This window comes from Caproicibacter sp. (assembly GCF_046707225.1).
Classification (GTDB): Bacteria; Bacillota; Clostridia; order Oscillospirales; family Acutalibacteraceae; genus Caproicibacter.
Genome location: NZ_JBJKOP010000007.1, coordinates 1 through 52986, shown reverse-complemented (window position 1 = coordinate 52986; position 52986 = coordinate 1). Strand labels below are relative to the sequence as shown.

Here is a 52986-nt window from a genome sequence, read left to right as displayed (position 1 = left end):
CTGGTAAGGCCCCTTGAAGACTACAAGGTTGATAGGCTGCGTGTGTAAGCACGGTAACGTGTTCAGCTTGGCAGTACTAATAGGCCGAGGGCTTGACCATATTTTTGGTTCGCCCGTTCATTTCATTCCCTTTTTCTGCTTCAAGTTTTGTTCAGTTTTGAGGGTACGTTTTGTGCCCAGTGTCCGGAAATGGAAGACCTGCCGTTGTGGCAGGTCTTTTTCTTTGCCATATGAATGCGACCGGCAGAACCGGCAGTCCTGGTCATTGCGGTTAACTTCCGCATTGAGCTTGTACTCGGTTTGTAGGGACAAGGGGGCTTGCGTCAGATTCAAGGATTCCGGATACGGGAGGGATACGGCATGGAATTGCTTTACGGGACGGGAAATCAGGCCAAGCTTGCTCTCATGAGACGCGCGTTGGCCGATTTGGACCTGAAAATTGTCGGACTCAAAGAGCTCGGCGTATTGGTTCCGGAAATTGTAGAAACGGGTGACTCGCCGCTGGAAAATGCCCGCATAAAAGCGACGGCATATTATAAACTTTTTCACAGGCCGGTCTTTTCCTGTGACTCCGGGCTCTATTTTGAAGGCCTGCCCAGTGATCTGCAGCCGGGGGTTCATGTCAGAAGGGTGAACGGCATGCAGCTCGGCGACGATGAAATGATTGCATATTACAGTGGCTTGGCTCTTCGCTACGGCCGAATCAGAGCAACGTACCGGAACGCGATTTGCTTTGTATCCGATGAGTCGCATCTCTATGAAAGCATGGCGAAGCAGTTATCCGGAAAATCTTTTCTGCTGACCTCACGGCCGCATTCAAAGCGGGTTAAGGGATTTCCGCTCGACAGCCTATCGATCGACCCGAAGACCGGGAAGTATTTTTATGACCTGCCGATGGATCAGGCGGACGATCCTGTATGGCAGAGCGGGATCCATCAATTTTTTGAATCAATGGTACACCGCCTTACCGCCAGGGCAAACCAGCATCCGGATGGTAAGGGCACGAGCCGTTAATTCAAGCGGCCCAATCGAAAAGCTACAGATCAAAATAAATAACTATATGTAGAGTTTAAAACAATAATACAAAAAGGATAAATCCATGAAAAACGGCGTGGATATAAAACGGCGGAGTCAAAAGCCTAAATGAACACGGGCGGTGGACAAATGAAAACGGAAAAGCGGGGACAGCAGCGTCTCCGCTTTTTCGCTTTTGGTAACTTTATTCCCTCAGGCGAAACCGTGAAATATCCTCCCGCAAAATTGTTGCCTGACTGGAAAGCTCTTCGCTTGCCGCGGCACTTTCTTCGGCGGTTGCCGCGTTCGTCTGTACGACTTCCGACACCTGATGGATCCCAATGGTGATTTGGGAAACGGCGTTTGCCTGTTCCTGCGAATCATGGTTGATCCTGTTGATCGTGCTGCTGATTTGCCGCAGCTTTTCAAACGCAGAAGCAGAGCTTTGGCCGGTCTTTTCCGCCTGAACGGATCCTTCCTGAATCCGTTCAATCGAATTGTGAATCAGGCGGGCGGTATCCGAGGCGGCGTCCGCTGATTTTGCCGCGAGATTCCGAACCTCCTCTGCAACAACCGCGAACCCTTTCCCTTTTTCGCCGGCGCGGGCTGCCTCCACCGAAGCGTTCAGGGCCAGAATATTGGTTTGGAACGCGATATCGTCGATCGTCTTGATAATGTTTTTGATCTGTGAGGCGGCTTCACTTATTTCATGCATGGAAGCCAGCAGGCTGCGGATTTCGTTTTGAGAGGCTTCGATCTCATCTACGCTCCCATGAACATCCTGTGTGATGCTCTCAATGTTTTCCGTGCTGAGGCGGACTTTTTCGGAAATTTCGGAGATAGAGGCGGAAAGCTCCTCGATGGAGCTGGCCTGTTCGGTTGCCCCCTGCGCCAGAACCTGCGCGCCGGACGAGACCTGATCCGCGCCCGAATGAACCTGGTCCGCCGTTTCGCTGATGTGGAAGAGAAGCCGGTTCAGGCTGTCCGTAATCGAATTCAGCGATTCCCGAATCGGTAAGAAATCCCCGATATACTCCCGGTCGACTTGTACCGTCATATCGCCGTTCGCCATGCGGGTCAGATGCCCGGAAATATCGCCGATATAAAGGGAAAGCGTTTTCCGCACGGAGTTCAGCGATGCGCCCAGCTTTCCGATTTCATCGTCGGACTGAGCTCCCTCCAGTTCGACGTTCAGATTCCCGTTTGCCAGCTGTTCCGCAAATTTCAGCATCCTCAAAATCGGTTCGGTGATGCTTTTCTTGGAAAATAGAAAGAATCCTAATACGCTGAGCAATACGATGATCAAAGCCGCGAGGAAGGAAAAAAGAGTGACTTTGCTTTGAAAGCTTCGGACGGAGTTCAGCGGCACGCCGGCACAGAAAACCCCAATCGCCTTGCCGTCGCTGCTTAGAATCGGTTCGTACACCGTCTGATAAGGCATTCCGAGGACATCCGCCTCGTTTTGATAGGAAAGCCCTTGATTTAAAACGATGTCCGCGATGTGGCTGTCCAGTGTCGTGCCGATTTGCCGTGCGCCGTCTTTGATAATCGTCGTATTGATCCGCAAGTCATTTAAAAAAACCGTATAGTGGGAATTGGTGATCGCTTTAAGCTGGTCGACGAAATTCTGATTGTCCAGCTTATAACCCGTTGAAATCACGCCGATGATTTTTCCCGAGCCGTCTTTTACGGGAGCCGCGGAGCGGACGGAAAGCTTGACCTGCGTTCCGGGCTCGACAAACGAACCGCTTTTGCCGGTCAGAGCTTGACTGATATTCTGCTGATTGGCAACCTCGTCCCCTGCCTGGTCACTGTCGGAACGCGCAAGGACGGTGCCGCTGCCGTCGGTAACAGTCACAAATTCCGTGTCGGTGTTCAGGCCCTTTTCCGCATCGCTCAGGGCGTGGAGGATGCCGTCCGCCTTGCCGGACGCAATCGCGTCCTTCAGGCTTTGAACGCCGGCCAGGTCTTCCGCGGCTTGCAGCGAGCTGGTTTTCATCTCGCTGACCCGGTTGGTCAAAATGTTAATCGAGGCGCTGGTTTCTTCGTACAGAATCTGGGCAACAAGCATATTGTTCCCTATGTACATCACCGTGACAACAAGGGCTGCGGTGAGGAAGACACACAGAACCGACGACAGAATCAGCTTTGTGCCAACCTTCCTGATTTTCAGATTTCTTTTCATTGCTTTTCCCTCCAAAAGAATAATTCATGCGCAGTATAAAAGTTACTAATAACATTCGTTTTAGGCAGGGAAATTTTCGGGGCAGCAAAGAAAAAATGGAATAAAAAAAGTTAGAATCTGCATGTCTCATATTGGGTTTGAAAAAGATAAGAAAATACAGTATGATTAGGATAAGTAAACGGGGGGACATTCTTGACAGCAATCAAAAACTATTGTATTATTGTATTAATATAATATTAGGGAGGACTCTTTATGGTCGTTAGCTCCTCAATTAGTCTGATCGCAATGATAATGATGCTGTTTGTCAGTCTGCTCTTTGTGGCGGAGCGCGTTTTATTCGGCCTTGCCGCTTATCACGACGCACAGTCTCAGGGAAATCCGGACGCGGTGATCTGGGGCCTTGCCGTCGGATTCCTCGGCATCATTCCGGGGATTATCTATCTTTGCGTGCGCGGCTCAGGCCGCCGGCTGGTCCGATGCGCCAACTGCGGGTATCCGCACGACGCTACCGATTTCTGCTGCCCGAAATGCGGAGAAAAAAATCCCGCGGCGGCTGAGGCGAACCCGTACGCTCAGGTGCTTGCGTCCCGGGCCAGAAAGGAAATGATCGGCGGAATCGCGGTGATTGCCGCGGGAATCCTGCTGATGATTCTGGTGATGCTGTTCTTCGGCGTCTTTATGATGCGGTACCGCGCGTTTTTTTAAATAGAAGGAACATGGGAAAACAAAGGAAATACAGGAGAAGTTATGCTTGAAATACAACATCTTACAAAAAAATACCGGAAGCTGCTCGCGAACGACGACTTGAGCTTTCGCGTGCAGGACGGAGAGGTCGCGGTCCTTGCCGGGCCGAACGGGGCGGGCAAATCGACCGCGATCAAGTGTATTGCCGGACTGCTGCGGTTTCAGGGCAGCGTAACGGTCTGCGGGAATCCCAATAAAAGCGTGGAGGCGAAACGGCTTTTCGGCTATATCCCGGAAATCCCGGCGCCGATGGAATCCCTGACGGTGCGGGAGCATTTGGAGTTTATCGCGCGGGCCTACCGTGTGGAGGACTGGCAGAAAAAAGCCGACGTCCTTCTGGAACGGATGGAACTGGAGGACAAGCAGAAAAAGCTGGGCGGCGAGCTTTCGAAAGGGATGCAGCAAAAGCTGAGCATTTGCTGCGCGCTGCTGCCGGAGCCGAAAGCCGTCCTGCTGGACGAGCCGCTGGTCGGGCTTGACCCCCACGCCATTAAGGAACTGCGCGAAATTATGGAAGAGCTGCGCGCGCGCGGCTGCTCCGTGCTGGTCAGCACCCACATGCTCGATACCGTTCGGCAGGTCTGGGACCGGGCGCTGATTATGATGAACGGAAAAATCGCCGCGGAACGGACGCGGCGCGAAATGGAGACCGGCGGCGAAAGCCTGGAGCAGCTGTTCTTCTCGATTACGGAAGGGAAGGGGGAGAAACTTGGAAGCGATTCTGTACATAGCGCGTAAGCAGCTGAAAAATTCGGCTGTCAAGCTGGTGCGGCGGCCGGTGCGCCTGATCGCGGTTCTGGCCTCCGCGGCGCTGATTGTCTGGATGCTTCTGGACATGCCGTCGAAGTCGCAGGGGCGGCTAGACCCGGCAATTCTGCAAAGCGGCTTTCTGGTCTGGCTTCTCGTGCTGGGGACGATCACCGCGCTTGCTTCGCTGGAATCCGGCTCCTCGCTGTTCCGCCTGCCGGATGTGAACCTTCTTTTCGTGTCTCCGGTCTCGCCGAAAACGATTCTCGCTTACGGCCTTGTGCGGCAGACGGGCAAGACGTTCGCCGGCTTTGCTTTCCTGCTGTTTTACAGTGGGATGCTCATTGACAGCTTCGGGATCACCGCCGCGGACGTTGTCACGCTGATTCTGGGAACTGCGCTGTTCCTGGTCGTTGTGCAGGTGCTGGCGCTGCTGCTGTACTGCGTCGCGAACCGGGGGCCGTCCTACCGCGCGGCAATCAAGGCGGGGATACTGGCGGTTCCGCTTCTGGTGGCGATGTATGTTCTGTATCAGGCAAGGACGGGCCTGAGCCTGACGGCGGTTACCAAGGCGGCGGCGGCGCCGATTCTGGACAATTTCCCCGTTGTCGGCTGGGCGAGGGGCGCCGTGTTTGCCGTTATGGCCGGAAATTTGAGCGCTGCGGCGCTTTACGCCGCGCTGACCGTGATTTTCTTCGCGTTGGTGATTTTTTTTCTGTTGAAAATCGATGCGGATTATTACGAGGACGTTTTGAGCAACGCCGAAAAAACCTTTGAGCTGCGCCGCGCCGTGAAAGAAAAACGCGGAATCAACGTCAGCAAGGGCAAAAAGGTCGGAAGAACCGGAATCGGCAATGGCTGGGGCGCAAGCGCGTTTTTCTACAAGCATCTCTGCGAGGCAAGAAGAAGCAGCCGGTTTGCGCTGGTCGGAGGTTCCACTCTGACTCTTCTGCTCATCAATCTCGGGGTGGCGGGAGTCATGGCGTTAATCGGCAGCGGCAAGGCGGACCCCGCGACGGCGGACGCGATGCTGCTTTCCGGCTGCGGCCTGAGCGTTTATATCCTGTTTTTCCAGAACGTTTCGGGGGACTGGTCCCGCGAACTGGAAAAACCGTATCTGTATCTGGTGCCGGAAGACCCGTTCCGCAAGCTGTTCTGGGCCGGCCTTTCCACGGTGATGAAGCCCGCCGTGGACGGATTCATCGTCTTCGCGGTCCTCTGTGCCGTTCTCCGCGCGAATCCTTTCACGGCGCTGGCCTGTGCCCTGGCTTACGCGGCGTTCGGATTCCTGTTTACCGCGGGGGGCGTTTTAGGCAGGCGGGCCTTGGGCAGCGTGCCGAACCGCGGCGTCACCATGATGCTGTATATGATGCTTTTGCTTCTGGTCATGTCGCCCGGCATTGCGGGAACGCTGATTACGGTCTTTGCCCTGAATGCGGCCTCTTTCGCGGGCGCGGCGCCGCTTTTGGCGGCTCTGCCGCTCGTCGTATGGAATATCGCCGCGTCCCTTTGTATTTTTTACGGGTGCCGGAATCTTCTGTCATCCTGGGAAAATTGATTTTCCGCGAGTCAGAGCATTTGATCGGACCATTTGACCGGCAAATCCCTGTTTTCGTGCCGGCGACTTAAAAAAAACGGAGTAATCTTCAATTTATGCTTGCATTTTGTCGCAGACCGTGGTATTATATCTAAGTCGCCAAAACACGAAAACAAGTTGGTACCGATTGCGATGAGGGTACACCCGTTCCCATTCCGAACACGGAAGTTAAGCTCATCTGCGCCGAAGATACTTGGCTGGTAACGGCCCGGGACAATAGGTGGCGCCAACATAAGAAGCAGTCACCCAATAGGGTGGCTGTTTTTTTGGTATCAGTGACCTTGTCTGACAAAAGCAGGGAAAGACAGGAAAACGAGGCTCCGGCATGGTATGATAAAAACACGGACGGAGGAATCAGGATGGACTGGATTCAGGGAATGCGCGGCGCGATCGACTATATGGAAGAGCATCTGACAGAACCGGCGGACTTCACGCGAATCGCCCGGGAGGCGGGCTCCTCGCCCTTTCACTTCATGAGGATGTTCGAAATCCTGACCGGAATGACGGTGGGCGAATACCTGCGCCGGCGCAGGCTGACGCTTGCGGGTCAGGAATTGTCGATGTCCGGCGCAAAGGTGATTGATGTGGCCCTTCGATACGGCTACTCCACGCCGGAGGCGTTTACCCGGGCGTTCCGGCGCTTTCACGGCATCTCCCCCTCGGCGGCGCGCGCGCCGGGGGCAAATCTCAGGTCCATCGGGAAGCTTTCGATCCAGATTACCTTGAAAGGGGACTGTGTTTTGAATTATAAGCTGATTGAGAAAGAAGCGTTCACCGTTGTCGGAAAAAAATTGAGAGTGTCCTGCAAGGACGGCGAAAATTACCGGGTGATCCCGCAGTTCTGCGCCAAATGCTCTCAGGACGGCACGGATGCCTATCTGCAGCCTTTGGCGGACAAAAGCATCGGTGAGCTGGGCATCTGCGCAAATTTCAGCGAACAGACCGACGATTTCGACTATTACTGCGCCGCGGAGTACGACGGAAGCCAAATCCCCGCCGGAATGGAAACGCTTGCGATTCCGAAAGGGACGTGGGCGGTGTTCGAATCCGTCGGCCCGATGCCGGGCGCGATTCAGGATGTGTGGAAGCGCGTCTTTGCCGAATGGTTTCCCTCAAGCGGCTACGAGCACGCGGACGGGCCGGAGCTGGAGGTCTATGAAAAGGGCGATATGAATGCGCCGGATTATCACAGCGCGGTCTGGATTCCCGTTGTAAAAAAGGCATAGCTTTCATACGATAGTTACAGGATAGGGCGCCCGGGTTTTCCGGGCGCTTTTTTTGGGTCAGGAGTGTTTCAACGGGTAAAAATGCGCTGTCTATATATATAGTATAGAAAGCGCGCGTTTCCATGCGAAATAGAGGCTGTTTTGCCACTTGTATTTTGGCGCTTTAAAGTGTAAAATAGCATCAGAAGATACGGCAGGAAAGGGGAACCAGAATTGATTATCGTAATGAAAAAAAACTGCACGCGGGATCATGTGGAAAACATTATTCAGCTGCTGAAGGAATACGGGCTGGGCGCGAATCTTTCCACAGGCAGCCAGACGACCATTATCGGCGTGCTGGGTGACAAGACGAAGCTGAGCGACGCAAATCTGGAATTGATGGACGGGGTCGAAAAATGCGTCCCGATTATGCACTCTTATAAACTCGCCAGCCGGGACATGGTCCCGGAGGGAAGAACCGTGCGGGTCGGCAATGTGACCTTCGGCGCAAAGAAAGTGGTGATGATCGCGGGCCCCTGCGCGGTGGAAAACCAGGAACAGATTCTGAAAGCCGCCGAAGGCGTCAAGGCGGTTGGCGCCGCGCTCCTGCGCGGAGGCGCGTACAAGCCGAGAACATCCCCCTATTCGTTTCAGGGAACGGAGGAAGAGGGCCTGAAAATGCTTCGCCGCGCGGGGGATGAGACCGGCCTGCCGGTTGTCAGCGAAGTAACCGACCACGAGCAGCTGACTTTCGCGGAAAAATACTGCGACATGTTCCAGATCGGCGCGCGCAATATGCAGAATTTCCGGCTTCTGCGGGAGGTGGGGCGCACCGGCGTCCCGGTGCTGCTCAAGCGCGGCATTGCCTCCACCATTGAGGAATGGCTGGACGCCGCCGAGTACATTATGAGCGAGGGCAACTGCGGCGTCGTTCTGTGCGAGCGCGGCATCCGCACGTTCGAAACGGCGACCCGCAACACGCTGGATGTTTCCGCCGTTCCGGTCGTCAGGGAGCGCAGCAGCCTTCCTATTATAGTAGACCCCTCCCACGCGGCGGGGAAAGCCGCTTATGTGGAGCCGCTCGCGCTGGCGGGAATCGCGGCGGGCGCCGACGGGTTAATTGTCGAGGTTCACCCGAACCCGAAGCAGGCGTTGAGCGACGCCGCCCAGCAGCTTACGGTGGACGCTTACGCGTCGCTGTTTCACAAAGCGGCGGAGGTGGCCCGCGCCGTGGGGCGCGAAATTTAATTGATTCGGGGATGCAGGATACCGCCGCGGAGATTTCCGCGGCGGATTTTTTATGGAAACCTCCCACGGCGGTGACGGGGAGGTTCCGGTAAAATACGCGGCAATACGTTGATTTTGTAAGATTGTTAACTAAAACAAACTTAATGGTTGACAATAAGGCCGGAAATCCTTATACTGTTAGAAAAGGAGAGATCGAAATGAAAAAGAAGACGACTTTCGAGCTGACTGCCTGCGCGATGTTCGCGGCGCTGACGGCCGTGCTCTCACAGTTTGCCGTGCCGGTCGGCCCCGTGCCGATCAATCTTGCGACTCTGTCCGTTTTTCTGGCGGGCGGCATCCTCGGCGCCGCCGGGGGGCTGGTCAGCCAGACGGTTTACATTCTTTTGGGGGCCGCCGGGCTGCCGGTCTTTGCCGAATTCAGCGGCGGAATCGGAGTGATCGCCGGACCGACGGGCGGCTATATCATCGGGTACGCAGCGGCCGCGTGGGTGGTCGGGATGATGGTGGGCAGGTTCGGGCGCGGGCCGGTTTCGCTCGCGGTTTCCATGGCGGCCGGGATTGCGGTCTGCTACTTTCTTGGCACCGCGTGGTTCATGATCGTGACAAAACGCGCTCTCTGGGAATCCCTGACGCTTTGCGTGTTTCCGTTTCTGATTGGCGACGCGCTGAAAATCGCGGTTGCAGCCGCGGCTTCGGCCCAGCTCGGCAGGGTGTACGACCGGCTGAACCGCAGCGCCGGCGCGGCATGAGCGAGCCGCTTCCCCTCAGGCCTCACCACGCGCTCTGCCTGAGGTTTTTTGTCGGCAAAGGGTACGGCGACGATTTTGTTTCCGGGATGGCCGCGGTACAAAACAGGCTGCGGGAACATCCGGGCGACAGGGTTGTGCTGACCGGAGGAGCGGACCGCGTCTGCGCCCGCTGCCCGAACAACGCGGGCGGCGTCTGCGAATCCGCCGAAAAATCCTCGCGGTACGATGAAAAATGCCTTTCAGCCTTTGGGTTGACGATTGGCCAGACTCTTACCTGGAGCGAGCTTGAGCAAATCGCGCTGCGCGTCGTCCTCTCCCCGGCGGCCCGCGCCGCAGTTTGCTCCGACTGCCGATGGGACTCCGTTTGCCGGGAACAACAGGAAAAAATCCGCGCTTCGCGCTGAGAAAAACAGCTTTGCAGACGCCGCCGGCACTTTCGGCGGCGTTTCTCTGTCCGGTTTGTCCGGAACGTCCCGAATTGTAAACTTGGCACAGTGAATTAGTTAACAATTGTATGCCGGCGGAAAACAGCGGACAGGAAGAACAATTTGAAATGAAACCTGAGAAAACGAAAGATTTGGGGCATTATAAAGAGATAGAAAGAGTTTGGGCTTCCTATATTAAAATTTTGGACTTTTTATCTTGACACGGAACCGGGCGTGTGGTAAGATCAATTATGCAAATTCCCGCGCGGATTCAGCGCGCGGTTTTGATTCCCGCAACAATCGGGAATAAGAGGATGCCGATCAAATTTCAGGAGGTAACAACCATGTCCACCTATATGCCGAAAGCCGGCAGTGTTGAGCACAAGTGGTATGTCATCGACGCCGCCGGAAAGCCGCTTGGGCGCGTTGCCGCGCAGGCTGCCGCTCTGCTTCGCGGCAAGCATAAGACAATTTTCGCACCGCATGTCGACTGCGGCGACCACGTCATCATCGTCAACTGCCGCGAGGCGGTTCTGACCGGCGGCAAGCTGCACAAGAAGATCTACTACCAGCCCACGCTGTATGTCGGCCACATGAAGAAGGTAAAAGCATCTACCCTGATGGAAGAGAAGCCCTGCAAGGCAATGGAACTTGCCGTCAAGGGTATGATCCCGGACAATGCACTTGGCCGCGCCGCAATGGCAAGGCTTCGCCTGTTTGAGGGCGACCAGCACAGCCACGCCGCCCAGAAGCCGCAGGCCTGGGAACTGTAAGGGGAGGATCAAACTATGTACGAAAAAGCACCTTATTTTTACGGAACCGGAAGAAGAAAAAGCAGTGTCGCGCGCGTCAGGGTTTACCAGGGCAGCGGTAAAATCACGATCAACGACCGTGATATTGACGAGTATTTCGGCCTGGAGACGCTCAAACTGATTGTTCGCCAGCCACTCGTTCTGACCAAGACCGACGAAAAGTTCGACGTTGTCTGCCGCGTTGCCGGCGGCGGCGTAACCGGCCAGGCCGGCGCAATCCGTCACGGCATTGCCAGAGCTTTGCTGCAGTATGACACCGAAAACCTGCGCTCCATTCTGAAAAAGGCCGGGTTCCTGACCCGCGACCCGAGAATGAAGGAACGTAAGAAGTACGGCCTGAAAGCAGCCCGCCGCGCACCCCAGTTCTCAAAGAGATAATTTGTATTTTCAGAAAAGCAGCAGGGCTCGGCGCGTCGGCGCCGGGCCCTGCTTTTTGCAAATGGCTGCTTTGTCTGTGTGCGCGGCTTTGGCGCGGGAGGTTTTGTGAGTTATTAGAGGAAGGAGACAAACGCGATGGAACTCTTGATTAGAACGGCGGAAAAAAGCGACTATGACGCGGTTCATGAGCTGCTTTGCAGCCTTCATCAGCTTCACGTGTCCGCTCGGCCGGATGTTTTCGCCGAGGCGGACCCGATGACGGAGGAAGAGTATGACTCCTTGCTGGGAAATGCGGGGAAATTCACCATCGTCGCGCAGGAAAAGGAAGGCGGGGTCGCAGGCTTCTGCTCCGTCACGCTGCGGAGACCGTCGGAAAGGCCGGAACTGAAAAAACGCACGGTGGCGTTTGTCAACGACCTGTGCGTCATGGAAAGGCTCAGGAACCGCGGAATCGGAAAGCGCCTGCTGGAAGAGGCAAAGAGAATCTCCCGGCAGAAAGGCGCGGGAAGCATGGAGCTGATGGTGTGGTCCTTTAACCGGACGGCGTATCGGCTTTATCGGGAAATGGGAATGTCTGAACGAAGCGTCATCCTGGAACAGCGGCTTTAAGCAGGCCGTGTTTTCAGAAGCGCGGCAGCCGGCTGAATCCCCTGCAAAAGAAATATTGCGGGGGATTTTTTTCTTTCAATAAAGAAGAAAGAAAAACAAACGCCTGACAAAAAGTTACAAAATTTAATAAGAATTCCAGCAAATCGAAAATCCAGCCGCCACGCGCCTTCCGGAGTTTTTGTGTACAAAGTATGAACGAGAAAAAGCAATTTTGGTGCCGATCCCGCATAAAAAACAGGGCTGTAACAGTTGTAACAGGTTTGTAACCGGTCATTTTCTTACATGTTGCACAGAAATCGAGGTCTCTTTCAACCATTCACCACCGGTAATAATGTCGTATTGCGAATTAAAAACGGAGAACGCCTGTGCAGGTTGCACAAATTAAAACGCCGTGATGATTTGACATATGGGCAATCGGTGAATATAATATCTCGCATCGATAGAAATCCTCAGCACTGACAGCCGGCAAGTGGGGAAACACACCTGAAAAACAATCGCCGACTGAAGGGAAAGGGTGAATGTATGCGTAAGAAACTCGAGCCTGTTTTCCGTTTTTTCCGAAGGCTTGCAAAGACGATGAAAAACGCCTGTCATTCCGGGCTGCTTTGGCGGGCCGGCGCTTCTGTGTCGGGAGCGAAGGCGCGGACCTGCCGCTTTTTTATGGGCCTGTGGAAAAATCTGAATTCGGCGCGGAGGGCCGGGCTGTTTCGTCAGCTGGCCGCGACAGTGCGCGGACGCAAAGAAGTCGCGCTTCTGTTCCTTCGCGAAAGGATTTTGGACAGGGACTCGGCACTGCGTTCCGCGCTGTTAAAACAGGGCGCGGCGCTTTTCCTGATGGTTCTTGTAACGGTCGGTTCGGTTGAAACGGTAATGGCTTCCACCCATCTTGCAACCGTCACATGCGACGGGGCTGCAAGCCGTGTGGAAATGACCTCCCCGGATACGGACCAGATTCTTCTGAAAGCAGGGGTTCAGACCGGCCCCGACGACCTGATTTCGCGCAGCGACGACCCGGATCATGCCGGCGACGTCCTCATTTCGGTGAAAACCGCGCGGAAAGTTAACGTTGAAGCGGATGGAGCGGACAAAGCGGTCACCGCGCATTACGGCGACACGGTGGGCGACGTGCTGAATCAGGCCGGCGTCAGCCTTGATTCCGACGACCTGGTGACTCCTGCCGAAAGCAAGCCGGTCGAAGACGGAACCAGCATTCAGGTGACGCGGATGGTGCGTGTTACGGTCGCTGTGGACGGCGCGAAGGTTTCCGCCACCGTCAAAGAGGGCAGCGTTTCCGACGCGGTCCGGCAGGCGGGCGTTCAGCTCGGTTCCGAAGACACGCTGAATGTTTCGCCGGACAAAACGGTTGACCAGGGAATGGAAATCGACGTTTCCCGTGTCACTTACAAAGAGGAGACCGAAACGCGTGAAGTTCCGTTCCAAAAGATCACGAAGAAGGATTCCTCTCTTGCCGCCGGAAAAACGAAGATTCAGACGGCGGGCAAAAACGGGAGCGAACAGGTGGTTCTGCGCCGGAAGCTGGTCGACGGAAAGGTCGCCGAGACGCAGACCGTGAGCACGTCCGTCGTGACAAAGCCGGTCGATCAGGTCACGCTGGTCGGCACAAAGAGGACCGCGGTGAGGGCGGTCGGGTCCAACGGGACTCTGACGGATGAAAACGGAAAAACGATAAAATATAAAAAAGTTCTGACCGGAAAATGCTCCTGCTACACCGGGGGCGGCTGGACCTCCACGGGAGCCAAGGCCGCGTTCGGGCGCGTGGCGGTCAATCCGAGCCTGATTCCCTACGGAACGAGGCTGTATATCGCCTCGCCGGACGGAAAGCTGGTTTACGGGTATGCCGTCGCCTCGGATACGGGCGGGGCCGCGATGCGCGGCATCATCATCGCCGATCTGTATTATGACAGCTACTCGCAGTGCATGAAGATCGGCACCAGAACCATGAATGTTTACGTCCTGTAAGCACGGGATGATGGAGCGGAGGCCGTTAAGGCCTCCGCTTTTTTGCGCCGCTGCGGGCCGGAATCCTGTTGACACCGGGGACGGGCCGGGTTATAGTGAAAGCGGAACAAAAATGAGGGAGGGGAGCTTTCCATGGTTTATTTTTACGCGGTGCTGTGGGTGCTGGTCGGTGTGATCCTGATTTTCCGCATGGGAGGGGAAAACCGTGTGTTCTACCCCATCGGCGGATTTTTTCTGATTCTCGGCGCGTGGTGGGCGGCGGGCGCCTACACCGGGCTGAATCTTTTTACCGGCGCGTGGGGCTGGGCGCTGCGGGCAATCACCGCGGCGGCGCTCTGCCTTGCCTGTGTGGAATTCGCGCGCGAAATGAAAAAGACCCGCGAAAAGAACAAAAGGGAATAGAACCGCAGATTCCCGGCTTTTTTACTGCCAAATTCACAACCGCAGCATACAATAGAGTGCGGGGCCAATATATTGAAACCGCTTTATCATAGATTGTCTGCCGGAGCCCGCTCCGGCAGACACCTGTGATAGCGTATCGGATTCAGTTGAAAAAAGCGGTGAAGTAAGGTACAATAGGAGCAAACAGGGGGCTGAGTTTATGCTGATTTCCTCTTCCATGCTGGCGTCGGACTTTTCAAAGCTGAGCGATGAAATCATCCGGATGGATATTTCCGGCGCCGATTGGATTCATCTTGACGTGATGGACGGACATTTTGTCCCGAACCTGACCTTCGGGCCGCCGGTCATTGCCGCGATGCGTCCGTTTACGGACAAGCTGTTCGACGTGCATTTGATGATCAATGAGCCGCTGCGCTACGCGCCTGAATTTTTAAAGGCGGGCGCCGATCTCATTACATTTCACGCGGAGTCGTCCTCCGACCCGGACAAAACGATTGAATTGATCCGTTCCGGCGGAGCCAAACCCGCGATGGCGGTCAAGCCGGGTACGCCCGCGCGCGCGGTTTTTCCGTACCTCGACCGGCTTTTCATGGTGCTTGTCATGACGGTGGAGCCGGGATTCGGCGGGCAGAAATTCATGCCTGACATGATGCGGAAAGTCAAGGAGCTGAAACAGGCGAAGCCGGACCTGCTGGTGCAGGTGGACGGCGGAATCAATTCGGAAACGGTGGCCGAGGCCGCGCGGGCGGGCGTTGACGTCTGCGTCGCGGGGACCGGCATTTTCAAAGCGCCGGACGCCGCGCAGGCGATCCGGGAACTCAAGGCGGCGGCCGGGGCGGGCCGGGAATAACGGAGGTACGGTGCGATGCCGTGCGGTGTAAAACTGGAGCTTGAAAAGGAACTCTCGCTGAAGAATCGGATTATTACCATACCGGCGCCGAAAAAGCTGTCGGCGCCGAAGATGTTCGCGCCTCTGCGCAAAAAGGCAGGACCCGCGAAGATTCTGGGCGCGGCGCGTATGGCGGGTATTGTGGACGAGCTGGACGGCGAGCCGCTCGCGGAGAAACTGGAGCGTTTTGCCGCGGCGCAGACGGCGGAGCTGATTGCCGTCTGTTTCGACGAGGACCCGAAGACTTCCGCCGACCAGGCGGTGCTGCGGGAAAATGCCGACCAGGTGCTGGCCGGGCTGGAGCTCGCGGCCCAGGCCTGCGGCGTCCGGAGTCGGAAAATCGCGGCCGCGTCCCGCGAAGAGGTGAACCGCGTCCGCAAAGACTGCCCCGGCACGGAGTTTCTGGTTGCGGGAATCCGCTACCCCGCGGTCGCGCTTCTGCGAAGAAAACTGGCCGATCAGGGCGGGAAGGCGGGGCTGATCGGCGCGCAGGCCTGCGCCGCCCTTGCGGCGGCGGCAGGCCGCGGCCTGGCTCAAAGTGAAACGGTCGTAACGGTGGCGGGCGACGGCGCGTCGAACTGGGTCAACTGCCGGGTTCGCATCGGCACGCCCCTGCGGGATGTGCTTGCGGCGGGGAAGCCGGTTCCCGGTACGGCGGCGGTCGCGGTGGGATCTTCAGTCAACGGCAGATGCGTCACCGACCTTACGGAGCCGGTGACGGCGGTCACCCGCTGCGTCATCGCGATGAAACGCCTTCCGCGGCGTCCCGCGCTGCCCTGCGTCGGATGCGGGCGGTGCGAGCGCGCCTGCCCGCGCGGCATTATCCCGTGGCTGATTCTGCAGCAGCTGGAGACCGGGTCGCCGAACCCGTTCCGGCTGTTTAACGTCGAGCGCTGCATCCGTTGTCAGGCCTGCAGCATTGTCTGCCCGTCGCAGATTCCCCTCGCGGCGGCAGTGGAACGCGCGGAAAAAATCAAGGAAGGCAGGAGTGATCCATGACCCTGACAAATGCCGCCTCCCCCTATGTGAAAAGCGAGTTTACCGTTTTTTCCATGATGAGCAGGATACTGCTGGCCTTACTGGCGCTGCTGATCATTCCCGTCGTCAATTACGGGCTTCGCCCGCTCGTCGTCGCCGGGGCGTCCGTGCTGACCGCGCTGATCTGCCGGATTCTGTTTTGCCTGCTTCGCAGAAAGAGCATCTCCATTTCCGAGATTTCGGTTTTGGTAACGGGCCTGATGATCCCGATGCTTCTGCCGCTGAACACGCCGCTCTGGCTGCCCTGCGCCGCCACCGCCTTCGCCGTTCTGGTGGTCCGGGAACCGTTCGGCGGGTTTGGGCGCAACCCGTTCAACCCCGCCGCCGCCGGCGTTGCGTTTGCCGCGCTTTGCTGGCCGAAGCAGGTGTTTTCTTACTTTGACCCCGCGGAACAGGCGGCCTTTCCGCTGTTCGGCGCAGGATCGTTCAGCACGGCGCAGTCCCCCGCGGCGGTGCTGAAGCAGGGCTTCAAACCGGACATCCTGCCGCTGAACATGCTGTGGGGCAATTTTCCCGGCCCGCTCGGTTCCACGGCGGTTCTGGTCATTGGGGCCTGCGGTGTTCTTCTGTTCCTGTCAAGGTCGGCAAAACCGGAAACAACCGTCTGCTTTCTCGGCACGGCGGCGCTGATCGCGGCGATGTTTCCGCGCATTCTGTGCAGTCCGCTGACCTCGGTAAAATATGAGCTTTTGTCGGGGTCGCTGTTTTTCGTTTCCGTGTTTATGGTGACCGACCCGGTCACCGCGCCGCGCACGTTTTCGGGGCGGTGCCTTTACGGGGCGTTTGCCGGCGCGACGGCAATGGCGTTTCGCTGGTTCGGCGCGTATGAACAGGGCGCCTGCTTCGCGCTGCTGATTGCGAACGCGGCCGCGCCGCTGATGGATTCCGCCGTGTTCTGGTTCCGCGGGTGGGAGGGAAAGCCGTCATGAAGAATAACAGGCTGGTTCTGCGCGGAGCGGGCTCGATTTTTCTAAACGGCCTGCTGTTCCGCAACCCCGTGCTGATCGGGGCGCTCGGCATGTACCCGGTCGCCGCCGCGGCGTGGAGCCTGAAAAACGCGGCGGCGCTTTCCGTTCTGTTTTTCGCGGTGTCGCTTCCAACTTCGCTGGTGCTCAGCGCGCTGGGCATGCTGGTTCCGCGCTGGTTCCGCCCCGGGCTGGTCCTTCTGGTTTCCGCGGGATTCTACATTCCGGCGGGGTACCTCGCCAATCTGCTGATACCCGGCTCCGTTACGAGTCTCGGCATGGCCGCGGGGCTGATGATCTGCAACTCGGTCGTTTATTCCCGCGCGGAGGAATACGCGCCGGAGCATGTGGCCGTGGCGGCCGCCGCCGATTCACTCGGCTGTTCCGCCGGGTTTTCCGCCGTCGCGTTTCTTGTTTCCATGCTGCGTTCGGCCCTGCTCGGCACGTTCCGTCTGCCGGCGGGAATCGGGTTTGTCATAGGCCGCGCGGCGGACCTTCCGTTCGCGGGCTTTCTGGCGGTCGGGTTTCTGGCGGCTTTGATCCAGTGGGTCAACCGGCTGAGGGCCGGCGGCGCTCAGCGAATCGGAAGGGGGAATCCGTGATGTTTTTCAGGCTAATGATGACCGCCCTTTTGGCGGTCGGCACGGAAAACCTCCTGTTTGCGGGCGGCAGCGGTTTCAGCCGCGCGCTGCGCTCTGCGCAAAGGCCGGATACCGTCGGGATTTACGCGCTGGCGGTTACCTGGTTTTCGCTTGCTTCCGTGTTTGCCGGAGTCTGGCTCGCCCCCTTTCTGCCGGCCGCTTACGGGACAAAGGCGCCTTTGCGCTCCGCCTGCCTTGCAGCGGCAGCGGCCGTCGCGTATCTTGTGACCTTTCTCCTGCTGCGCGCCCTGCTCCCGGCGCGGTTTCTGAGCAGGATCGCGCCGGTTCTCGCACCGGCGGCGGTTAACACGGTCGTCCTTGCCATGCCCTATGTGCAGTATCAGTTTGCGCTCGACCCGGCTCAGGCGGCGGGGTACGCGCTCGGGACCGGCGCGGCGTTTTATCTGGCCTCGGAGGTTTTGATGCACGCGGAGGCGAAATGCCGCAACCCGGATATTCCGGAGGCGTTCAGCGGCCTTCCCGCGTCGATTTTATTCGTCGGCATTCTGTCGATGGCGTTCGCCGGGTTTGCCGGGGGAAAGGTGTTTTGAAGATGAAAACCGATACAGTGGTACGGTTTTATGAAACCGTTGATCCGTCCCTGCTCAAATATGCCGTGATCGTTGCCCGCAGCGGCGGCAAATGGGTTTTGTGCCGCCACCGCGACCGGCATACCTGGGAAGCGCCCGGCGGTCACAGGGAGCCGGGGGAAGAAATTACGCAGGCCGCGCGCAGGGAGCTTTACGAGGAAACCGGCGCGGCCCGCTTTGCGCTTTCGCCGGTATGCGTGTACGGCGTTTCCGGCAGCATCAATCACGGAGCGGAAAATTTCGGAATGCTCTTCTTCGCGGAGATCGAGGAATTCGGCCCGCTGCCGCCGTTTGAAATTGAGGAAACCGACCTGCGGGACGAACTCCCCGCTCCGGACTGCCTGACCTACCCCGACATCCAGCCGGAGCTGTTCCGCCGCGTGCTGCGGCAGATCAAAGAAGATTAAAAAAGCACCCCGTTTTTTGATCAGGCGCGGCAAAACGTGCTATGATGGTAAAAAATGCGAATGGAGGCTTTTTTTACGAAAATCAGAGGTTTGCTTTTCACCGGTTTGATTCTTGGCGTTCTGGCGCTTGCGGGGTGCGCGCCGCAAACGGCGGCGGTCGGCGGCTCAGGTCCGGAAAGCTCAAGCCGGAGCGCCAGCCAAACGGCGGATTCCCGGAGCGATTCTTCGGACGCGCTTCCAAGCGCCGCGCCCGCTTCCTCGCAGAACGCGGCTTCGGTTGCCTCTTCGACGGCTCCGAGCGTGGAATCGAGGAATGACAAAGGGTATGAAATCAGCACGGACGGCGTCTGGGAGGCCTACGATAGCAACCGGGACGAGTATCGGCTCCATGTCCGGAAAAAGGACGGGTCCGGGGACAAAGTCATTGTCGACGATATCGTCCTGTGCCCGTGCATCGCGGGGAACTGGGTCTACTACTTCAATACGCTTGATGAGATCGACAGGATCCGGCTGGACGGAACCGGGAAAACAAAGGTCTGCGGCACGGAGAGCTTTGGGGATTTGTGCGGCAGCACGGCAATTACCGCGTCGTACAAGGACGGGGCCATCCTGTACCGGACACAGCAGATGCGAAGCGTGGGGGACAACAGCTCGTATCCGGCGTACACCTACAAACTGGATGTGGAAACCGGAACCGTAACCCAAGTCAAAAATTAAGACGGAACCATTCGCCGCTCCGGCGGCGAATGGTTCCGTCTTTCATTTTCAGGCAAATTTTGCCGGTTTGCCCTTGACTTCAAAGGCGAAAGTGGTATCATAATCCTGTAAGGCACAAAAAGTGCAATGCGGAGACAGGTGTTGGCGCACCGGCCTCCTGCATACGGAGAAACAGCCTCCATACACAACTGAATCATCAGCGCATTGCGGTTCCTATTATACCGCCTGTTCGTCCGTTTGTACAGGGGGTGTTTTCCGAATTCGCTTGTGTTTTTGTCAGCGTTGTATATGGATGAAAATCCGTGTACGGCGTTTTTTTGTGCCTTGCGGCAGACGGAACCCGGCGGGGCGGGAGCTCGGTTGCACCACCGTCCTCCATCCGCCCGCGGGCCCGGATGTTTTCGGTGTTTGTGAAAAGGAGACAGACAGCGCGCCGTTTTAGCGCGCTGTCTGTCTCCTTCAAGCCTTTAATATTTAACCGTTTTGACGAAGCTGTCGATTTCGTCTTTTTTTGCGATTGTGCCTTTGCAGTCGAGCAGGGTATTGTCCATGCGGATGATGGTATAATAAATTTCTCCGTTCTCCGCGGTGTATTTATTGTACGCGTCCGCGTCGACCGTGCTTTCCCCGCCGGTCACCGTCAGGCTTTTTTTCAGCGAAGCGTATTTCTGCTGCGCCGAGGTAGAATCCGTAAACACGGCAAACGTAATCTGCGTGTCGGAATCGCTTTTGGACGCGACCAGCGATTTTGCGTCGGAACCGTAGGAAGTGTCCTGCGTTACTTTGTAACCGGCGGCTTCGGCTTTCTTTTGAAAATCGTCGGCCGAAATCGGGGTGCGGGCGGAACAGGCCGAAAGAATCAGGGCGGCCGAAAGAATCACGGCGGCAAGAAGTCCGGCAGTTTTTTTCACGGTGATACCTCCATCAAAGCCGTTCAGGCTGATTTTTTTAAATCAAAAAGATAAAGTTATTATAGACCGGTTTTCGGCGGTTTACAAGTCTCATTTCCAAAACGGAGGCCCGACGTTTCCTGCTATCAATTTCCAGAAACAACCTTGTTAAATCCTGCATAGTCAGCTCTTTCCTGCGGATAATAGGGATGTAAATCACCGCATAGGAGGTAAATAAAATTTGAAAGCCACAGGAATAGTCAGGAGAATCGACGACTTGGGTCGCGTTGTGATACCGAAAGAGATCCGCAGGACGCTGCGCATCCGCGAGGGAGACGCCCTTGAGATTTATACGGATTCGCAGGGAGGAGTCATTTTTAAAAAATATTCGCCCGTCGGGGAGCTTTCCACGTTTGCCTTTCAGTATGCGGAAGTTCTGAACCGCACGGCGGGCCTGCCTATGTTGATTTGCGACCGGGACCATGTTGTGGCCGCCGCCGGGGTTTCCCGCAAGGAATACCTGGAGCGCAGGGTTACGCCGGAGTTGGAGGAGTGCATGCAGTCCCGCCGGACTTTCATTAACACCAGCGGCGAAAAGCTGCAGCCCATCGAGGGAATCGACCGCATGGCGAGCGTTGTCTGCCCGATCCTGGCTTCCAGCGACGTGACGGGCGCCGTGATTTTGCTGGAGGATGAAACCCAGGGCGCGCCGGATGAGACAAAGATGAAGCTGGTGCAGGTCGCGGCGGCTTTTCTCGGCAAGCAAATGGAGGAATAGCGCAATCATTTTCGGAATTCTCTTGCAATTTTTCTTTTTGTGTGTTAAAATATCCAAGGAATATGAAAGATGGGATGAAAGAGTGGGGCGACCCGCTCTTTTGTTTGTATAGCGGGGTGAAGCACGATGGCCGGAAAAGGGAAAGAGGGCGGAGTTTCCGCCGCGGTCCGAAAGCTGGCGCTGCCCTACGCGCAGCAGCTGGGGCTTTCGGTCTGGGATGTGCGGTATGAAAAGGAAGGCGGCGCCTGGTACCTGAGGATTTTCATCGACAAGCCGGGCGGAGTCGGCGTCGATGACTGCGAGGCAATGAGCCGCGCGGTGAACGGCCCTCTGGATGAACTGGACCCGATCCGGGAATCCTACTGCCTGGAGGTTTCGTCCCCCGGCATGAACCGGGAATTGCGGCGCGACGAGCATTTCGCGGCGTACCTCGGCTCCCGCGTGGCGGTCAGGCTGATCCGCCCCCTGCAGGACGGGACGAGGAATTTAACGGGGCTGCTTGCCGGTTATGAAGGCGGCGAGCTGAAAATAACGGCCGATTCCGGGGAAAAGGCCTGCCTGCCCCTTCGGGACGCCGCGTGGGTGCGGCTTCTGGAGGAGGACGAATTGGAGGAGTATGAGGAAACATGAACAGCGAAATTTTTGACGCCCTGGGCCTGCTGGAAAAAGAGCGCGGCATTTCGGTCGACTTTATGGTGGACCGCATCAAGAAGGCGATCGTCACCGCCTGCAAGAACAGCTACGGCAATGAGGACTGCGTGGTAAACGTCGACCAGGCCAAAGGCAATTTTGAGGTTTACCTGCGCAAGACCGTCGTTGAGGACATAACGGAAAAGGGAAAAGAAATTACGCTGGAAAAGGCACGGGAAATCGACCCGACGGCGGGGCTGGACGACAAGGTCGCCGTCCCGCTCGACACAAAGGATTTCGGGCGCATCGCCGCGCAGACGGCGCGGAATATCATCCGCCAGGGCATCCGCGACGGGGAACGCGACCGCATGTTCCAGGAGTTTGAAAGCAAGCACCAGGAGCTGGTCAGCGCCGTGGTGGAGCAGATCGACCCGCGCTCCGGCGCCGCCACCCTGACCATCGGCAAGGCGGAGGCCGTGCTGCCGAAGTCGGAGCAGGTCGCGGGCGAGGTTCTGCGGGAAGGCGACCGCATCAAGGTGTACGTTGCCGACGTTAAGGAAACCGAGAAGGGCCCGCGCGCGATGATCAGCCGGATTCACCCGGACCTTGTCAAACGCCTGTTTGAAGCGGAGGTACCGGAAATCTACGACGGCACGGTCGAGATCAAGGCCGTTTCCCGCGAGGCCGGGTCCCGCACGAAGATTGCCGTTTACAGCCATAACCCGGACGTCGACGCGGTCGGTTCCTGCATCGGTTCCAAGGGAATGCGCGTCAACCACATTGTGGCGGAGCTCGGCGGGGAAAAAATCGACATCGTCCAGTACAGCGACGACCCGAAGCAGTTCATCGCTTCCGCGCTGTCCCCGGCGAGCGTCGTAGACGTGGTTCCGGCGGCGGACGGTTCCCGCGCGTGCCGCGTCGCGGTTCCGGACGACCAGCTTTCGCTCGCCATTGGGAACAAGGGCCAGAACGCCCGCCTGGCGGCAAGGCTGACGGGTTGGAAAATCGACATTAAGCCGCAAAGCGGATTCTATGACGAACCGGCGGAAGAGCCCGCGGAAGAAGAACCCGAGGAAGAATAAAGAACAATGCCGAAGGGGCGGATGGCAATGCAGAAACGAAAAGTGCCGCTGCGCATGTGCGCGGGATGCGGGCAGATGAAACCGAAAAAGGAACTGGTCCGGGTGGTAAAATCCCCCGAGGGGGAGATTTCGATGGACCTGACCGGCCGCAAGCCCGGGCGCGGCGCCTATGTCTGCAAAAGCATTGACTGTCTGAAGGCGGCGCGAAAGGCGAGACGGCTGGAAAAAGCCTTTTCGTGCCGAATCCCCGATGAGGTTTATGACCGTCTGGAGGAGGAACTGAGAGGGGATGGGTAACAGGCTGCTTTCCCTGCTGGGAATTGCAAGACGGGCCGGGAAGCTCTGCCTGGGCAGCGACGCCGTACAGGAGACAGCGCTCAAGGGCGGATGCCCGCTGATTCTGTTTGCGTCGGATCTGTCCCCGCGCACGGCGCGAACGGTTTTAGCGGCCGCGGCAAAGGGAAATGTGGAAACGGCGACGCTGCGTGAGAACATGGATGAAATCGGCTGCGCCATTGGGAAACGAACGGGGGTCATCGCGGTAAATGATAAGGGATTTGCAAAAAAGCTGCTCGCGCTGAACGCGGAAGATTGAGGAGGAATTCATACTATGATGATTAAATACAGGGTACACGAGGTGGCAAAGGACCTGGACGTCCCGAATAAGGACGTGATAGACGCTTTGCAGGAATACACCGGTGAAACAAAAAAACATATGACGGCTTTGACTGAGGACGAACTGGATCTCGTGTTTGAGTCCTTTACCCAGAAAAACAACACGAAAAGCCTGGATTCCTATTTCGCGCAGGTCAGTCGCCGCGAGCCGGTTGTGGAACCGGAACGGCCCGATGTGGCGGTTCGCACGCAGCCGGCGCAGAGCGCGCCGAATCCGGCGTCCCCGTCGCCCGCGTCCGCGCCCCGTCCCGCCTCCTCCTCACCCGCTCCCCGGAGAAACGACGAAAAAAGGCCCGAAAACCGGGCGCCGTCTTCTGATCACCGCCAGGGGCAAAGGCCCGCGCAGCAGCAACAGCAGCGCCCCGGCCAACAGCAGCGCCCCGGCCAGCAGCGGAGCGCCGGGCAGCAGCAGCGCCCCGGCCAACAGCAGCGCCCCGGCCAGCAGCAGCGTTTCGGTCAACAGCAGCGCCCCGGTCAACAGCAGCGTCCCGGACAGAATCATGGCGCCGCGCATCCGCAGCAGGGCCAAAAACCGCAGCAGCAGCGCCGCCCCCAGCAAAACAGCATCCGGCTGGAAACCGGCGGAAATGCCATTCAACGCCCCACAGGGAGAATCGTGGATACGCATTCCACCCATGTGGAACTGGATAAATACAATGAAAAGTACGATCGGCTCGCTTCCGAAAAGGTGAAGCCGAACGACAACGTGGTGAAAAAGCAGAAGCTGACGCAGCGCAGCTCCCAGTACCGCGGCAGGCCCCGCAACGCCCGCAGGGAAACGGAATCCGAGCGTCTGCGCCGCATTGCGATGGAGCGCAAGGCAAAGCCAATCACCGTGCAGATTCCGGAGCAGATCACGGTCGGCGAGCTTGCCACCCGCCTGAAAGCGACGGCGGCGGAAGTCATCAAGAAGCTGATGGGTATGGGCGTGTTCGCGACGGTCAACGATGTGATCGACTTCGACACGGCGTCGCTTGTGGCGATCGAATTCCACGCCAAGGTGCAGAAGGAAGTCGTTGTTACCATTGAGGAGCGGATCATCGACGACAGCGAGGACAAAGACGACAATCTGGTGACGCGCGCCCCGGTGGTCGTGGTCATGGGCCACGTCGACCACGGCAAAACCTCCCTGCTCGACGCAATCCGTCACACCAGCGTGACGGAAACGGAGGCCGGCGGCATCACGCAGCACATCGGCGCCTATCAGGTAAAGGTCGGCGGGCGCGACGTCACGTTCCTCGACACCCCGGGCCATGAGGCGTTCACCACCATGCGCGCAAGGGGCGCCCAGGTGACGGACATCGCGGTTCTGGTTGTCGCGGCGGATGACGGCATCATGCCGCAGACGGTGGAGGCCATCAACCATGCGAAGGCCGCGAACGTTTCCATCATCGTCGCAATCAACAAAATGGATAAACCGGGCGCGAATCCTCAGGCGGTCATGGAAGGCCTGACGAAATACGAGCTGGTTCCGGAAGAATGGGGCGGCGATATTCCGTGCGTGCCGGTCTCCGCGGTGCAGAAAACCGGGATTAAAGAGCTTTTGGAAATGATCCTGCTGGTCGCGGACATGAAGGAACTGAAAGCCAACCCCGACCGCGCCGCAAAGGGAACCGTGGTCGAAGCCAGGCTCGACAAGGGCCGCGGCCCGGTGGCGACCATGCTGGTCCAGAACGGCACCCTGCGTCAGGGCGACATCCTTGTCGCAGGGACTACGGTGGGCCGCGTGCGCGCCATGACGGACGAAAACGGCCGGACGATCGAATCCGCCGGGCCAAGCGTCCCGGTGGAGATCACGGGCCTTGACGACGTGCCGACGGGCGGGGACATCTTCAACGCGGTTTCCGACGAACGGCTCGCAAGGGAGCTGGTCGAGCAGCGCCGCAGCGAACAGAAGGAAGAAAAATTCAACGCGCGCACCAAGGTGACGCTCGACAACCTGTTCGACCAGATGCAGCAGGGCGATATGAAGGAGCTTCATCTGATCGTCAAGGCGGACGTACAGGGCTCCGTCGAGGCGGTGTGCCAGTCTCTGGAAAAACTGACCAACGAGGAAGTCCGCGTCAATGTGATCCACAGCGGCGTCGGCGCCATCAACGAGTCGGACGTCATGCTGGCTTCGGCCTCCAACGCGATCATCGTGGGCTTCAACGTCCGCCCCGATTCGGTGGCGGAAGAAAACGCGAAGCGCGACGGCGTGGATTTGAGGCTCTACCGCATCATCTACGACTGCATCAACGAGATCGGCGACGCCATGAAGGGCATGCTCGCGCCGAAGTTCCGCGAGGCCGCGCTCGGCAAGGCGGAGGTCCGCCAGGTCTACCGCATCAGCAGCGTCGGCACCATCGCCGGCTGCCATGTCACGACCGGCAAGATCCTCCGTACCGCGCAGATCCGCGTGGTTCGCGACGGGATTGTCCTGACCGAAGACAAAATTGCTTCTCTCAAGCGCTTCAAGGATGACGTGAAGGAAGTCGCCGAGGGTTACGATTGCGGCATCGGGCTGGAAAAATACAACGATATCAAGGAAGGCGACATTCTGGAAGCCTTCCAGATGGAAGAATACAAAGAATAGGCGAAACAGAGTCCCGCCGTGCAAGCGGCGGGCTTTTTCACCAGGGAGGGACGTATTTATGGCCGGACACAAAATGGGACGTGTAACGGAGGATATCAAACGCGAGCTGACCGCGATTTTACGCGAGCTGAAGGATCCGCGGGTTCAGGGGCTGATCAGCATCGTCCGAGTCGATGTGACGAACGATCTGTCCTACTGCACGGTCTATATCAGCGCGATGGAGGGGATGGACCAGGCCAAAAAAGCGGTTGTGGGCCTGAAGTCCGCCGCCGGGTTTATCCGGCACGAGCTTGGCAGCCGCCTTTCCCTGCGCAAGATTCCGGAAATACTCTTTAAGCCCACGGATTCCATCGAGTACAGCGCGAATATCTCAAGGATCCTGAACGACCTGAAGGAGGACGAGCATGATCGGGGTTGAGGAAGCGGCCGCCCGCCTGCAAAAGGCGGAGCGGGTTCTGATTTTAAGCCATCAGTTTCCGGACGGCGACACCCTCGGCTGCGCCAGCGCCCTGTGCCGCGGGCTGCGGCGGATGGGCAAGCGCGCGGCGATTCGCTGCTCCGACGAAATCGGCCCGAAATACGAATTTTTGTTCCGGGGTTTGCCGGACGACGAGTTTGAGCCGGACCTTGTCGCGGCGGTGGATATTGCCGACGAAAAGCTGCTGGGCGAACCGCTCGAATCCGAATGGGGCGGAAAAATCGACCTGTGCGTCGACCATCACCCCTCCAATACGCTTTACGCCGCCGAAACCTGCCTGAATCCGAAGGCGGCGGCGACCTGCGAGATCATTTTCGACCTTCTCCGGGAGCTGAAGGTGGAGATTACCCCGGACATCGCCGCGCCGCTTTACACCGGCATCACGACGGACACCGGCTGTTTCAAATATATCAACGTGACGCCGCGCACCTACCGTATCGCCGCCGATTTGGTGGAAACGGGCATCGACGCGCCGACGATCAACCGCGAGATGTTCGACACCAAAAGCCGCGCAAGGCTCGACATGGAGCGCAGGGTACTCGATTCCATCGGGTACGACTGCGGCGGCAGGGTCGCGGTCATCGTCATTTCACGCCAGATGGTGCGCGAGTCCGGCGCGAGGGAGGACGACCTCGACGGCCTTGCGACCATCCCACGCGGAATTGAGGGCGTAATCGTCGGCGTCACCCTCCGCGAGAAAGAGGACGGAGCCTGGAAGGTCTCGCTGCGCGCGCACGACCCCGCCAACGCCTCTGAAATCTGTGAAAAGTTCGGCGGCGGCGGGCACAAGGGAGCCGCAGGCTGCACGCTGAATCTGCCGCTTGCAGAAGCGAAGGAACAGATGCTCCGCGCGGTGCGGGAGTATCTGAAACCGCGTTTATGAACGGAATCCTGATTCTGGACAAGCCCGCCGGCTTTACCTCTTTCGACGCGGTCGCGGTGATGCGCGGGCTGACGCATGAAAAAAAGATTGGGCACACGGGCACGCTGGACCCGATGGCGACCGGCGTGCTGCCCCTGCTGCTCGGCTGCGCGACGCGCGCGAACGCTTTGCTGCCCGACACCGACAAGGAGTACGAGGCGGGGTTCCGGCTGGGAATCGCGACGGATACGCAGGACACGACCGGAAAAACGACCGACGAAAGCGACCGGGGCGCGTCCCGCGAAGCGGTGGAGGCGGCGCTCGGGGCGTTCCGCGGCGAGATTTTGCAGGTGCCGCCGATGGTTTCGGCGATCAGCGTCGGCGGAAAACGCCTTTACGACCTTGCGAGGCAGGGAATTGAAGTGGAGCGTGAGCCGCGCCCGGTCACGATCCGCGAACTGGAGCTGCTGTCCTACGACGAGCCGTCGCGCAGCGGCGCGCTGCGAATCGCCTGTTCCAAGGGAACCTATATCCGCACGCTCTGCGCGGATCTTGGAGAAGCGCTGCATACATACGGCGTGATGTCATCCCTTCGGCGGACGCGCGCGTCCGGCTTTACGCTGGCGGACAGCGTCACGCTGGACCGGGCAAAGGAGCTGGCGGAGGAAGGACGGCTCGCGGAAAGGCTTTTGCCGGTGAAGTCGCTGTTTTCGGGGATGCCGGCGGTCGCCGTTTCTCCGGCGCAGGCGGCCCGCTTTCAAAACGGCGGGGCGCTGGATCTCGAAAGAACCGCGCTGCGGCGCGCCCTGCCGGCGGAAGACGCCGTTTTTCGCGTTCAGGGGCCGGACGGGGCTTTTCTCGGCCTGGGCCGGGCGTCGGCCGGCCAGCTGCGCGTGCTGCGCCTGTTTCGCGGCGCTGAATAAAGAGTTTCATTTTGGAGAAATATAAGCATGGATGTTTTTAGAACACTGACACACTCCGGGGGAGAAAGCGCCGTGGCGCTGGGAAATTTCGACGGGCTGCACATCGGGCACCGGAAGGTGGTTTCCCTGGCCTGCGGCGGCGCGGCGGAAGGACTGCTGCCGACCGTGCTCACCTTCGCGGAAAATCCGCGGATGAATTTGGGCGGCGGCGCCGGGGGCCGGCTGCTCTCGCAGGAGGATAAAATCGCCCTGCTGAAGGAAATGGGCGTAAAGCAGCTGTATATTCTGGAATTCCACACGGTCCGGGATCTGACGGCTCAGGAATTCGTGGAGCAGGTTCTGGTCGGCTGCCTGAAAGCGAAAAAAGCCTGCTGCGGGTTCAACTTTACGTTTGGGCGCGGCGGCAGGGCCGACAGCGCGGCGCTTTCCTCCCTGTGCGGGGAGCGCGGCGTCGGCGTATCGGTCGCGCAGGCCGTGCTGGTGGACGGAACGCCCGTCAGCTCCACACGGATCCGCGGGCTGATTGAAAGCGGGCGCGTCGACGACGCGGCCCGGCTGCTGGGCCGCCCGTTCGGCTACCGGATGCCCGTCCGGCACGGAAGAAGGCTGGGGCATTCGCTCGGAACCCCGACCTTGAATCAGGAGCTGCCGGAGGGGTTTGTGCGGCCGAAGTTCGGCGTTTACGCTTCGAGGGTCTCGGTCGGGGAGGAAAGCTATCTGGGCGTGACCAACGTGGGGGTCAGGCCGACGGTCGGCTCCGACCGCCCTCTTTCGGAAACCTGGATGCCGGAGTACCGGGGCGGCGAACTGTACGGAAGCTCCGTTCGCGTGGAGCTGCTCCGCTTTCTGCGCCCGGAACAGCGGTTTTCCACGCTGGAGGAGCTGCGGCGCGCCATCTTGCGCGACGGCGCCCGGGCGGGGGAGTATTACCGCAGACCGCTGCATACGGCGGAGTTATTTTTTGATTTACAAATAAGCGGCACTGTGTTATAATAAAAAACCATGGAACCCCTTTCCCGGATCAGGGGAAACGCCCCGTGTGCGGGGATTTCACCGGCCCTGTTCTGAGAATGTGGGAAATTTATAAAAAGGTGGAACAGGAAATGTTAAAAGAAGAAAAGACCGAAATTATCAAGCAGTACGCGCTGCATGAGGGAGACACCGGCTCGCCGGAGGTTCAGATTGCGATTCTCACCAACAGAATCAACGCGCTGACCGAACATTTGAAAGCCCACAAAAAGGATCACCATTCCCGCCGCGGCCTTTTGAAAATGGTCGGCCAGAGAAGAAATATGCTCAATTACTTGATGAAAAGCGATATTACCCGGTACCGTGTCATCATTGAAAAATTGGGAATCCGCAAATAATTTAAAATCTAGGGCAGGCGGTTCTTGTTACCGCCTGCCTTTAGGCTATTTATGAGATTTCTCCGGAAAGTGGGGAACACGGGAATTTAGCAGTGAAACGGACGCCCGGCGCGGTCGGCGGGGCGCCGGTTTTATTGCTAAATCAGCCGTACCCGCCCTCCGGAGCAGAAACGGAGGAGAATTGATTCATGTTTGAAAAATTCAAAGTGTACAAAACGGATTTTGCCGGCAGGCCGCTTGTGGTGGAAACCGGCAAGATGGCTCAGCTTGCGAACGGCGAGTGCCTGGTGCGCTACGGCGAAACGGTGGTTCATGTGGCGGCTACGGCTTCCGCAAAGCCCCGCGACGGCGTGGACTTTTTCCCGCTTTCCGTCGATTTTGAGGAAAAGCTCTATTCCGTCGGCAGAATTCCGGGCTCCTACATCAAGCGCGAAGGCCGCCCGACCGACAAGGCGATTCTGACTTCCCGCGTGATCGACCGCCCGATCCGCCCGCTGTTCCCGAAGGACATGCGCAACGACGTTTCGGTCGTCTGCACCGTGATGAGCGTCGACCATGACTGCCAGCCGGAAATCGCCGCGATGGTCGGCACGTCCATCGCCCTCAGCATTTCAGACATCCCGTGGAACGGCCCGATTTCCGGCGTTTCCGTCGGGTATGTGGACGGGGAGTTCGTCATCAACCCGAACAGCGAGCAGAGAAAGAGCTCCAAGATGGCCGTGACGGTCGTTTCGACCGCCGACCGCATTGCCATGATCGAAGCGGGCGCCGAGGAGATTCCGGACGACGTGATGTACAACGGCATCATGGCCGGCCACAAGGCGAACCAGGCGATCATCGAGTTTATCAATTCCATCAAGGCGGAAATCGGCAAGCCGAAATTTTCCTACCCCAGCAACGAACCGGACGAGGACATGCTCGAGGCAATCAAGGACTTCGCGATCGACGACGTCCGCGCCGCGCTGGACACCGACGACAAGAACGTCCGCGACCAGCGGCTGCAGCCGGTCTATGAAAAGGTTCATGAAAAATTCGACCCGATCTACCCCGACCAGCAGGCGAAGATCGACGAGTGCATGTATAAAACGCAGAAATATGTGGTGCGCCGCTGGCTTTTGGATGAGCAAAAGCGCGTCGACGGCCGCAAGATGGACGATATTCGCCCGCTTTCCGCGGAAGTCGGCCTTCTGCCCCGCGTTCACGGCTCCGGCATGTTTACCCGCGGCCAGACGCAGGTGCTCACCGTCGCGACGCTCGGACCCATGAGCGACGAGCAGACGTTCGACAGCATCGACGAGCAGGAAACGAAACGCTATATCCACCAGTATAACATGCCGTCCTATTCCGTCGGCGAAACCAGGCCCAGCCGCGGACCGGGCCGGCGCGAGATCGGTCACGGCGCTCTGGCGGAGCGCGCGCTGCTGCCGGTGATTCCGTCCGTCGACGAGTTCCCGTATACCATGCGCCTTGTTTCGGAGGTGCTCTCTTCCAACGGCTCCACCTCGCAGGCTTCCATCTGCGGCTCCACGCTGGCGCTGATGGACGCGGGCGTTCCGATCAAATCGCCGGTCGCCGGCATTTCCTGCGGCCTGATTACCGAGGGCGACCGCTGGATGACCATGGTGGACATTCAGGGGGTTGAGGATTTCTTCGGCGACATGGACTTCAAGGTAGCCGGAACCCACGCGGGCATCACGGCGATTCAGATGGACCTGAAAATCCACGGCCTGACGCCGGACATGGTGAGAGAAGCGCTGTATAAGACCCATAAAGCCAGGGATTATATCATCGACGACGTGATGCTCAAGGCGATTCCGGAATCCCGCAAAGAGCTTTCCAAATACGCGCCGAAGATGCTTTCCATTTCGATTCCGCTCGAAAAGATCCGCGAGGTCATCGGCTCCGGCGGAAAGGTGATCCAGAAGATCTGCGCGGAGTGCGACGTCAAGGTGGATGTGGAGGAGGACGGGCATGTGTATGTGTCCGGCATCGACCTCGACAACTGCAAGCGGGCAATCAGCATTATTGATACGATTGCGAACGACCCGGAGCCGGGCTCCATCTATAACGGCAAGGTAACCCGGCTGATGGATTTCGGCGCGTTTGTTGAAATCGCGCCCGGCAAGGAAGGCCTGGTGCATATCTCCCAGCTGGACGTCAAACGGGTTGAAAAGGTAACGGACGTCGTCAATATCGGCGACGCGGTTATGGTTAAGGTGCTGAATATCGATGAAAAGGGAAGGCTGAATCTTTCCCGGCGCGACGCTTTGATCGAGGTGGAGGGTCTGGTTCCCGAAAATGATCCGGAACCCCGCCCGTTCCGCAGGCCGGCCCCGCGGCGCGACGACCGCGGGCACTCCGGCTCGAAACCGAATTACGGAAAACCAAGGCAATAAAATTTAACGGATAAAAAGCGCAGTCAAAGGCTGCGCTTTTTATACTATTTCATGATAATCGTGCTTTTTTTATTCAGGCTTTTGAATTCCTTCAGCAGGACCTTGAGGATTTCCTCCTGGCTCATCGTCAGCCCGTCGATCTGGATCAGTTTTCGGTTTTCCAGCCCGAGAATGTAGTCGGCGGAAGCACCGTAAAGGATGGATAGCTTGACCAGAACTTCTAAGGATGGGGTTTTGATGTTATTTTCATAGCCACTGATCGTGGTTTTGGAAAGATTCAGGCGCTTTGCCACCTGTGTTTGCGTTAGATTTTTGCTTTCCCGCAGCTCGCGAAGACGATAGCCAAAATCAAAAATCATAATATCAGCTCCTTGACATGAGTTTACTCGATAATTGTACACTTTAAGAGAACAATTCAGTGTATCTATTAACCATAGAGTAAATTTTTGCTAAAATGTAATATATATTATTTTAGATTGATGACGGGTTTCATATGATGCAATACCATTTTTATAAAACCTGTTCAATCCAGTACAAAATTATGATATAATCGGAGCGAAAAGGAAGGGAGTGGAAAGCGGAGCTATGTCCTCTGTTACACAGGCAAAGCGGATCGTCGTTAAGGTTGGAACCTCCACGCTGACCTATGAGAACGGAAAGCTGAATCTGCGCAGGATTGAGCGCCTTTGCAAGGTTTTGAGCGACCTGCAGAACTCCGGAAGGGAAATGGTGCTGGTCACCAGCGGCGCGATCGGCGTCGGCGTCGGCAAACTCGGCCTGCGGGAACGCCCGCGGGAAACCGAAAAGCGGCAGGCGGTGGCGGCGGTCGGCCAGTGCGAGCTGATGTTCATCTATGATAAATTTTTCGGCGAGTACAACCGCACGGTCGCGCAGGTTCTTTTGACCGGCGACGTGGTTGCGAGCGAAAACACGCGGAAAAACACCCAAAATACATTTCAGGAACTGATCGGGATGGACATTATCCCGGTGGTCAATGAAAACGATACCGTGGTCGTGGATGAGCTGGTGGGGAACCAGATCGGCGACAACGACACGCTGTCGGCGATCGTGGCCCGGCTGATCGGAGCGGACCTTTTGATTCTTCTGACCGACATCGACGGGCTTTATGACGACAACCCGTCGGTAAATCCGAACGCAAGCCGCATTCCGGTTGTGCCGCAGGTGACGGACGAGATCCGTGCTTTGGCGGGCGGGGCGGGTTCCAGGCGCGGAACCGGCGGAATGCGCACCAAGGTGGACGCCGCCGATTTCGTCAATCAGGCGGGGATTCCCTGCTGCATTATGAGCGGCGCTTACCCCGAAAAGTTGTACGACCTGTTTGAGGGAGCGCAAATTGGGACAGTTTTCGGAAGAAAAAACGGTTAGAATAAAGGAAAGATCACAGAGCCGCCGTCAGGCGCGAAGGAGAAGACAATGACTGCTTTGCAGGAAATGGGAAGAAGGGCGAAAGCCGCCGCCCGCGAGCTTGCCGCCGCCGGGGAGCTCCGGGAAAAGGCGCTTTTCGCCATGGCCGGGGCTGTGGAGGATTCCGAGCAGGAGATCCTTTCCGCCAACCGTCTGGATCTTGAGCAGGCGGAGCGGGACGGGATGAGCGCGCCGCTGATGGACCGGCTGGCCCTGTCGCCGGACCGGGTCCGGGGCATGGCGGACGGCATTCGCTCGGTTGCGGCGCAGGCCGACCCGGTCGGGCAGGTGGTGTCGGGCTTTCTTCGCCCAAACGGGCTGAAAATCGAAAAGGTACGCGTCCCGATCGGCGTGATCGGCATGATTTACGAAGCCCGCCCGAATGTGACGGCGGACGCGGCGGCGCTTTGCCTGAAAGCCGGTAACGCGGTCATCCTCCGCGGCGGAAAAGAAGCCCTGCGCTCCAATCAGGCGCTCGCCGGCGCAATGCGCGGCGCGCTGGAAGCCTGCGGCCTGAATCCCGACTGTGTTCAGCTGGTGGGCGACACCTCCCGCGACTCTGCGGTGGAAATGATGCGGCTCACCGGGTATCTCGATGTTCTGATTCCGCGCGGCGGGCAGGGGCTGATCCGATCGGTCGTGGAAAATTCGCGCGTCCCCGTCATCCAGACGGGCGCCGGGAACTGCCATGTGTATGTGGATGATTCCGCGGACGTCGGCATGGCGGCGGAGATTATCTTCAACGCCAAGACCTCCCGGCCCTCCGTCTGCAACGCGATTGAAACCATTCTGGTTCACCGGGATATTGCACAGAGGGCGCTTCCGGCCATTCAAAAGAGGCTGGACGAAAAGCATGTGGAGCTGCGCGGGTGCGAACGAACCAGGGCGATTCTGGGGGACGGCATCGTTCCCGCGACGGAGGACGACTGGGCCGCCGAGTATCTGGACTACATCCTCGCTGTTCGGGTGGTCGACAGCATGGACGAGGCGATCCGCCATATCGCCCGCTATTCGACCGGGCACAGCGAGGTCATTGTGACCGACAGCTACGAAAACGCCAGACGGTTTACCGCAGCCGTGGATGCGGCCGCGGTTTACGTCAACGCTTCCACGCGGTTCACCGACGGGGGAGAGTTCGGGCTTGGAGCGGAGATCGGAATCTCCACCCAGAAGCTGCACGCCCGCGGCCCCATGGGTGCTTTTGAGCTGACTTCCTTTAAATTTATTGTAACCGGCAGCGGGCAGATTCGTTAGAAAGAGGGTGGAATCCCATGGAAAAAAACAAGAAAGAGCAAAGTCCGGAATCCTATTCTGCGGATTACCGCTCATCCTTTGCAAGTGAAGAAAAGAAGACTCCGCCGGCAAAGAAAAGACGCCAGCCTCCTTCCGTGCGCGCAACCGTGCCGGAACCTTCCGCCGCGCGGCGCGCCAGACTGGAAAACGATACGGAAATCGACGATTTTCTGCCGGAGAACGACACCATGGACGACGAGCGCCTGCTGACCAAATGGGACGACGGCATGGGTGCCGAGACACCGGAAAAACCGAGGCAGAAGCGGAGCGGCCGCAACCGTTACGGAATCTTTGTCGGTTCGCTGGTTCTGATTCTGGCGCTGGTCGGCGTCGGATTCCTTGCGACGACGATCGGAACCAAAATCCATTCCGCGTTGACGGACGACAGCAAGCTGCGCGCGTACGACCAGTTCCTGACGGTAGCCGTCGCGCAGGACCCGCAGCCGTTTTCCTCGCCGGAGAAGGCGGACCCGGATTTCGTGTTGAACGCTTCGCTGTGGCAGTGCATGACCAGCGACAGCGCGTCAAACTACACCGACTACGACGATGCGGGCAGAACGCTTGTCCCGCTCGGCGATGTGGCGGATGCCTGCCACCAGTTGTTCGGGCCAAACTGCCAGCTGCAGCCGAAGAATCCCACGGAAGAAACCTTCTATGAATATGATTCCCAGAACGCGCAGTTCCATGTGGCTCTGTATTCGCTTGACAGCACCTACACGCCCTATACCGAAGATGCGAAGAAGAAGGACGACATGGTGGTCCTTCGGGTCGGGTACGTCGCGCCCAGCGATGAAACACGGGCGCAGTCATCGGGCTCGGTCTCTTCCAATGTGACGCCGAAACCCGTAAAATACATGGAATACGACCTGAAGACGGACCCAACGACGCAGCAGCAGTATATTTACGCGGTTAAGGCGCTGCCGGAGACATGAAAAAACCGGGCGGGGCTCCCGGCTAGGCCCGCCGGCCCGGGAGCCCCGCCCGGGGAGTGACGCGCAGCGGTTATGTTGCGAGGTACATCAGAGCGAAAATCAATGCCGTATCCGCCTTTTCTTCCAGCAGAATCAGAAGAAGAACCCAGATCAGCGTGCGCTCGTTATCTTTCAGAAGCGAGTCCAGAAGGCCGGAGGCCAAGTTGTCCGCCGGTTCCTCGGGGCCGGGCGGCGGCTGGGAGGGCGGCGGAGCAGGACGGGCCTGTTCGCCCGCGGAAGGCCGTTCCTCATGAGGACGCGGCTGCGGCGGCTCGGAAGGGCGGTTCCCGGCCGGCCCGGGAGCCTCGAAGGGCGAAAAGTGCGCCCTTGCCTGCATTTCCCTTGCGCGGCGTACGGCATCCTCCTGAAGGCTCTGAAAGCTATATGAATTATCGTTATGGTTCCCTGGCATGGTTCACCTCATAAAAGCCCGCTGCCCCGGATGAGAGGAAGCATTCGGACAATCTGCATCAGCCGAATCGCCTCATCCAGTTTCTTTCTTTTATCCTCGTTTAAAAAGGGCCGCAGCGACCGCAATAGCCGCGTGCTGTCGTCTTCCTGCCGGAATTTGGAGACCATGGGCGCAAGCTTCATGATCATCCGCATGGAATCCTGGTCCAGACCGTCGGGCGTCCGGTTGTCCTGCACGGCGGGAAGCGGCGCCCCGCCCGACGGGGAAGAGGGCGGAGGCTCCGTCCCCCCGCCCAGCATGCCCGCCAGATTCTTGATTTTCTCCATGCTTTCCGGGTTCTTTAAAATGTCGTTCAGCATGGAGGAGAGGTCTTCCATTTATTTTCCTCCCTTGAATTGGCGGATCAGGTCCTGCGCCTCCTGGGAATTCAGAATTTTTTCACAGGCCTCTTTATCCGACAGAAGAGATTTTACCCGTTCCTGGTCCTGCTGACCCAGCTTGCTCATCAGGGTTTCCAGCAGCTGATTGTTGCCCGAATTGTTTTGCATAACATCACCCCGCAATATCTTTATGCGATGCCCGATTAATATATGCCCGTCCCGGCAGGGCGGTTCAGGAGGTCTTTTCATGCGAATTCTGGTTGTATCCGACACCCACAGGGACTCCTTTTCCCTTCGGGCGGCGATTCTGAAGCAGCCAAGGGCGGAGGTTGTCATTCACCTTGGGGACGGAGAGGAGGAGGCCGCCGACGCAAAGGACAGCTTTCGCGACAGGATGTTCCTGATGGTGCGCGGAAACTGCGACTGGGGCAGCACGCTGCCCGACGAAGGGTTCACCGCGCTGGGCGGGAAAAATATTTTCTATACCCATGGTTATACTTACAATGTGAAGTACGGCATTTACAATGTTGTTTCCGCGGCGCGCGGCCGAAAGGCGGATATTCTTCTGTTCGGCCATACGCACACGGCGCTGACCGAGTACCGGGACGGACTGTATATCATGAACCCGGGCTCTCTCTGCGGCAGCACGGGGACCTATGGAATTCTGGACATTACCCCCGCGGGGATCGTGACCAATATTCTAAAGGTCTGACGGCTGCTCTGTAACAGAATATGCCGAATCAGAACGGAAAGGAACAAGGATATGAGTGAATATGAAAGATGGCTGAAAAACGCGCTGGATGATCCGGACCTGACGGAGGAGCTGAAATCGATCCGTGACAAGCCGGAAGAAATTAACGACCGGTTTTACCGCGACCTGGAATTCGGCACAGGAGGTCTGCGCGGGGTGATCGGCGCGGGAACCAACCGGATGAACATCTATACGGTGCGCAAGGCGACGCAGGGGCTTGCGAATTACCTGAAAAAGCACTCTGAAAATCCCAGCGCGGCGATTGCCTACGACAGCAGGATCAAATCCGACCTGTTCGCGCGGGAAGCCGCGGCCGTGCTTGCCGCGAACGGCGTGACCGCGCATCTCTATCCGCAGCTTTCCCCGACCCCGACTCTTTCGTGGGCGGTTCGCACGCTTCACTGTGACGCGGGCATCTGCGTGACGGCGAGCCACAACCCCGCAAAATATAACGGATATAAGGTTTACGGCGACGACGGCTGCCAGATTACCCTGAAAATGGCGGATGACGTGCTTGCCGAAATCGAAAAGCTCGACGTGTTCGGCGACGTAAAGCGCATGGACTATGACAAGGCGCAGAGCGAGGGCATGATCCGCCCGATTCCGGACGAGGTGACCGACTGGTTCCTCGACGAAGTGATGAAGCAGCGCGTCTTTCAGGAGCCCTGCGGCAGCCTGAAGGTTGTCTACACGCCGCTTAACGGCACCGGGCGCGTCTGCGTCACGCGTATTTTGAAAATGATCGGCGTGGGAGAAGTGACGGTTGTTCCGGAGCAGGAGTTCCCCGACGGAAACTTCACCACCTGCCCGTTCCCGAATCCCGAAATCCGGGAGGCTCTGCAAAAGGGGCTGGAACTGAGCGAGAAAGTGCGGCCCGACCTGCTGCTGGCGACCGACCCGGACTGCGACCGGTGCGGAATCGCGGTGAACCAGAACGGAAAATTCGTCCTGATGTCCGGCAACGAGGTCGGCGTCCTTCTGCTGGACTTCATCGCGCGCAGCCGGAAGGATCAGGGGACGATGCCGAAGCGTCCCGTCGCGGTGACGACCATCGTCAGCACGGATATGGCGACGCCCGTTGCGGAAAAATACGGAATCGAGCTGCGGCGCGTTCTGACGGGCTTTAAGTACATCGGCGACCAGATTGCGCTTCTGGAACAGGACGGCGGCGCGGATCGCTACCTGTTCGGGTTTGAGGAAAGCTACGGTTACCTGTCCGGCGGCTATGTCCGCGACAAGGACGCGGTCGACGCGAGCATGCTGATCTGTCAGATGGCCCAGTATTACAAAAAGCAGGGCAAAACGCTGGTTGACGCGATGGAGGAGCTGTATCAAGCTTACGGCTACTTTGAAAACGCGCTGATGAATTTCGGCTTTGAGGGCGAGGACGGAATGATTCAAATGGGAAAGATCATGGATACCCTGCGAAAAAGCGCGCCCGCCGAAATTGCCGGCTGCAAAGTATCCGGTTGGAGCGATTACGAGGCATCCGTGACGAGCGGCGGCGGGAAAATCGATCTGCCGAAGTCCAATGTTCTGGAATACCGGCTGGAAAACGGGGGCAAGGTCATCATCCGGCCCAGCGGGACGGAGCCGAAAATCAAGGCTTACCTTTCCGCGCGGGGAAAAACGAAAGCGGAATCCCTTGCGTTGATTGAAAAATTGCGCGGCGCGGTCCCCGCCCTCATGAAATAAAAAATCAGTCAGGAAATAATTGACAGAAACGGATTTATAGGGTAAACTAAAATTGCATATACAGAGCCCTAAAATGTTCGAAAACGGCGCGGTGCATTTGCAGTTCTCCAATACGGCAGGTCTGTATATCCAAAAAGGCTGTTGCAAAATGATCATTTTGCACAGCCTCTTGTTTCGTCATCAGCCGTCCGTTTTTTGGCCTGACCGGAAAGGATTCCTCTGTCATGCAAAGACCGAAACTGAAATTGCGTTACAGCCTTTTGGACAAATTGCTACAGTTCTTCTCTTTTCTTGCCGTAATCGGGCTGATTGCCCTGACGGTTGCCGCGATGCCCGTTCTTCCCGCAACGATTCCGACCCATTTCGGCGCGAACGGAAATCCTGACGGCTGGGGCGGCAAGGGCTCGCTGCAGCTTTGGGGCGGGAGCGAATTTTTGACCGGTTGACAAACAGACGGAAAAAAGTGATAATAATAAGGACAGGCTTACCGGCGCTTTCGGCCCGGGCAGACCTTATTGTTATGAAAAGGCGGATTAAAACATGAAAAAAATATGGATTCTTGCGGCTGCGGCCGCTTTTATGATGACGGCGACGGCGTGCGGAGCCGGCGATGTGGGCGGAGCTTCCTCAGGAGCTTCGTCGTCCCAGGCGTCCTCCTCCAGCAGCGGGCCAACCGTCGCGCAGTCGAGCGTTGAGGACAGTTTGAAGGGACTCGAGAAATATCTGACCGGGAACGGGGTCCTTTCCGGCGACGCGGCTGAAATGCGATCGGACGTCATCGGGGCGAAAGCCGGGGGAAGATACCAGTTTTCCTATAACGGAAAAAATAATGTTACCGTTGAGCTTTACGAATTCGACCCCAACAGTGTGAACGGCACCGCAAAACAGGTGCTGGACAGCGTGAAGTCGAGCGGGCAGTTTACCCTGATGGGGCAGAAAATTACCGCAGTCCTTTCGGACAGCGGTAAATACCTGATGATTTACCAGGACACGGTCACAAAGGATGAGAACAAGGCTTATGCCGACAAGGTGACAAAGCTGTTCAAGGAATTTAAAAATTCATAACGGCAAACAGAAAAAAGGGAACCGCGGTGCCGCCGCGGTTCCCTTTTTTCTTGTTTTCAGGCTCAGTCTTCAAACCTGCCGCAGCACTTCTTGTACTTCTTGCCGCTGCCGCAGGGGCAAGGATCGTTGCGCCCCGGCTTCTTGCCCTTATGCATGGGCGTATGGGACTGGCCGGCGGTGTCCGCCCCGGCGGCGCCGGTCGGCTTCGCGACCTGCTCGCGCTTCGGTTCCTCCTGCGTGCGGATCTGCACCGTCAGCATCATGCGCGCGGTATCCTCGCGGATGGTGGCGATCATATTGTCAAACATATCAAAGCCCTCGAGACGGTACTCGACGACAGGATCCTTCTGGCCGTACGCGCGCAGCCGAATTCCCTTCTGGAGCTCTTCCATCGCGTCGATGTGGTCCATCCATTGAGTGTCGACGTTCTTCAGCAGCACCACGCGTTCCAGCTCGCGCATGATCTTGCCGCCGAACTGCTCCTCGCGCTTTTCATAGATCTCGTGCGCTTTTTCAACCAGATCGTGAGTCACGTCCTCCGGTTCCAGCCGGACCTTTTCCTCATCGGTGTAAACAAGGTCTTCCGGACCGAGCAGCCAGCCCATGTAGCGGTCGCGCAGGCCGTTCAGGTTCCGGTTTTCCCGCTCCGCGTCCTTCGGCATAAAGCGGGTGACCTGGTCCTCAATCGCCTGGTCGATCATCTTCAGAACCTGCTCTTTCAGGTTTTCTCCGTTTAAGACCTGATCGCGCTGGCTGTAAATAATTTCACGCTGACGGTTCATGACGTCGTCGAACTGAAGAACGTTTTTGCGGATTCCGAAGTTGCGTCCCTCAATCTTGCGCTGGGCGCTTTCAATGGTGTTCGTCAGCATTTTATTCTCAATCGGAGTATCCTCGTCCACCTTGAGGCGTTCCATCATCGCGTTGATGCGTTCCCCGCCGAACAGACGCATCAGGTCGTCCTCCAGCGAGATATAAAACCGGCTCATGCCCGGGTCGCCCTGACGGCCGGAGCGGCCGCGCAGCTGATTGTCGATGCGGCGCGACTCGTGGCGTTCCGTGCCGATGATGTAAAGGCCGCCGGCGTTTCGGACTTCCTCGGCTTCTTCTTTCGTCTGCTCCTTGTACTTTTCAGAAAGCCGGCGGAAGGATTCGCGCGCGTTCAGAACCTCTTCGTCGTCGGTTTCGGAATGCGCGTCCGCCTCGCTGATGAGCTCTTCCGGAATACCCTGTTTCCGCATTTCGGCTTTTGCCATGAACTCCGGGTTGCCGCCCAGAACGATATCCGTGCCGCGGCCGGCCATGTTGGTCGCGATGGTCACGACGCCCTTGCGCCCGGCCTGGGCGACGATCTCGGCTTCCTTTTCATGGAACTTGGCGTTCAGGACCTCGTGCTTGATGCCCGTCTTGTGCAGCAGATGGCTCAGCTCTTCCGACTTTTCAATCGAAATCGTGCCGACCAGAACCGGCTGCCCCGTTTTATGGTGTTCCGCGATGTCTTCGATGACCGCGTTGAATTTTGCTTTCTCCGTCTTATAGACCACGTCCGGCAGATCCTTCCGGACCATCGGCTTGTTGGTCGGGATTTCGACCACGTCCAGCTTATAGATTTCGCTGAACTCGTCCTGCTCGGTCATGGCGGTTCCGGTCATGCCGGAAAGCTTGTCGTACATGCGGAAATAATTCTGGAACGTGATGGTCGCGAGCGTCTTGCTTTCGTGTGCGACCTTGACGCCCTCCTTGGCCTCGATGGCCTGGTGCAGGCCTTCGTTGTAGCGGCGGCCGTACATCAGGCGGCCGGTGAACTCGTCGACGATGATGACCTCGCCGTCCTTGACGACGTAGTCGATGTCCCTGCGCATGACGCCGCGCGCTTTGACGGCCTGATTAACGTAGTGCTGAATGGAAATATTGTCGGCGTCGGTCAGGTTGTCGATTTTGAAGAAAGCCTCCGCTTTTTTCACGCCGGACTGGGTCAGCGTGGCGGTCTTGGCCTTTTCATCCACAATGTAGTCCGCGTCCTGATAAAGCTCGTCGTTGTCTTCCTTTTCGTTTAATTCGGCAACCCGGACGCAGCTCAGCGATTTGGCAAAATGATCCGCGACGGTGTACATCTCGGTGGACTTGTCCCCCTGGCCGGAGATGATCAGCGGCGTTCTCGCCTCGTCGATCAGGATGGAGTCGACCTCGTCGACGATGGAGAAATTGTGCCCGCGCTGTACCTTTTCCTCTTTGTAAATCACCATGTTGTCGCGCAGGTAGTCGAACCCGAACTCATTGTTCGTGCCGTAGGTGATATCCGCATTATAAGCCTGCTTGCGGGCCTGATTGTCCAGATCATGCACGATCAGCCCGACGGAAAGGCCCAGATAGCGGTAAATCTTGCCCATCCACTCCGAGTCGCGGCGCGCCAGGTAATCGTTGACCGTGACAATGTGAACTCCTTTTCCGGAAAGCGCGTTCAGGTAAGCGGCCAGCGTCGCCACCAGCGTTTTTCCTTCGCCTGTTTTCATTTCCGCGATTCTGCCCTGGTGCAGCACGATGCCGCCCAGAATCTGCACGGGAAAATGCCGCATACCCAGAACACGGTCCGCCGCTTCCCGGCAGACCGCAAATGCGTCGGGCAGAATCTCGTCAAGGGTTTCGCCCGCCGCGAGACGTTCTTTTAACGCGGGGGTCTGCGCCTTGAGTTCTTCGTCCGAAAGCGCCCTGTATTTTTCTTCAAGATCAAGCACCTGGTTGCACAGGGGCTGAATCCTTTTCAGTTCCCTTTTGGAATAGTTGCCGAAAAATACGGTTAAAACATTCTTCATCCAATTCACCTCAAAAGTATTGGCCGCCGCAAAAGCCGAAACCGGCTGATTTTTGTTATTCCTGTTTATTATAACATAGCGGCGGCGAAAAGGGAAGCGGATTTGAGCGGCAAAATATTGTGGAAAGAGAAAGAAATGGGAAGACGGGGCACGCGGTGCCCCCTCCTTCCCGCGGTTCAGCCCGATGGTTTTTCCCGCGCCTCCGGCGACGGCTTTCGCGGCTTTTGGAACTTTTTGCGAACCGTGCCGACGACCAGAATCAGCACCGGAAGAAGAACCTGAAACGGGAGGGCTACAATCGGATAAATTTCCCGAAAGCCGAAAACTTCCGACATGTTTTTGTCGAGCAGGGCCGAAAGAGTCAGGAGCAGCAGACTGACCGGCGCGACAAGCGGCTCGCTGTCCCGGTACCCGAACAGCCGGGCGACTCCTTCGCAGGAAGAGAAAGCAAGAACCGCGAATTTGATAAACCCGGCGAGCAGCAGGTTGATGCCGATCAAAACCTCGATCCTCGTGAAAAATTCGCCCATCTGAATCACGCTGACACACTCGTAGGAGGAAAATCCGGCGGTGGAGTCATAATACCCGAGAACAAGGATATTGCGGAGGACCGCCGCGTACAGAAAACCGAATCCCAGAAAAATCCCTTTGATCAGGGTGGGAAAAATCTTTTCAATCCGTCCCGAAACCCCGAACATGGGCAGGCAGACGACCAGTTCGCCGTAGGGAAGGGTAAACGCAGTCACGACTCCTTTCAGAAAATCGGACGGTTTGGATTGAAGGACCGGCTTCAGATTGCTCAAATCCATATCCCTGAACGACAGCAGGACCGTCAGGATAATCGTGAAGTACAAAACGGGCAGCACAAACTTGCCGATCCGGGTCAGCACATAAAGCCGGTTGCTCAGCAGGTAGACGGCGACGGCGACCATGGCCGCCGAAATGCCGATCAGCGGTGTTTGCGTTAAATTCACAAGGTGCATGAATTCCGAGAAAGTCCTGAGAACCTGCCCGCCTAAAAGGAGAAGATAAAAAAGATAAAGAACGCAGACCGCCAGACCGACCGGCCTGCCCATCGCCCGCAGCACGTTGCGGTAAAAATTCTGCCCGGGGTAGAGCCGCAGAATCCCCGAATAGACCCACGTGACCGGAATCATCAGAGCCACGGCGACTAAAACTGCAATCCAGGTATCCTGCTTCGCGCTGTTGGAGCCGCTGGAAATCACTGAACTGCCCATCAGGAACAGCGCGATCGTGCTCTTCATTTGTTTTTCAGAAATATCCGTTTTGTTCATGGCACATTCCTCATCTAAGAGATTTGCTTTTGCGCGCTGCAAAAAGCGTTAACTTTCCTGTGGCCTGGGCGCGGGCGGTTCTTCCTCCGTCGTATCCGGATTTTTCCCCTGCTTTTTCGGCTTTGAAAACTTTTTCCGCGCGGCCCCGACAATCAGGACAAGAACCGGAAGGAGTACCTGAAAGGGAAGGGTGTAGACGGACATATACTCCATCCAGCGGAACAGTTCCAGGGTGTTGCCGACCACAAAACCGGAGAGGGTCATAATCAGCAGCGAGCTCGGCGCGACCAGCGGCTCGTAGTCCCGCAGCCCCAGCGTTTCGCACAATCCGTCGCAGGCGGAGAACAAAAGGACGCAGCATTTGAAAAAGCCCGCGAGCAGAAGGTTGATGCCGATCAAAACCTCGATCCGGGTAAAAAAATCCCCGAACTGAATCAGGCTGACGGATTCGTAAGACGGAAACTGGAAGACGGAAACGGAGTAGCCCAGAGTCAGAAAATTGCGCAGGTTTGCCGAAAACAGAATCACAAATCCCAGAAGGACCCCCTTGAACAGGGTGGGAAATATCTTTTCTTCCCGGCTCAGCGCCCCGAACATGGGGGCACAGATCAGGATTTCGCCGTACGGCACCGCCAGGGCGGAAAGGACTCCTTGAAAAAGATCGGACGGTTTGGAATTCAGAATCGGCAGGATGTTGCGCAGATCCATATTTTGATAGGAAAGAACGATTGTAATGGCGACGGTGATATACAGAAACGGAAGCATGAATTTGCTGATTCTTGCCAGAACATAAAGCCGGTTGGTGAGCACATAGACCAGTACGGCGACAATGGCCGCGCTGATCGCGATGATCGGCGTGGACGTCATCCCGGCAATGTGGATAAACTCGGAGAAAATCCGCATTACCAGGGCGCCGAGGTGAAACGTATAAAGAGTAAAAATCAGGCAGACCACGGTTCCGGCGGGCCGGCCCATCGCGCGAAGAATGTTGCGGTAGTAATTTCTGCCGGGGTAAAGATTCAGAATCTTCGTGTGAACCCACATCAGGGGGATCGTCAGGAACACCGCGATGATGATGCAGATCCAGGTGTCCTGTTTTGCGGGGGAAGAACCGCCTTTTACAAGAGAACTTCCGATCAGAAACATCGCGACGGTCGCTTCCATCTGTTTTGCCGAGATTTCAGTTTTCTGCATTGTTTTCTCCTGATTTCAATGGATTCGGTTCGTTGAGCGAAAGAGCTTTGCGGCGAAACTGCCCGTCCGCTTTTCCGGGGTGCGGAAATGTGGGATCTGCCGTCCGCTTTTTCTGTATTTGTTTTCTCGCTTTTCCGACGATCAGGACAAGAATCGGCAGCACTACCTGAAACGGCAGCGAATACGCGGGGAGGTACTTGACAAAGCGGAACAGTTCCACCGTGTTGCTGTGCACCAAAACGGCCAGGGTCAGAATCAGCAGGGCGACCGGAGCGACCAGCGGCTCATAATCCTTCAAACCGAACAGCTGCGCCATGCCCGCGCAGGAAGAAAACACAAGAACGCCGGTTTTGATAAAACCCGCCAGAAGAAGGTTAATCCCGATAATTACCTCAATTCGCGTGAAAAATTCACCTAACTGAATCACGCTGACCGCCCCGTAAGAAGGAAAAGCGTAGACTGTAGCGGAATAACCCAGAACCAGCAAATTGCGTAAAAACGCGGCGAACAGAACAATCAGGGCAAGCAGAGTACCTTTTAGCATGGTGGGGAAAATTTTTTCCTTTCGGTCCAGCGCCCCAAACATGGGCGCGCAGACCAGAATCTCTCCGTACGGCAGTGCCAGAGAAGAAAGAACGCCGTTCCAAAAATCCTTCGGCTTTGTTTCAAAAATCGGCAGCATATTGTTCAGGTCCATATCTTTAGAAGAAAGAAGGATTGTCATCGCGACGGAGAGATATAAAAGCGGAAGGACAAATTTTGCGATTCTGGACAGCACAAAAAGGCGGTTGCTCATCACATAAACAATCACCGCCATAATGCACGAAGAGATTGCAATTATGGGGGTGCCTTTCATGTTGATAATGTGGATGAATTCCGAGAAAATTCGAAGGACAAGCGCACCCAGATGCAGGGTGTAAACCGTCAGAAGAGCAACGACCACCGTTCCGGCCGGGCGCCCCATTGCCCGGAGGACATTATAAAAATAGTTCCTTCCCGGGTATAGGTTCAGAATGGCCGAATGGACCCAAAGAATCGGAATTACCAGAATCGCGGCAGTCAGAATACAAATCCAGGAATCCTGCTTCGCACTGGTGGAGCCGCTGGAGACCAGAGCGCTGCCGATCAGAAACATCGCGACGGTGCCAGACATTTGTTTTCCGGTAATCTCTGTTTTGTTCACATCGCAGCCCTCATTTTACAAAATTGGAGAGAAATTTCATTAAAAAAGATGAGATGCTGGGGATTTGAACGCCTGACCCAATCAAAATATTCAGAATCAGCACCACGGCAAAAATGGGGATCTGTACCAAATAATACCGGAACTCTTTTTGTACAAACGTTCTGCGCAGATTGAGAAACACAAGGACTAAAAATAAGGGCAGAAAGACCATCAGATACGCCATGTCAGTCACCTACCTTCGGCAGACTCAGGCCCGTGTTGTCGATTTTAACCTCCGCGTGAACCTTGACTTTCATGGTCTTGAAAATCTGGTCCCAGTTTTTGCTGACCTGATCCCATTCCTTCGGCTTGCTCTGGTGTATTTTGCTGCCGAAGCCGAAAATATCGCTGTCAAAGCGCTGCTGCACATTCTTAACATCGCTTTCAATTTCGTATTCCAAGGTTTTTTCCGCGTATTTTTCCACTTGCGCCAGGCCGACCTTTGTCAGAAAATCCGTCTCGCCGTCCTGTTCGGCATAGGCGGCCTGCATTTTTACATTGATTTCCATACTTGCCGACTGTCCGGAAACGGTCGGCTTTACGTTTGTCTTGCTGTCGATGATTTCAAGCGTGACGTTCGTCGACCCGGGGGTGGGGCCTGTCACCAGAAGCCCGCCCTTAATCTTGTCCCGAACATAGTTGTAGTACCTGTCCTGGTCCGGATTCAGCCAGCCGATCTGCTTGTCTTTTTTAAAAACGGCTCCCCCGGAAAGCTGGACCGTATCCCCGCCCGCTTCCTGCTTTTTTTCAATCGCCGGCAGGACCAGCTCCAGTCCGTCCGTATTCAGGATGTTTGTAACCTCATAAAGCTGAAGGCCGGTCGGGCTGCCGTAAAAGCCGGTGCTTTGCTGCAGGGTGCTGACGATCTGAAGAGAAATGAGCTGGGCGGAATCCGGATTCACCTGCAGGATTTCCTTTGCGGTCTTTTCCTTGGAGACCAGAAGGTCCAGCGTGAGCCTTGGCTCCGCGTCGCGTTTCATCCAGTCCATCACGGACCGGAGGCCGTCTTTGGCGATGTCGCTGCTGAAAACGATGATTTTGCAGTGGCTGAAATAAAGCTTTTTGTCCGATTCCCGCAGCGTGCTGCGGACCGCGTCGAAAAGCGTGTTTCCGTCCTCTTCCAGCAAAAGCGGTTTTATTTCCTGATTTTTTCCAGAGCCGCCCATTTTCACGCACTCAAACGTCATATGGTATTTGTAGCCGTTCTGCCCTTTGTCGATGGCGATTCCCGACACGATGGAATACGTTTCCAGCTCGTGGTAATCCCAGCAGCCGGTAAAAATGATCGGAATGAGCGCCGCTTCCAGAATCAGGATTGCTGCTTTCAGAACTTTTTTCATTTGGGCTTCTCTCCTCCGCCGGACTGTCTGACCCTGTTTCCGCTCAGGAAACGGGGCCGCCTGATCATCAACCACCACGGTGCACGGACGTAGATGTCCTTATAGCTCTGAAGACCGCGGGTGTAAATATCCGACATGATCGGAATGCCGAAGGAAGTCATGCCGAACAGTCCGGTCAACAAAACCATAAGACCAAGAAGCATTCCGTAAAGCCCCAGGGTGCAGGCGCACAGCAAAAGGAAATAGCGGTGGATGATGATATATCCCTTGAGCCGCACGACCATGAGCCCGCAGATGCCCGACATGGCCACGACGATGATGATCGGCGCGCTGACGATTTTGGCGTCCACGGCCGCCTGCCCGATGACCAGCGCACCGACGATGCTCAGCGTCTGCGCCATCACGCCCGGCATTCGGGTTCCGGCCTCGCGGAGGATTTCAAAGACGATCAGCATCATGACCGTTTCCAGCGCCGTGGGGAACGGCACGCCCTGACGGGCGGCGAAAATGCTCAGAAGAAGCGGAGTCGGCAGCATCTCCTGATGGAACGTAACCATGGCGACATAGGTCGCGGGCAGGCACAGCGCGAGCACAAACGCAAAAATCCGAAGGATTCTGTCGACGGAGGAGAAAATATAATGAATATAATAATCCTCGTCCGCCTGAAAATGCTCGATAAAAAGATGAGGAACGGTCAGCACCATCGGCGTTCCGTCCAGAAACAGGGCGACCCGGCCCTCCAGCAGCTTCGCGGCAACCACGTCGGGCCGCTCCGTGCTGCCGACGGTTTTGACCGCGGAAAGGGGAGAGTCCTTGATGTTTTCCGTAATGTAGTTGCTGTCCAGCGTGCCGTCAATGTCGATCTTTTCCAGGCGGTGCTCCAGCTCCGTCAGCACGTTGCGGTTTACGACGCTGTCCAGGTAGCAGATGCAGGCCTTGGTTTTTGTCCGTGTGCCGAACGTCAGGAATTTGAATTTCAGGTCCTGCGACCTGATCTTGCGCCGCACCATGGAAAGATTGGTCAGAATGGATTCGTTGAAGCCCTCCCGCGGGCCGCGGATGACGCGCTCGCCCTCCGGCTCTGCGATGGAACGCAGCGTAAAACCCTTTGTGTTCAGAATCAGGGCCTGCGGGCATCCCTGCGCCAGAAGAATCGTGTCGCCGTAGACAATCCCCTGAATCAGCTCCTCCACCGCGTCCGTTTTTTTCACGTCGTTGGAAAACATGGCCTGCAGCTGAATGGTGTCGACCAGCGTGGCGCCCGCGTCCGGCCTGAAAACGAATTCCAGAAGAGGGCGGATGACGTCCTGATTCATCAGCCGGTTGTTCACCATGCCGTCCGTATAGACGAGACAAAAGCGCAGGGTTTCCTTTCCCCTGCTGTTTTCCAGCTCTCTGAAAATCAGCGTGTCGTCGTTGCTGAACAGATTTTTCAGGTAAAGAATGTTCTGCTCCAGCTTGTCCGACGGGAGCTTCGCCCCCGCAAAGCTGTCTGAAGAGCCCATTGCCACTTCCCCTTTCCCCGGATTTTTGTCAGGCAAAATTTGCCGATGCGCTTATCGTTCCCGATGAAAAGTAGAATATTCACAGGTTTTGCCGCCCCGTATCAGTCAACAATAATCTATAATCATGGTAAATTTGAATCTTGTTCGCGGGGAAAACGCGCTCTAAAATAGAAATAGAAAAAGAAGCTGCTGCAGGAGGATTTTTATGAAATCAAACGATGCCAAAAAAGTATTGGGGGAGAAGAATTTCCGTGAGACTTTGAAAGAGCGTTACGGCGTCGGGGAAGAGCGGGCCGAGACGTGCCGGCTCCGCCTGCTCCGCGCGGTGGAAAAATTTGAGGAGCTTTTTGGCGCGGACCGCGACATCCGCGTTTACAGCGCGCCGGGCCGCACGGAAATCGGCGGCAACCACACGGACCATCAGGGGGGGCGCGTCCTCGCGGCCGGCGTCGATCTGGACGCCGTCGGAGTGGCAAGCGCCGGCGGCGACGGAATCACGGTGCATTCGGAGGGCTTTTCGCCGGACCGGCTGAACCCCGCCGAGCTGATGCCGAGGGCGGGGGAGGAAGGCTCTTCCGCGGCGCTGATTCGCGGAATCTGCGCGGGGCTGGCGGCGCGGGGCCTCAAAATCGGCGGATTTCGGGCCTACACGCAGTCGGACGTGCTGCCGGGCTCCGGCCTGTCGTCCTCCGCGGCGTTCGAGGTTCTGATCGGGAGAATAGCGGACGATCTTTTCGGCAGCGGCGACGCGGACCCGGTTCAGATTGCGCAGATCGGGCAGGACGCGGAAAACCGTTATTTCGGCAAGCCCTGCGGATTGATGGACCAGACGGCCTGCGCCGTCGGCGGCTTCGCGATGATCGACTTTCAGGACGCGAAGCGGCCCGCCGTGGAGAAAATTCCGTTCGACTTTTCCGGCTGCGGGTACCGCCTGTGCATCATCGATACCAAGGGAAGCCACGCGGGGCTGACGGCGGATTACGCCGCAATTCCGGAGGAAATGCGCCGGGTGGCCGCCTGCTTTGGAAAAACGCTGCTGTCGCAGGTCTCGGAAGAAGAATTTTACGCGGAGCTTGCGCGGGTCCGCAGTCAAACGGGCGACCGCGCCGTGCTGCGGGCGATCCACTTCTTCGGCGACAACCGCCGCGTGGCACAACAGGCCGCCGCGCTGCGCGAAAACCGGTTCGCGGATTTTCTGTCCCTGGTGCGCGAAAGCGGGCGCTCTTCCTTCCAGTATCTGCAAAACGTCTACTCTCCCTCCCGCGTGGAAGAGCAGGGCGTCGCGCTCGGCCTCGCGCTGTGCGAGCGCCTGCTTTCCGGCTGCGGCGGCGCTTGGCGGCTGCACGGCGGCGGCTTTGCCGGCACGGTGCAGGCCTATGTGCCGAAAAATGATTTCGACGGATTCCGCCGCGAAGCGGAGGCCGTATTCGGGCCCGGCTCCTGCGTGCCGCTTGCGGTGCGCACGGCGGGCGCGATTCGGATCTTATAATGCAGAGAGAATCAAAGGGGAATGTAACATGGCGGAACTGAGATGGGACCCGTTTGTAAAAGACTGGACGATGGTGGCAGGAAACCGGCAGGGCAGGCCGCAGATGCCGAAGGACTGGTGTCCGTTCTGCCCGTCTTCCGGCAACGTGCCGGAGTACGAGGTTCTAAAATACGACAACGATTTTCCCGCGCTTTCGACGGCGCCGGGCGAGCCGGACCCCGTCGGCACGGATTTTTTCAAAACCGCGCCGAATTACGGCAAGTGCGAGGTGATCCTCTATTCGCCGGAACACCGCGCGCGGATGACGGATCTTTCCGACGGGCACATGGAAAAACTGGTGAACCTGTGGTGCGAACGTTTTGAGGCGCTGCGCGCCGACCCGAAGATCAAATACGTCTTTCTCTTTGAAAACCGCGGCGAGGCGGTCGGCGTGACGATGCCGCACCCGCACGGGCAGATTTACGGGTATCCGTTCCTGCCGAAAAAGCTCGCACTTGAAACCGACTCCGCAAAGGAGTATTATGAACAAAACGGACGCTGCCTTTTCTGTGATTTTTTACAGAAGGAGACGGAATTTGAAAAGCGCGTGATTTTTAAAAACGAGCATTTCACCGTTCTGCTTCCGTTTTTCAGCGCATATCCCTACGGCGTCTATATTCTTTCAAACGCCCACCGGCAGTATATCACCGACTTTACGCCGGAAGAGCGGCGCGCGCTCGGCGTGACGGTGCGCTCAACGGTCGGGATGCTCGACAGCCTGTTCGGCTTTCGGTTCCCGTACATGATGTGCATGCACTCCGCGCCGGTCAATCTGGGCGACTATTCAAAGGACTTCCACTTTCACATTGAATTCTATCCGCCGATGCGCAGCGCGGAAAAAATCAAGTACAACGCTTCCAGCGAAACGGGGGCCTGGGCGGCCTGCAACCCGACCTGCCCGGAGGAAACGGCACAGGAGCTGCGGCAGGCCTATCGGCGGTATCTGACCGAAAAGGAGAGACAAAAATGAACATCCTGATTACCGGCGGAGCCGGATACATCGGCTCGCACACCTGCATTGAACTGCTGAAAAGCGGCTTTGACATCGTCGTGATGGACAATTACAGCAATTCCTCCCCCGAAGTGATCGGAAAGATCAAAACGCTCGCGGGCAAAAAATTTCCGGCCTACGAGTGCGACATGCTGGATTACGATGGGTTTGAGAAGATTTTTCAGGAAAATAAAATCGACGCGGTCATTCATTTCGCGGGCCTCAAGGCCGTCGGCGAATCGGTGGAAAAACCGCTTGAATACTACCACAACAATCTGACCGGAACCCTGAACCTGTTCCGTCTGATGAAGCAATACGCCGTGCACGAATTTGTGTTCAGCTCCTCCGCAACGGTCTACGGCATGAACAACAAAGCGCCGTTCACGGAGGAAATGCCGCTGTCCGCGACAAATCCCTACGGCTGGACGAAGTACATGATCGAGCAGATCACGCGCGACGCCTGCCGCGCGGACCCAGAAATGAAAGCCGCGCTGCTGCGCTACTTTAACCCGATCGGGGCGCATCCGAGCGGGCTGATCGGAGAAAATCCGAACGGGATTCCGAACAACCTGATGCCTTATATTATGAAGGTGGCCGTCGGCAAGCTGCCAATGCTTCATGTTTACGGCGACGATTACCCGACCCCGGACGGAACCGGCGTGCGCGACTATATCCATGTGTGCGACCTTGCGTCCGGCCATGTGAAGGCGCTCGAAGCCCTCGGCTCGATTTCCGGCGCGCGGGCGTTCAACCTCGGCACCGGCAAGGGCAGTTCCGTCCTCGATGTGGTTCGCGCGTTTGAAAAAGCGAGCGGCGTGAAAATTCCGTACCAGATCGACCCGCGCCGCGCGGGCGACATCGCCACCTGCTACGCGGACGCTTCCCGCGCGAAAGCGGAGCTGCACTGGGAAGCGATGTATTCGCTTTCGGACATGTGCCGCGACAACTGGAATTTCATTCAGAAAAACTCATAACGGATCGCAGGAAAGGGGCTGTTGCAAAACAGCGCCGAAAAAAGCCGGAACAACCATACCAAAAGGTATTGGCTGCTCCGGCTTTTTGCTTTAGAATTTAGTTGTGACACAAAATGAAAAGCTCTTAGAGCATA

Annotated in this window: 54 protein-coding genes and 2 rRNA genes; 44 read left to right on the top strand and 12 right to left on the bottom strand. The window is 57.2% G+C overall.

Annotated elements, in window-relative coordinates:
- Both ACLQ3M_RS00820 and ACLQ3M_RS00815 read left to right on the top strand, forming a co-directional pair.
- Positions 1–100 (top strand): 23S ribosomal RNA (locus ACLQ3M_RS00820); the annotation flags it as partial.
- Positions 101–360: 260 nt separating this feature from the next.
- Positions 361–1014 (top strand): non-canonical purine NTP pyrophosphatase, encoded by a 654-nt coding sequence (locus ACLQ3M_RS00815; protein ID WP_411675813.1) that lies wholly within the window; start codon positions 361–363, stop codon positions 1012–1014.
- 205 nt (positions 1015–1219) lie between these two features.
- Here ACLQ3M_RS00815 and ACLQ3M_RS00810 read toward each other — a convergent pair whose 3' ends face one another.
- Positions 1220–3199, bottom strand: coding sequence for a methyl-accepting chemotaxis protein (locus tag ACLQ3M_RS00810; RefSeq protein WP_411675812.1), 1980 nt, complete (start codon positions 3197–3199; stop codon positions 1220–1222).
- Between the two features lie 252 nt (positions 3200–3451).
- Between ACLQ3M_RS00810 and ACLQ3M_RS00805 the strand changes: the two genes are divergently transcribed.
- The 20 genes from ACLQ3M_RS00805 (at position 3452) to ACLQ3M_RS00710 (ending at position 19342) form a co-directional block, all read left to right on the top strand.
- The gene (locus ACLQ3M_RS00805) at positions 3452–3904 is read left to right on the top strand and encodes a hypothetical protein (RefSeq protein ID WP_411675811.1); all 453 of its coding nucleotides are present in this window, start codon (positions 3452–3454) and stop codon (positions 3902–3904) included.
- Between the two features lie 42 nt (positions 3905–3946).
- Positions 3947–4681, top strand: a complete 735-nt coding sequence (locus ACLQ3M_RS00800; protein ID WP_411675810.1) for an ABC transporter ATP-binding protein — start codon at positions 3947–3949, stop codon at positions 4679–4681.
- A complete protein-coding gene (locus ACLQ3M_RS00795; RefSeq protein ID WP_411675809.1) occupies positions 4653–6248 on the top strand; it encodes a putative ABC exporter domain-containing protein in 1596 nt (531 codons plus the stop codon). The genes ACLQ3M_RS00800 and ACLQ3M_RS00795 overlap by 29 nt, the downstream gene beginning before the upstream one ends.
- A gap of 155 nt (positions 6249–6403) precedes the next feature.
- A 5S ribosomal RNA gene (rrf, locus tag ACLQ3M_RS00790) occupies positions 6404–6519 on the top strand.
- Between the two features lie 43 nt (positions 6520–6562).
- Entirely contained in the window at positions 6563–7513 is a 951-nt protein-coding gene (locus ACLQ3M_RS00785) for a GyrI-like domain-containing protein (protein ID WP_411675816.1), read from the top strand.
- A gap of 213 nt (positions 7514–7726) precedes the next feature.
- The gene (aroF, locus tag ACLQ3M_RS00780) at positions 7727–8740 is read left to right on the top strand and encodes a 3-deoxy-7-phosphoheptulonate synthase (RefSeq protein ID WP_411675808.1); all 1014 of its coding nucleotides are present in this window, start codon (positions 7727–7729) and stop codon (positions 8738–8740) included.
- Positions 8741–8937: 197 nt separating this feature from the next.
- Positions 8938–9489, top strand: coding sequence for a biotin transporter BioY (locus ACLQ3M_RS00775; protein WP_411675807.1), 552 nt, complete (start codon positions 8938–8940; stop codon positions 9487–9489).
- Entirely contained in the window at positions 9486–9893 is a 408-nt protein-coding gene (locus ACLQ3M_RS00770; protein WP_411675806.1) for a DUF1284 domain-containing protein, read from the top strand. Before ACLQ3M_RS00775 ends, ACLQ3M_RS00770 begins: the two co-directional genes overlap by 4 nt.
- Positions 9894–10258: 365 nt before the next feature.
- Positions 10259–10687: a 50S ribosomal protein L13 gene (gene rplM / locus ACLQ3M_RS00765; RefSeq protein ID WP_411675815.1), complete on the top strand. Its 429-nt coding sequence runs from the start codon at positions 10259–10261 to the stop codon at positions 10685–10687.
- A gap of 15 nt (positions 10688–10702) precedes the next feature.
- Complete coding sequence (gene rpsI / locus ACLQ3M_RS00760; RefSeq protein ID WP_066647051.1) at positions 10703–11104, top strand: 30S ribosomal protein S9; 402 nt, start codon at positions 10703–10705, stop codon at positions 11102–11104.
- A gap of 135 nt (positions 11105–11239) precedes the next feature.
- The gene (locus ACLQ3M_RS00755) at positions 11240–11713 is read left to right on the top strand and encodes an N-acetyltransferase family protein (protein WP_411675805.1); all 474 of its coding nucleotides are present in this window, start codon (positions 11240–11242) and stop codon (positions 11711–11713) included.
- Positions 11714–12235: 522 nt separating this feature from the next.
- A complete protein-coding gene (locus ACLQ3M_RS00750; RefSeq protein WP_411675804.1) occupies positions 12236–13693 on the top strand; it encodes a G5 domain-containing protein in 1458 nt (485 codons plus the stop codon).
- A gap of 132 nt (positions 13694–13825) precedes the next feature.
- A complete protein-coding gene (locus ACLQ3M_RS00745) occupies positions 13826–14095 on the top strand; it encodes a hypothetical protein (RefSeq protein WP_411675803.1) in 270 nt (89 codons plus the stop codon).
- Between the two features lie 199 nt (positions 14096–14294).
- Positions 14295–14945 (top strand): ribulose-phosphate 3-epimerase, encoded by a 651-nt coding sequence (gene rpe / locus ACLQ3M_RS00740; protein WP_411675802.1) that lies wholly within the window; start codon positions 14295–14297, stop codon positions 14943–14945.
- Positions 14946–14960: 15 nt separating this feature from the next.
- Positions 14961–15983 carry a 4Fe-4S dicluster domain-containing protein gene (locus ACLQ3M_RS00735; protein WP_411675801.1) on the top strand — a complete coding sequence of 341 codons (1023 nt, stop codon included), beginning with the start codon at positions 14961–14963 and terminating at the stop codon, positions 15981–15983.
- A complete protein-coding gene (locus ACLQ3M_RS00730) occupies positions 15980–16951 on the top strand; it encodes an RnfABCDGE type electron transport complex subunit D (protein ID WP_411675800.1) in 972 nt (323 codons plus the stop codon). The genes ACLQ3M_RS00735 and ACLQ3M_RS00730 overlap by 4 nt, the downstream gene beginning before the upstream one ends.
- Entirely contained in the window at positions 16948–17589 is a 642-nt protein-coding gene (locus ACLQ3M_RS00725; protein WP_411675799.1) for an Rnf-Nqr domain containing protein, read from the top strand. The genes ACLQ3M_RS00730 and ACLQ3M_RS00725 overlap by 4 nt, the downstream gene beginning before the upstream one ends.
- Positions 17589–18179 carry an Rnf-Nqr domain containing protein gene (locus ACLQ3M_RS00720; RefSeq protein WP_411675798.1) on the top strand — a complete coding sequence of 197 codons (591 nt, stop codon included), beginning with the start codon at positions 17589–17591 and terminating at the stop codon, positions 18177–18179. Before ACLQ3M_RS00725 ends, ACLQ3M_RS00720 begins: the two co-directional genes overlap by 1 nt.
- Before the next feature lie 2 nt (positions 18180–18181).
- The gene (locus ACLQ3M_RS00715; RefSeq protein WP_411675797.1) at positions 18182–18625 is read left to right on the top strand and encodes an NUDIX hydrolase; all 444 of its coding nucleotides are present in this window, start codon (positions 18182–18184) and stop codon (positions 18623–18625) included.
- A 60-nt stretch (positions 18626–18685) separates the two neighbouring features.
- On the top strand, positions 18686–19342 hold the full coding sequence (locus tag ACLQ3M_RS00710; protein ID WP_411675796.1) for a hypothetical protein: 657 nt from the start codon (positions 18686–18688) through the stop codon (positions 19340–19342).
- Between the two features lie 467 nt (positions 19343–19809).
- Here the strand turns inward: ACLQ3M_RS00710 and ACLQ3M_RS00705 are convergent, their stop codons facing one another.
- On the bottom strand, positions 19810–20253 hold the full coding sequence (locus tag ACLQ3M_RS00705) for a hypothetical protein (protein WP_411675795.1): 444 nt from the start codon (positions 20251–20253) through the stop codon (positions 19810–19812).
- Between the two features lie 220 nt (positions 20254–20473).
- On the opposite strand from ACLQ3M_RS00705, the gene ACLQ3M_RS00700 reads away from it, so the two are divergent.
- From ACLQ3M_RS00700 to ACLQ3M_RS00645, 12 genes are all read left to right on the top strand, one after another.
- A complete protein-coding gene (locus ACLQ3M_RS00700; RefSeq protein ID WP_411675794.1) occupies positions 20474–21010 on the top strand; it encodes a stage V sporulation T C-terminal domain-containing protein in 537 nt (178 codons plus the stop codon).
- Positions 21011–21136: 126 nt separating this feature from the next.
- Positions 21137–21640 carry a ribosome maturation factor RimP gene (rimP, locus tag ACLQ3M_RS00695; RefSeq protein ID WP_411675793.1) on the top strand — a complete coding sequence of 168 codons (504 nt, stop codon included), beginning with the start codon at positions 21137–21139 and terminating at the stop codon, positions 21638–21640.
- On the top strand, positions 21637–22722 hold the full coding sequence (nusA, locus tag ACLQ3M_RS00690) for a transcription termination factor NusA (RefSeq protein WP_411675792.1): 1086 nt from the start codon (positions 21637–21639) through the stop codon (positions 22720–22722). Before rimP ends, nusA begins: the two co-directional genes overlap by 4 nt.
- Before the next feature lie 27 nt (positions 22723–22749).
- Positions 22750–23019 (top strand): RNase P modulator RnpM, encoded by a 270-nt coding sequence (gene rnpM, locus ACLQ3M_RS00685; protein WP_187034478.1) that lies wholly within the window; start codon positions 22750–22752, stop codon positions 23017–23019.
- Positions 23012–23317 carry a L7Ae/L30e/S12e/Gadd45 family ribosomal protein gene (locus tag ACLQ3M_RS00680; RefSeq protein WP_411675791.1) on the top strand — a complete coding sequence of 102 codons (306 nt, stop codon included), beginning with the start codon at positions 23012–23014 and terminating at the stop codon, positions 23315–23317. Before rnpM ends, ACLQ3M_RS00680 begins: the two co-directional genes overlap by 8 nt.
- A 15-nt stretch (positions 23318–23332) precedes the next feature.
- Complete coding sequence (gene infB / locus ACLQ3M_RS00675; RefSeq protein WP_411675790.1) at positions 23333–25972, top strand: translation initiation factor IF-2; 2640 nt, start codon at positions 23333–23335, stop codon at positions 25970–25972.
- Positions 25973–26030: 58 nt separating this feature from the next.
- Complete coding sequence (gene rbfA / locus ACLQ3M_RS00670) at positions 26031–26390, top strand: 30S ribosome-binding factor RbfA (RefSeq protein ID WP_187034480.1); 360 nt, start codon at positions 26031–26033, stop codon at positions 26388–26390.
- Positions 26377–27333 (top strand): DHH family phosphoesterase, encoded by a 957-nt coding sequence (locus ACLQ3M_RS00665; RefSeq protein WP_411675789.1) that lies wholly within the window; start codon positions 26377–26379, stop codon positions 27331–27333. The genes rbfA and ACLQ3M_RS00665 overlap by 14 nt, the downstream gene beginning before the upstream one ends.
- Positions 27330–28235, top strand: coding sequence for a tRNA pseudouridine(55) synthase TruB (gene truB, locus ACLQ3M_RS00660; RefSeq protein ID WP_411675788.1), 906 nt, complete (start codon positions 27330–27332; stop codon positions 28233–28235). Before ACLQ3M_RS00665 ends, truB begins: the two co-directional genes overlap by 4 nt.
- A 27-nt stretch (positions 28236–28262) precedes the next feature.
- The gene (gene ribF / locus ACLQ3M_RS00655) at positions 28263–29228 is read left to right on the top strand and encodes a riboflavin biosynthesis protein RibF (RefSeq protein WP_411675787.1); all 966 of its coding nucleotides are present in this window, start codon (positions 28263–28265) and stop codon (positions 29226–29228) included.
- 110 nt (positions 29229–29338) lie between these two features.
- Positions 29339–29602 (top strand): 30S ribosomal protein S15, encoded by a 264-nt coding sequence (gene rpsO / locus ACLQ3M_RS00650; protein ID WP_066647119.1) that lies wholly within the window; start codon positions 29339–29341, stop codon positions 29600–29602.
- A gap of 188 nt (positions 29603–29790) precedes the next feature.
- Positions 29791–31998 (top strand): polyribonucleotide nucleotidyltransferase, encoded by a 2208-nt coding sequence (locus ACLQ3M_RS00645; RefSeq protein WP_411675786.1) that lies wholly within the window; start codon positions 29791–29793, stop codon positions 31996–31998.
- A 44-nt stretch (positions 31999–32042) separates the two neighbouring features.
- Here ACLQ3M_RS00645 and ACLQ3M_RS00640 read toward each other — a convergent pair whose 3' ends face one another.
- Positions 32043–32357 carry a helix-turn-helix domain-containing protein gene (locus tag ACLQ3M_RS00640; protein WP_411675785.1) on the bottom strand — a complete coding sequence of 105 codons (315 nt, stop codon included), beginning with the start codon at positions 32355–32357 and terminating at the stop codon, positions 32043–32045.
- A 226-nt stretch (positions 32358–32583) separates the two neighbouring features.
- Here ACLQ3M_RS00640 and proB point away from each other — a divergent pair, with 226 nt between their 5' ends.
- Genes proB through ACLQ3M_RS00625 form a run of 3 tightly spaced genes read left to right on the top strand, consistent with a single transcriptional unit; the run spans position 32584 to position 35648 of the window.
- The gene (proB, locus tag ACLQ3M_RS00635; RefSeq protein WP_411675814.1) at positions 32584–33384 is read left to right on the top strand and encodes a glutamate 5-kinase; all 801 of its coding nucleotides are present in this window, start codon (positions 32584–32586) and stop codon (positions 33382–33384) included.
- Between the two features lie 48 nt (positions 33385–33432).
- A complete protein-coding gene (locus ACLQ3M_RS00630) occupies positions 33433–34677 on the top strand; it encodes a glutamate-5-semialdehyde dehydrogenase (RefSeq protein WP_411675784.1) in 1245 nt (414 codons plus the stop codon).
- A 17-nt stretch (positions 34678–34694) separates the two neighbouring features.
- A complete protein-coding gene (locus tag ACLQ3M_RS00625) occupies positions 34695–35648 on the top strand; it encodes a hypothetical protein (protein ID WP_411675783.1) in 954 nt (317 codons plus the stop codon).
- Positions 35649–35718: 70 nt separating this feature from the next.
- Here ACLQ3M_RS00625 and ACLQ3M_RS00620 read toward each other — a convergent pair whose 3' ends face one another.
- Genes ACLQ3M_RS00620 through ACLQ3M_RS00610 form a run of 3 tightly spaced genes read right to left on the bottom strand, consistent with a single transcriptional unit; the run spans position 35719 to position 36647 of the window.
- The gene (locus ACLQ3M_RS00620) at positions 35719–36099 is read right to left on the bottom strand and encodes a hypothetical protein (RefSeq protein WP_411675782.1); all 381 of its coding nucleotides are present in this window, start codon (positions 36097–36099) and stop codon (positions 35719–35721) included.
- An 8-nt stretch (positions 36100–36107) separates the two neighbouring features.
- Positions 36108–36476 (bottom strand): hypothetical protein, encoded by a 369-nt coding sequence (locus ACLQ3M_RS00615; RefSeq protein ID WP_411675781.1) that lies wholly within the window; start codon positions 36474–36476, stop codon positions 36108–36110.
- Positions 36477–36647 (bottom strand): hypothetical protein, encoded by a 171-nt coding sequence (locus ACLQ3M_RS00610; protein ID WP_411675780.1) that lies wholly within the window; start codon positions 36645–36647, stop codon positions 36477–36479.
- A 79-nt stretch (positions 36648–36726) separates the two neighbouring features.
- Between ACLQ3M_RS00610 and ACLQ3M_RS00605 the strand changes: the two genes are divergently transcribed.
- The 4 genes from ACLQ3M_RS00605 (at position 36727) to ACLQ3M_RS00590 (ending at position 39990) form a co-directional block, all read left to right on the top strand.
- Positions 36727–37191, top strand: a complete 465-nt coding sequence (locus ACLQ3M_RS00605; protein ID WP_411675779.1) for a metallophosphoesterase family protein — start codon at positions 36727–36729, stop codon at positions 37189–37191.
- Between the two features lie 51 nt (positions 37192–37242).
- The gene (locus ACLQ3M_RS00600) at positions 37243–38925 is read left to right on the top strand and encodes a phospho-sugar mutase (RefSeq protein ID WP_411675778.1); all 1683 of its coding nucleotides are present in this window, start codon (positions 37243–37245) and stop codon (positions 38923–38925) included.
- A 224-nt stretch (positions 38926–39149) separates the two neighbouring features.
- Entirely contained in the window at positions 39150–39371 is a 222-nt protein-coding gene (locus ACLQ3M_RS00595) for a DUF1648 domain-containing protein (protein ID WP_411675777.1), read from the top strand.
- Between the two features lie 94 nt (positions 39372–39465).
- The gene (locus tag ACLQ3M_RS00590; protein WP_411675776.1) at positions 39466–39990 is read left to right on the top strand and encodes a hypothetical protein; all 525 of its coding nucleotides are present in this window, start codon (positions 39466–39468) and stop codon (positions 39988–39990) included.
- Between the two features lie 62 nt (positions 39991–40052).
- Here ACLQ3M_RS00590 and secA read toward each other — a convergent pair whose 3' ends face one another.
- The 6 genes from secA to ACLQ3M_RS00560 form a co-directional block, all read right to left on the bottom strand.
- On the bottom strand, positions 40053–42803 hold the full coding sequence (secA, locus tag ACLQ3M_RS00585; RefSeq protein WP_411675775.1) for a preprotein translocase subunit SecA: 2751 nt from the start codon (positions 42801–42803) through the stop codon (positions 40053–40055).
- A 176-nt stretch (positions 42804–42979) separates the two neighbouring features.
- Positions 42980–44098 carry a GerAB/ArcD/ProY family transporter gene (locus tag ACLQ3M_RS00580; protein WP_411675774.1) on the bottom strand — a complete coding sequence of 373 codons (1119 nt, stop codon included), beginning with the start codon at positions 44096–44098 and terminating at the stop codon, positions 42980–42982.
- Positions 44099–44146: 48 nt separating this feature from the next.
- Positions 44147–45292, bottom strand: a complete 1146-nt coding sequence (locus ACLQ3M_RS00575) for a GerAB/ArcD/ProY family transporter (RefSeq protein ID WP_411675773.1) — start codon at positions 45290–45292, stop codon at positions 44147–44149.
- A complete protein-coding gene (locus ACLQ3M_RS00570; RefSeq protein ID WP_411675772.1) occupies positions 45279–46475 on the bottom strand; it encodes a GerAB/ArcD/ProY family transporter in 1197 nt (398 codons plus the stop codon). Before ACLQ3M_RS00570 ends, ACLQ3M_RS00575 begins: the two co-directional genes overlap by 14 nt.
- A 224-nt stretch (positions 46476–46699) precedes the next feature.
- A complete protein-coding gene (locus ACLQ3M_RS00565; RefSeq protein WP_411675771.1) occupies positions 46700–47854 on the bottom strand; it encodes a Ger(x)C family spore germination protein in 1155 nt (384 codons plus the stop codon).
- Positions 47851–49359, bottom strand: coding sequence for a spore germination protein (locus ACLQ3M_RS00560; protein WP_411675770.1), 1509 nt, complete (start codon positions 49357–49359; stop codon positions 47851–47853). Before ACLQ3M_RS00560 ends, ACLQ3M_RS00565 begins: the two co-directional genes overlap by 4 nt.
- Positions 49360–49564: 205 nt before the next feature.
- On the opposite strand from ACLQ3M_RS00560, the gene ACLQ3M_RS00555 reads away from it, so the two are divergent.
- From ACLQ3M_RS00555 to galE, 3 genes are read left to right on the top strand one after another with little or no spacing between them, the layout of a single operon-like run.
- The gene (locus tag ACLQ3M_RS00555; RefSeq protein WP_411675769.1) at positions 49565–50848 is read left to right on the top strand and encodes a galactokinase; all 1284 of its coding nucleotides are present in this window, start codon (positions 49565–49567) and stop codon (positions 50846–50848) included.
- A gap of 28 nt (positions 50849–50876) precedes the next feature.
- Positions 50877–51857 (top strand): galactose-1-phosphate uridylyltransferase, encoded by a 981-nt coding sequence (gene galT, locus ACLQ3M_RS00550; protein WP_411675768.1) that lies wholly within the window; start codon positions 50877–50879, stop codon positions 51855–51857.
- Positions 51854–52852 carry a UDP-glucose 4-epimerase GalE gene (gene galE, locus ACLQ3M_RS00545; RefSeq protein WP_411675767.1) on the top strand — a complete coding sequence of 333 codons (999 nt, stop codon included), beginning with the start codon at positions 51854–51856 and terminating at the stop codon, positions 52850–52852. Before galT ends, galE begins: the two co-directional genes overlap by 4 nt.
- The last annotated feature ends 134 nt before the right edge of the window (positions 52853–52986 follow it).

Bases quoted from the DNA above. Each gene is read 5' to 3' on its own strand.
- ACLQ3M_RS00815 (WP_411675813.1), top strand. From the start codon at position 361: ATGGAATTGCTTTACGGGACGGGAAATCAGGCCAAGCTTGCTCTCATG.
- ACLQ3M_RS00810 (WP_411675812.1), bottom strand. From the start codon at position 3,199: ATGAAAAGAAATCTGAAAATCAGGAAGGTTGGCACAAAGCTGATTCTG.
- ACLQ3M_RS00805 (WP_411675811.1), top strand. From the start codon at position 3,452: ATGGTCGTTAGCTCCTCAATTAGTCTGATCGCAATGATAATGATGCTG.
- ACLQ3M_RS00800 (WP_411675810.1), top strand. From the start codon at position 3,947: ATGCTTGAAATACAACATCTTACAAAAAAATACCGGAAGCTGCTCGCG.
- ACLQ3M_RS00775 (WP_411675807.1), top strand. From the start codon at position 8,938: ATGAAAAAGAAGACGACTTTCGAGCTGACTGCCTGCGCGATGTTCGCG.
- ACLQ3M_RS00770 (WP_411675806.1), top strand. From the start codon at position 9,486: ATGAGCGAGCCGCTTCCCCTCAGGCCTCACCACGCGCTCTGCCTGAGG.
- rplM (WP_411675815.1), top strand. From the start codon at position 10,259: ATGTCCACCTATATGCCGAAAGCCGGCAGTGTTGAGCACAAGTGGTAT.
- rpsI (WP_066647051.1), top strand. From the start codon at position 10,703: ATGTACGAAAAAGCACCTTATTTTTACGGAACCGGAAGAAGAAAAAGC.
- ACLQ3M_RS00755 (WP_411675805.1), top strand. From the start codon at position 11,240: ATGGAACTCTTGATTAGAACGGCGGAAAAAAGCGACTATGACGCGGTT.
- ACLQ3M_RS00750 (WP_411675804.1), top strand. From the start codon at position 12,236: ATGCGTAAGAAACTCGAGCCTGTTTTCCGTTTTTTCCGAAGGCTTGCA.
- ACLQ3M_RS00745 (WP_411675803.1), top strand. From the start codon at position 13,826: ATGGTTTATTTTTACGCGGTGCTGTGGGTGCTGGTCGGTGTGATCCTG.
- rpe (WP_411675802.1), top strand. From the start codon at position 14,295: ATGCTGATTTCCTCTTCCATGCTGGCGTCGGACTTTTCAAAGCTGAGC.
- ACLQ3M_RS00735 (WP_411675801.1), top strand. From the start codon at position 14,961: ATGCCGTGCGGTGTAAAACTGGAGCTTGAAAAGGAACTCTCGCTGAAG.
- ACLQ3M_RS00730 (WP_411675800.1), top strand. From the start codon at position 15,980: ATGACCCTGACAAATGCCGCCTCCCCCTATGTGAAAAGCGAGTTTACC.
- ACLQ3M_RS00725 (WP_411675799.1), top strand. From the start codon at position 16,948: ATGAAGAATAACAGGCTGGTTCTGCGCGGAGCGGGCTCGATTTTTCTA.
- ACLQ3M_RS00720 (WP_411675798.1), top strand. From the start codon at position 17,589: ATGTTTTTCAGGCTAATGATGACCGCCCTTTTGGCGGTCGGCACGGAA.
- ACLQ3M_RS00715 (WP_411675797.1), top strand. From the start codon at position 18,182: ATGAAAACCGATACAGTGGTACGGTTTTATGAAACCGTTGATCCGTCC.
- ACLQ3M_RS00710 (WP_411675796.1), top strand. From the start codon at position 18,686: ATGGAGGCTTTTTTTACGAAAATCAGAGGTTTGCTTTTCACCGGTTTG.
- rimP (WP_411675793.1), top strand. From the start codon at position 21,137: ATGGCCGGAAAAGGGAAAGAGGGCGGAGTTTCCGCCGCGGTCCGAAAG.
- nusA (WP_411675792.1), top strand. From the start codon at position 21,637: ATGAACAGCGAAATTTTTGACGCCCTGGGCCTGCTGGAAAAAGAGCGC.
- rnpM (WP_187034478.1), top strand. From the start codon at position 22,750: ATGCAGAAACGAAAAGTGCCGCTGCGCATGTGCGCGGGATGCGGGCAG.
- ACLQ3M_RS00680 (WP_411675791.1), top strand. From the start codon at position 23,012: ATGGGTAACAGGCTGCTTTCCCTGCTGGGAATTGCAAGACGGGCCGGG.
- infB (WP_411675790.1), top strand. From the start codon at position 23,333: ATGATGATTAAATACAGGGTACACGAGGTGGCAAAGGACCTGGACGTC.
- rbfA (WP_187034480.1), top strand. From the start codon at position 26,031: ATGGCCGGACACAAAATGGGACGTGTAACGGAGGATATCAAACGCGAG.
- ACLQ3M_RS00665 (WP_411675789.1), top strand. From the start codon at position 26,377: ATGATCGGGGTTGAGGAAGCGGCCGCCCGCCTGCAAAAGGCGGAGCGG.
- truB (WP_411675788.1), top strand. From the start codon at position 27,330: ATGAACGGAATCCTGATTCTGGACAAGCCCGCCGGCTTTACCTCTTTC.
- ribF (WP_411675787.1), top strand. From the start codon at position 28,263: ATGGATGTTTTTAGAACACTGACACACTCCGGGGGAGAAAGCGCCGTG.
- rpsO (WP_066647119.1), top strand. From the start codon at position 29,339: ATGTTAAAAGAAGAAAAGACCGAAATTATCAAGCAGTACGCGCTGCAT.
- ACLQ3M_RS00645 (WP_411675786.1), top strand. From the start codon at position 29,791: ATGTTTGAAAAATTCAAAGTGTACAAAACGGATTTTGCCGGCAGGCCG.
- ACLQ3M_RS00640 (WP_411675785.1), bottom strand. From the start codon at position 32,357: ATGATTTTTGATTTTGGCTATCGTCTTCGCGAGCTGCGGGAAAGCAAA.
- proB (WP_411675814.1), top strand. From the start codon at position 32,584: ATGTCCTCTGTTACACAGGCAAAGCGGATCGTCGTTAAGGTTGGAACC.
- ACLQ3M_RS00630 (WP_411675784.1), top strand. From the start codon at position 33,433: ATGACTGCTTTGCAGGAAATGGGAAGAAGGGCGAAAGCCGCCGCCCGC.
- ACLQ3M_RS00625 (WP_411675783.1), top strand. From the start codon at position 34,695: ATGGAAAAAAACAAGAAAGAGCAAAGTCCGGAATCCTATTCTGCGGAT.
- ACLQ3M_RS00620 (WP_411675782.1), bottom strand. From the start codon at position 36,099: ATGCCAGGGAACCATAACGATAATTCATATAGCTTTCAGAGCCTTCAG.
- ACLQ3M_RS00615 (WP_411675781.1), bottom strand. From the start codon at position 36,476: ATGGAAGACCTCTCCTCCATGCTGAACGACATTTTAAAGAACCCGGAA.
- ACLQ3M_RS00610 (WP_411675780.1), bottom strand. From the start codon at position 36,647: ATGCAAAACAATTCGGGCAACAATCAGCTGCTGGAAACCCTGATGAGC.
- ACLQ3M_RS00605 (WP_411675779.1), top strand. From the start codon at position 36,727: ATGCGAATTCTGGTTGTATCCGACACCCACAGGGACTCCTTTTCCCTT.
- ACLQ3M_RS00600 (WP_411675778.1), top strand. From the start codon at position 37,243: ATGAGTGAATATGAAAGATGGCTGAAAAACGCGCTGGATGATCCGGAC.
- ACLQ3M_RS00595 (WP_411675777.1), top strand. From the start codon at position 39,150: ATGCAAAGACCGAAACTGAAATTGCGTTACAGCCTTTTGGACAAATTG.
- ACLQ3M_RS00590 (WP_411675776.1), top strand. From the start codon at position 39,466: ATGAAAAAAATATGGATTCTTGCGGCTGCGGCCGCTTTTATGATGACG.
- secA (WP_411675775.1), bottom strand. From the start codon at position 42,803: ATGAAGAATGTTTTAACCGTATTTTTCGGCAACTATTCCAAAAGGGAA.
- ACLQ3M_RS00580 (WP_411675774.1), bottom strand. From the start codon at position 44,098: ATGAACAAAACGGATATTTCTGAAAAACAAATGAAGAGCACGATCGCG.
- ACLQ3M_RS00575 (WP_411675773.1), bottom strand. From the start codon at position 45,292: ATGCAGAAAACTGAAATCTCGGCAAAACAGATGGAAGCGACCGTCGCG.
- ACLQ3M_RS00565 (WP_411675771.1), bottom strand. From the start codon at position 47,854: ATGAAAAAAGTTCTGAAAGCAGCAATCCTGATTCTGGAAGCGGCGCTC.
- ACLQ3M_RS00560 (WP_411675770.1), bottom strand. From the start codon at position 49,359: ATGGGCTCTTCAGACAGCTTTGCGGGGGCGAAGCTCCCGTCGGACAAG.
- ACLQ3M_RS00555 (WP_411675769.1), top strand. From the start codon at position 49,565: ATGAAATCAAACGATGCCAAAAAAGTATTGGGGGAGAAGAATTTCCGT.
- galT (WP_411675768.1), top strand. From the start codon at position 50,877: ATGGCGGAACTGAGATGGGACCCGTTTGTAAAAGACTGGACGATGGTG.
- galE (WP_411675767.1), top strand. From the start codon at position 51,854: ATGAACATCCTGATTACCGGCGGAGCCGGATACATCGGCTCGCACACC.